This is a genomic window from Chryseobacterium cucumeris, from assembly GCF_016775705.1.
Lineage (GTDB): Bacteria > Bacteroidota > Bacteroidia > Flavobacteriales > Weeksellaceae > Chryseobacterium > Chryseobacterium cupriresistens.
The window spans coordinates 4,440,704-4,498,374 of sequence record NZ_CP068760.1; the positions used below are offsets into that span (position 1 = coordinate 4,440,704).

A 57,671-nucleotide genomic window follows, 5' to 3' on the forward strand; every position below is an offset into this window, starting at 1 on the left:
TTATGATGGCCGTCAATGCAATGCAGATATTCGATAAATTAGGTTTAAAGGAAAAAATTAAAAAATCATCAACAATTTATTAATAACAACTAAAAATTAACAACATGAAAAAAATTTTTTATGTATTGCTCCTGCTCATAGGAGTTCATACGGCACAAGCTCAGGAAGTCCCGGTACTGGACAGAGCTTTATTCTTTGGTAACCCGGAAATTTCCGGAGGACAACTGAGTCCCGATGGGAAATGGATTTCCTTTACAAAAGAATATGAAGGGATTATGAATATCTGGGTAAAAAAAATTGATGAGCCTTTTGAAAAAGCACGTCCTTTAACAAACAGCAAACGCCCGTTGAATGGATATTTCTGGACAGAAGACGGAAAATATATTCTGTATGTAAAAGATAATAACGGGGATGAAAACATGAATATTTTTGCAGTAGATCCTATGGCAAAAGTAACAAAAGGAGTTCCGGAATCAAGAAATATTACACCGCTTAAAGACGTTACTGCAAGTATCTACATGGCAAGCAGAAAAGATCCCGATTTGCTGATGATTGGATTGAATAACCGCGATAAAGCATGGCATGATCTGTATTCGGTGAAAATTTCTACAGGAGAACTGAAAAAGATTTACGAAAATAGAGACCGTATCACCAGCTATGAATTTGACTGGGATGAAAAATTAAGGGTTCTTTCCAAAACGGATGATAAAGGAACGACACAGTTTTTTTATAAAGAAGGTGATAAACTGACTCCTATTTATGAAACACTGGTTACAGAAAGTGCTTATATCTCCAACTGGAACGAAGACAATTCTAAGTTTTATTTGGTAACCAATAAAGGAGATCTTGATAAATCTACACTATTCCTGATGGATCCGAAAACAAAACAGATTACAAAAATAGAAAGTGATCCTAAAGATAAGGTGGACTTCGGAGGACTGTTTTTAGACAGAAATACAAGAAAAATGATCTACACTTCTTATACCGGAGATAAAACAGAATATTACTGGAAAGATAAAGCCTGGGAAGCTAACTACAAATTCCTGCAAAGTAAATTCCCTGGAAGAGAGGTTGGTTTTGCAAGTTCTACCAATGATTATTCTAAGTTCCTTGTTTCCGTAGGAGGAGATAAATATGCTTCAGAAGCCTATTTCTTCGATGCCAAGACAAAACAGCTGATATTCCAGTATACGCCAAGAACAGAACTGAAAAAAGTTGAAAAATACCTGGCTGCCATGACTCCTATCAGCTATAAAAGCAGTGACGGACTTGAAATTCCGGCTTACCTGACTTTACCTGTAGGTTCTTCTGGAAAGAATGTTCCTGTTGTGGTTTTAGTACACGGAGGCCCGAAAGGTCCAAGAGATTATTGGGGATATAACTCAACCGTACAGTTTTTAGCCAACAGAGGATATGCTGTGCTTCAGCCTAACTTCAGAGCAAGTGGCGGATATGGTAAAAAGTTCCAGAATGGCGGAGATCTTCAGTGGGGAAAGCTGATGCAGGATGACATTACCTGGGGCGTAAAATATCTGATCGATCAGGGAATTGCAGATAAAAACAAAGTGGTGATCATGGGAGGAAGCTACGGTGGCTATGCAACGCTGGCCGGGCTGGCTTTCACTCCGGATGTATATGCTGCGGGAGTAGATATCGTAGGACCAAGTAACTTATTTACATTACTGGATTCTGTTCCTGCTTATTGGGAATCTGCCCGTGCATTCCTTTATGGGATGGTAGGTGATCCAAAAACAGAGGAAGGTAAAAAACGTATGCATGATGCAAGCCCACTATTCAGTGTAGATAAAATCAATAAACCATTATTGATTGTTCAGGGAGCTAATGATCCAAGAGTAAAGCAGGCTGAAGCAGATCAGATTGTCATTGCTCTTCGTGATAAAGGTAAAAAGGTAAACTACATTCTTGCTGATGATGAAGGTCATGGATTCCGTAAACCTGTAAACAGCATGGCGATGTATGCTGAAACCGAAAAATTCCTTGCTGAAGTTATCGGAGGAAGATATCAGAAAGAAATGCCTGAAAATGTAGCAAAACGTCTGAAGGAAATGACGGTTGATATTTCAAAAGTTACTTATACACCAGCAAAGACTGAAAAAGCCGTGGGAGCTTCTAAATAAAAGCATCTTATATATTACATAAAGCCATCTCGTGAAAATGAGGTGGCTTTTGCTTTTAGCTAAATTATTAACATTTTTCTTATAAAAATTATACCCATCAATTCCATAAAACCAACACATTACATTTGAGTAATTAATAATAAAAAATACTATTATGAATGTAAAAGAAAAAGAAAAAATTGAAAAGCTAGTTAAAAACCAATTAGCTCAATTTATTACTCTTAAAAGACTTACTATTCTTAAAATTAAATCTTTCTGATTTATTACAAACTTACCACGCAAAGGCTTCACTTTTGAATAGTAAAATTTTAAGGGAGCAAAGCCGGAATCAATTTCATTGATTCTTTTTAAGCGAATGTATTATTTAAAGCTTCATCAACGACAAAGTCGCAACTCTTTGCCCTCTAAAATTAAGCATTGCAATTATCTATTCTGAATAAAGTTTTTGTATCCACAAACAAAGCCATTCGTTTCAGAATGGCTTTTATCTTTTTAATTCTTATTGGCTTTATTATTTTCAGTCTGCACCAACTCTATCCAGCGGACCATTTCTTTTACCTGACTTTCAGAAAGCACAGCTTTCGGATGTAGATAAGTATAAGACGTAAGCGGCATTTTTTTCTGTTGGATCTGATTAGCAACAGATTCTAATTTATTGGCCTGCTTACGTTGACTGTAGCTACCCCATTCATTAAAATTCAATTCCTCTTTTCCTTTTTTAATATGCTTTTCAAGATAATAACTTAAAGGCTGTATATAGGAATAGAACGGATAATGCGTAGAATTGCTGTGACAGTCATAACAAGATTGCCTTAAAACAGATTGTACATTCTCGGGAACTTTATAAACCTTTGAAATATCTGTTGAAGGAACCTGCCCGTAATCAATATTACGGGCAGGCTGAATAATCTGAATAAGTAAAAAAATGAGAACAAACCCTAAAAATATGCTTTTAATGTGCCGGTTCATTTCTTTTTACATTTTAAAATACTTTTTTTACAGAGCCACAGTTAATCATTTTCTGTCCCTCATATGGATTGACAATCTCCTCCGACTCGCTGATCCAGGTTCCACCTTTTCCATTATTGTACATAGGACAGAAATCCTGGTATAATTTTAAACCGCCGGTTCCCTGTTCTTTTATTAAATCGGTGATATCATTACTCAGGGAAAGCAGATGTTCTCTCTGATGAGCTATATCATAAGATTTTTTACCTATATGTTCTGCGTTCTCTGCTGAACTTTCTATAATATCACGCAACTCAGAATTGTTTTTTGCATCAGTTGTACTGATGTCTATTTTCTTTAAGATGGAAAACAGGTTTTTAGCCGCATCGGAAGCTTTTTTAGAATCATCCTGAGCCAGGGCATTTTTTAGAGGAAGGTAACCTTTGATAACTTGCTGAATCGGAAAAGGTGAAAGCTCCTCTGCTTCTTTTTTATTTTCCGGATTTTCTTTTAGCTCCTGACTTGAAGTTTCGCCAGCCTCAGTTGTTTCTATTGTTTTGATTTCCGGTTCTGCGGCCTTGTTTTCAGCTATTTTATGATCGGGTTTATTACAAGAATATAATGTAGCTCCCACAAACAATACGGTTATTATATTTTTCATTGTTTCTTAAATAATAGGGTTAAAAAATTAATATGTTAAAGTGACACCTGCGCCCCAGCCCAGTTCGTTATCATAATTTCCCGAAAGAGACAGCCATTTTTGAACGATATATCTAACTCCGGTTGAAAACTCGCCGTCTGAATTGACAGAGAAATTTCCTCTCAGTCTTCTGGAAAGTGGTATATCTTCTCGGCTAAGTTCCAATAACACTTTTCCGTTTTGATCAACACTTGCGTCAGCAGTGATGAGCATTGGCAGCACATACTGCATACCCACCATGAATGTAAACTTATTCTTGGAGGCTTTCTGCTGCCCGAACCAGGTCTTTTTACCGTGAAAATCCGTTCCCATATCTTCTGCCATCTGTCTTTCCATGATCTCATGATTCTTTTGAACTCTGATTCCGGCATAAGGAAGCGCCCACTGGAATTTACCTAAAAAACGTCCCACTTTCGCACTTCCTTCGAAATGATCAAAGTTCCAGTTGGAATGAAACTCATTCAGGTTAGCCCATCTAGGCCCGAACATCGTCATCGTTTCTGCATGGATTCTATTGCTAGCTACATCCAGCATCGCCATAGAGCTTGTCATTTTATTATCCTGTATAAAATTTTTCCAGGCTAATTTTCTGTTGGGAAGCTGCGGATTCGGCTTTGAGTTTTCATAACTGAAGATTCTTCCCATTCCTGCCATCATATGGTATAAAATGTGACAGTGGAAAAACCAGTCTCCATCCTGATTCGCAGCAAATTCTATCGTTACGGTTTCCATTGGCATGATATCCACAACATTTTTCAGTGGAGAATATTCTCCTTTTGAATTGATCAATCTGAAATCATGACCGTGAAGGTGCATCGGGTGACGCATCATAGAATTATTATACATCTTGATTCTAAGAACCTCTCCTTTTTTGATCAGAATTTTATCTGTCTCTGTTACGGTTTTATTATCCAGTGTCCACAGATAATGATTCATATTCCCTTCCAGCGTAAATTTCATTTCACGAATGCTGTCTGAGGGAAGAATGGTTTTCTCAGGAGATTTCAAAATATTGTAAGACAGTCTTTTGATTGTTTTCTCTTCCTTCATATCCATTCCGGCATGTTGAGAATGATCCTCTTTCTGATCTTCCTTCGTCTTCACACCCATCATTTCATTGATGTGCTTCGCTGTAGTCTTTCTCTGGCTTTCGGATAATTCAGGGTACATCACTTCGTTCATATCCATCATCTGATTTCCCATCGTCATATTCATCGGTTTCATATTTCCGCTCATCTCCATCATGCCGTTCATCATTTTCATCCCTTCAAAAAGCATCAGCCTTGGAAGGTTGGGAGCTTCAACCTTTTCTCCTGAACCCAGCCAGAGAGAAGCGTGTCCTATTCTGTCTTCAGAAGTCGCTCTGAATTCAAAGCTTTTGTTTTCAGGAATGGTCACTTCAATATCATAGGTTTCCGACACTCCTACAATCAGACGGTCAACTTCTATCGGTACCACGTCATTCCCGTCATTTCCCACTACTTTTATCTTTCCTCCGCCATAATTTAACCAGAAATAGGTAGAGGAACCTCCATTGGCAACTCTCAGTCTTACTTTATCACCCGCTTTTACATTAGAATAATCTGAACTTGGTGCGCCATTGATTAAGAATTTATCGTAATAAACATCACTTACATCCATGGCTTCCATTCTTTTCCATTCATTCAGTACTTTTGTCCCAAAATTTCCGGATTTGATGGCTTCCCAGTAACTCTGTACGGCATTTTTCTTTACCGCATACCAGTCTGTATTGGCCATATGAAGCCTTCTTGCAATCTGCATCGGATCATCATCACTCCAATCTCCAAGTAATACCGGAATTTCAGCATTGTATGTTGTTTTTGGCTCACCTTCTCTTTTTTTAAATACCAGAATACCGTTCATCCCAATCTGTTCCTGAAGGGCTTCATGCGAATGATACCAGTACGTTCCGTTCTGAGAAATTCTGAATTTGTATAAATGAGTTTCCCCAGGTTTTACAGGTTTTGTGGTAAGGTATGGAACACCATCATGTTCATTGGGAAGAATCACGCCGTGCCAATGCAGCCCTGTATTTTCCTTAAGCATATTGTGCAGGTAGATCTCTGCAGTATCTCCTTCTGTAAAATATAAAGTCGGAGCCTGAAGTTTACCATTGATTGCAATTGCTCTTCTGTTTTTTCCTGTAAAATTGACAATCGTATCTTTTACATAGAGATCGTAACGAACTGTTTTTCCTCCAAAAGTAATCTTTCCATTTTCTGAATTACGTTTTAAAACAGTTTTTTCTTCTTTAGGATTTTCAGTCTGTGTATGGGAATGAGCTTCTTTTTCTACCAGTTCCATCCCGCATTTCGGACATTTTCCCGGTTTGTCTGAAACTATTTCAGGATGCATCGGGCAGGTATACGTAGTTTGAGCCTGTTTCTGAGCTTTAGATTCCGATTGATTTAAATCCTGAGTTTTAGCCGGCAATACAATCTTTGTCTGAGATTTAGCATCATTAACCTTTTTAGCTTCTGCTTTTTTCTCAACCTTTCTCTTATTTATTTTTGTTTCTGCAGGTTTTGCTTTAGCCTCTGTTTTAGGGGTAGGCTTTACTTCCGGTTTTGCTGCTACTTTGGGTTTTATAACCACTGTTTTTTTCACGAGAGTCATTCCGCATTTCGGGCAGTCTCCGGGTTTTGATGACACCACTTCCGGGTGCATGGGACAGGTATAATACGTTTTTGTAGTTTGTGCGAAAGTAAACACAGAGAATAAAAGCATCAGAAACATTATCAGTTTTTTCATAATATTTCGAACTTTTTAGAAGCTGCATGGATTAAAGTTAATTCTAATTTAAGCCATGCAACTTATTGTTTTTAACAATAATACAACAATTAGTTAATTTCTGACTTTACGCTACCACAAGAAAGCATAGATTTCCCATAGTATGGGTTAACGATCTGTTTTTCATCGCTTAGCCAGCTTCCGTCTGCCATTGGGCAATATTGAACGTAGACTGGTTTTTCAGAAAGTTTGAACTCTTTGGTCAAAGCAATCATATTGTCGGAAAGATTGAAAAAAGTTTCTCTTTGTGCGGCAACTGTTCTTGCTTCAGAAATGGCAGAGGCATCTTTTCTGAGAATATTAAGGTTTCCTTCAGAAACAACTTTATAGTCGATGGCTGAAGCTGTTTTAATGAATTCTGTTGCTGCTTTTGAAGTTGTATCAGCATCATCTGAAGCTAAAGCTGATTTAATGGCGATATAGTTCTGATACAGCTTAGTAACCTGAGCATCCTTTTTAGATTGTGCTGATAATGAAATGATTGAAAATAAAGATAAGGCTGCTGTGATGATATATTTTTTCATTGTTTTAAATTTTAGAATTAATTTTTTAATAAAGAATAAAGGGTAACGCATCAGTACTGCGTCAGAACATGTCGTCTGTAACGGTATATAACTCATTATACCGGAGACGACTGACGGATTCTAAATTCTAAAATTACAATGATTGATGTAGATAGGGACCGGCCGGAATTCAGGCGGCGCATTAATCTGGATCTGGGTAAATTTCGTAGCTGAAAAAGACTTGTCAACAACTGGAAACTGATGTTTCACCGGAATTTCTGAAACTGCACTTAAGAAATCCACATTCAGATAATCTGATTTCTGTGAATCGTCTACTTTTACGATTTTAATCTCTGTTTTGCAGCATCCCTTTTTATCTTTAACGCCGCATTTTCCACAGATGTCATCTACTTTCTGGCTTACGGAAACAAATTCTTTCATGCAATAATGAATGCTAAATGCCGCTCCGGAAGAAAAGCCGAAGTAGAAAATAGAAAACAATATGGCAAGAATCTTTTTCATTGGTAAGACAAAGTTAAAAATATCTGTGATACCGTTGTTATAAAATTTGGTAATGTTGTTATAAAATTCGGGTAAATAAAAAAGCTTCCAAAAAAATTTGAAAGCTTTTATTTTACATATTTTCTGACAGATTAAGATAAAATCAACCTCAACCTTTTTGTTTTTACAGTTTAAATTCCAGTTTTACATTAAAGAAACGCCCTGTAAGACGTACCGGAACAGGATACATATAATTGCTGTTATAATCTGTGATCCATTGGTTCGCAACCGTATTGTTAATGTTAAATGCGTTGAAAACCTGAACGCCTAATGTCAGCTCTTCAAAATTACCCCAGAAACCAGATCTCTTATTTTTTTCTTTTGGATCAATAAATACCTTTGTCAATCCTAAGTCTACCCTTTTATAGGAAGGAAGGGTCTGCTGATAATTATAAGCTGAGCCAAAATCCGGCTGTCCGTTACTGTTGAATAGTACAGGAGCTCCTGTAGGTAATCCCATAGCGTACACGAGGGTAAGGTTCACACGCATAGACGGAAAACTTGGCATATAATCCTGATAGAACATAGCAAATCTCAACCTTTGATCTGTAGGTCTTGGAATATCTCCTCTTCCATCAATATTTTCATACACTCTGGCATAACTTGCAGACAACCATGAATCCACACCCGGAACAAATTCTCCGAATAGTCTGGTATCGATACCATACGCATATCCTTTTGAATTATTTTGCCCGGAATAACGAATCCTTACATTATCCATATAATAAGGAATCAGGTTATCCATTTTCTTATAATAAAGTTCCGTTGTCAGTTTGAATGGTCTGTCATACATCTGGAACTCATAATCATTGGCAAGAATGACCTGGATAGAACGCTGCGATTTTATATTAGAGTTAAAATTACCATCTAAATCTTTAATTTCTTTATAGAAAGGAGCCTGATAGTAGATTCCCCCTGAAATTTTGAACAACATATCGCTGTCCCAATCCGGTTTGATCGCAAACTGGGCTCTTGGTGAAAATATGGTTTCTTTATTGAAACTCCAGTTGGCAACACGTACTCCGGCATTCACAAACACTTTACTGGCACCCCAGTAGAACTTCTGTGAATACTGTGCATATGCTGAAAGTCTTGTAGGCTCAATATTATTTTGCCCGGCAATATAATAAGCAAGCTTAAGATCTCCTGTGGTTCCGGTTCTCGGATCAATAATTTCAGGTCTTGGCAGGCTGTATCCGGCAGAATCTACCAACTTCCATTCATTGGTAAGATCTTTCAGGTTTTCTTTTTCATATTTGAAACCTACTTCAAAATCTGTATTGACATTGGGTGAAAATTTAGCTCTGAATTGTGTTCCGTAGGTTCTTACAAACAAGTCGTTTCTTGCATGTTCTATCTGCCCTCCAACATCAAAAGACGTTACAGGCTGCTGTGTCACAGGATCAAAAGTTTGCAGCTCGTATGCTGACTGTATCGTGTAATATTCTCTTTCTCTGTTCTGATAAGCAAAGGCATCCAGGGTAAGCTTCCACTTATCTGCCGGCTTATAGTTCATAGAGAATGTTCCCATCATATTTTTATACTGGTCATTTTCCTGGCCTCCATAGCCGATATTTACGGTAATAGGCTGCTGAAGACTTCCGAAAGTAACACTTTTTGCCCTTGGGATCATCTCATAATCATTCTTGGAATAATATCCGATGAATGACATGGAGAATTTGTCACTGACATGATAATTGAGATAAGACTGGAAATCCCAATATGTTGGATTAAAATCGGTATCTTCTTTTAAGGTATTAAGAACAAGATTAGTATTTCTGTATCTTCCGGAAAATAAGGCGGTAAATTTTTTATTTTTGGAAGCCAAACCAGTTGTCAGCCTTCCTCCAATTAAACTGGCCTCACCTGAAACTTCAAATTTTTCAGGCTCTCGGTAATAGATATTTAAAGCGGAAGACATTTTATCACCATATTTGGCTTCAAATCCTCCTGCAGAGAAATTCACTGCGGAAACCATATCCGGGTTAATGATACTCATCCCTTCCTGCTGAGAATTTCTGATCAGGAAAGGTCTGTAGATTTCAATATCATTAATGTAGATAAGGTTTTCATCATAGTTTCCACCACGAACCATATATTGTGAGGACAGCTCTGTGTTGGAGTTTACGGAAGGTAATGTTTTAAGCAATCCTTCAATTCCTCCATTAATCGAAGCTACTGATTTCGCTTCTTTCGCTGAAATTCTTACATTGGTAAGGTCATTGGTTCTTCCTGTTGCTTTTTTCTGGAAGACAACTTCCTCTATATCGGTTACTTTAGTAGTCGCTGTATCTTTTTTCCTTTGTTGGGAGAAAAACAATACAGGGACCATAAGGCTTAGCGGTAAAACTAGTTTTTTCAAAAGAAATGTTTTAGAATTTCTAAAATTAATGTTTTTTTAACAATTACAAAATCGATTCTCTAATTCTTGTCAATTTTTGTAACAAATCTTCTAATAAATCTAATCTTAACATGTTGGCACCGTCAGATAATGCGGTTTCCGGTGTAGGATGTGTTTCGATGAAAATTCCGTCTGCTCCCACTGCAATTCCTGCTTTGGCAACCGTTTCAATAAGATCCGGTCTTCCGCCTGTAACGCCTGAACTTTGGTTAGGCTGTTGCAGAGAGTGTGTAACGTCCAGAATCACAGGGGCGTATTCTCTCATGGTAGGAATGCCTCTGTAATCCACGATAAGATCCGTATATCCGAAAGAATTTCCTCTTTCAATAATCGCTACTTTCTGGTTATCGGAATCTGTAATTTTCTGAACGGCAAACTTCATCGCCTCCGGAGAAAGGAACTGACCTTTCTTAAGGGTAACACATTTTCCTGTTTTAGCTGCAGCCACCAATAAATCAGTCTGGCGCACCAGGAATGCAGGAATCTGTAAAACATCCACATACTGTGCTGCTAATACTGCATGTTCATTCTCATGAATATCTGTTGTGGTAGGAATATTGAATGTCTCTCCCACTTTTTTAAGAATTTCCAGAGATTTCTCTTCACCAATCGTCGTGAAAGAATCTACACGGCTTCTGTTTGCTTTTTTGAAACTTCCTTTGAAAATATAGGGAATATTGTATTTGTCTGTAATACTGATTACTTTTTCAGCAATTCTTAATGCCATATCTTCCCCTTCAATAATACAAGGTCCGGCAATAAGGAAAAAGTTTTTTGAATCTTTGTGCGAAATATTATCTAAATACTGAATCATTTTGTTGTAATTAAAAAGTTCAGTAAAAATACTGAGAAAGTTTCACAAATGGAAATTATTTGATTGCTTTAACAGGCTGTGGTTGCAATCGTTTTTGGCTTTTGGATTTCTGATTATTTATTGATCGATGCTTCGACAGGCTCAGCATGACAGCTCTCATACTAACTGTTAATCGGCACTGGATAATTGATAAGTGATAGATGCTTCGACAAGCTCAGCATGACAACCCTAATACTTACTGTTAATTGGCACCGGATAAGTGATAGATGCTTCGACAGGCTCAGCATGACAGCTCTGATACTAGCTGTTTTATTACTGTGAAGAATTATAATACAAAGTATAAACCATCAATGTACAAGCACCTACGTCGAAGCCATATTATTTTAACGTTATTTTTTAGCGGTGTCATGCTGAGCCTGTCGAAGCATTGCGATAATTATTTAGAATTTTTTAAAATTTTCTCATGCCTGTTCACCTTCCTGCTGGTAAACTAATCTTTAAGACTTTTTTTGCCCAGTACTTTTCCAAAGGTAGAATCTATGTAGATCAGCAAAATCTGTGGGAAACTCTACTATAACTTATAAGACAGGTTTTGGCTGAAGCCCGTTCCTATTGAATTTCCAATAAATGTTATAATATAACTGGATAAGCTATATCCGAAGGGTAATTCGTGTATTTTAATTCATCTTTTTCAAAATCTTTTCAAATGTATTCACATTCCTGCTGGTAAACTGATCTTTAAGGCTCTTTTTACCTAATACTTTCCCGAAGGTAGAATCTAAGGTATTTCCTTTCGGAACCTGCCAGTAAAATATATCATTAACGATTGCAGCCTTTTCATTTTCTACCTGAGTGGCTTTCTGAAACTCCTCCATCAAAACCTTTTCCACTCCGGGAATTCCGACAAACCCATAAATATGAAGCTCGTCTTTTTTTCCAAAAGGAATACTGTTCCAGAAAACCTCAGTTTCTTTCTGAGATTTCACAAACAAAAAAGCTTCATAAGAAAAATGTTGCGACATCGCTTTTTCCAGAATAGTTTTTAATTCTGTCGTATTTTTATCTGACGAAAAAACAATATTTCCGGAAGCCAGTATGGAACTTACCTCCTTCATTCCTGCATCTTTAAAAACCTGGCAGACTTCCGCCATTTTCATATTGGTTCCTTTTACGTTGACGCCACGGAGAAAAGCACAGTATTTCATTTTTTCAGGTATTAGGTTTGTTTTGAGTTTGAGGGTTTGAGAGTATTAGAGTGAAAGAGTTATTTTAAACTGTTTCACTAAAATATTTCAATCTTTTAATCAACTCTAATGTACAAATTATAGTCTGTTCCGGAAGGTTTCAGATGGTAAATTTTTTCCAGAATCTTATTATCACTATTCAGATGATCTTTCACACGGAATTCCTTCAGAAGCTTATAATGAGTTTTATAGTATTCTGAATTGGCATTATTCCCTTCATAAAGGTTTTTATAGGAAAGAAGATATTTCGGTTTTCTTGTTTTTACAGTATTAATCCAGTAATTTGTTTTATCTTTTTTAATTTCCTCCTGAATCTGTTTATCAACCAATCCAACCTCATCAATCGTTTTTAATCCTGAGAAATAAGGAACATAACCTGCCGGCTCCAATAAAATCCATTGGTTTTTATCTTTTTCATATTGATTTAAAAAGGTACCAATCGTTCTGCGGTAGTTCCACTCTCCGTTTCCTGTTGCAATACAGTGAACAGTCTGGAAAACAAACATCGGAAAAATGTAGAATACAATTAATAATGAAAGCCATAGGTTTTTCTTCTCTTTCTGTTCCAGTACGAAAATAAGAACAGGAACAAAAAGTAAAAGCTGCGGCACCCAGTAATACCAGTCGAATAAACTTTTTTGAGAAATGAAAATGATTTGTTTTGCCCAGCCGAAAAGAAAAATCATCCACAAAAAATAGTTTCTTTTTTCTCTTTGTCTGATCAGATAAATAAAACAAAGCAATTCAAAAATCAAAATTACGATAGTCAGCGGATTGAAATCTCCCGGAACTTTCAGCATTCCCCAGAAATTCCCAAAGCTTTTAAAGAAATATCCGATATGCTGCTGGATCGTAAAATTTTCACTGTAAAGCAATTTTTTTGCGGTAATGGTATTGTTCACCAGTTCTCCAAAGTAAAACCAGTTGAAAGCAACGGTTGATAAGACTCCAAAAGCTCCTCCAAAAATATAATTCCATCTTATTTTTCTGTTCCAGAACAGATCCACAAGAAATACAATTCCAAGGAATATGACGGTATCAATTCTGGTAAACATGATTAAAACGGGAAAGAGTGTCACAACCCATTTTTTCCCTTTGTTAAATCCGTAGTACAACAATGCCATCTCCAGAAAAAACAGAATTCCATATTCCATACCAAGGATTGAAATTTTAATGGCTGGCGGTAAAATACCGATCAGAAATATAAAGATTGCCTTATGCCATGGATTTTTTAAAACCAGATTAGACAGCCATAAAGTTCCTATGGTAAACAGTATGGAATTAAAAATCAAAAGAGGCTCAATAAAATTTTCTTTTCCAAAAACAAGATTGAAAATATAGGATACAAAAACATACAGATGTGTTGTAGATGCAGAAATTTTAGTATCTCCATTGAAGCCGATTACTCCATAATCCAATAGATTCTGGGCAACTCTCCAGGTGATAAACGCATCTTCCTGGATATAGTGCGTTAATAAAAAAAGAAGTTTAAAAAGAACCGTAGCAATGACGGCATACATTGGGAATTTGTTATTTTGTGTTTCGGACATTATGTATTTTTACTTTCACAAATATAATCTTAAAATTCAGGATTCCCAATAATAAAAAAACGGAACCGAAGTTCCGTTTTAAAGTATTTTATTTTGTTGCTTTGATAATCGCAGTCGTAATCTGATTTTCCTTTTCTTTGGAATAGGTAGAATCATAAGGCTCCATCACATCAAATAAGTACTGATAGAATGGCGTAATTTCCTGTACATTTTCAGACTCTTTCATCGCCTTATCTCTGCCCATTTCCTGAAGATCTTTGATAAATACATTGAACTTCTTGTCAATCGGTTCTATGGATTTTACCAGATAAGCATATGCTTTTTCTTTCTGTCCGATCTTTGTATAAGCATCTGTTACTGCAGAAACCACAAGAGAATATTCCATTGGTTTTGTTCTCATCTGTCTTCTCAGATAGCTTTGATCTGCTTTGGAAAGACTTAAATAATAATCATACTCTTCAAAGATTCCTTTTTTAAGCACTTCAGCAATCTGAAGACCTTTCTGTTCCTGTCCTGCAATGATGTATCCTGAAACAATTGAACTTAATGAACGGGGATCATTATATTTCTCTGCCGGAATTTCTTTGGCTGCAAGATCCAGAATTTCCAATGCTTTAGCTTTCTGTCCGCTTAATGCAAGGGCTGCTGCCGCTCTGCTCGCTGACATTCTATAGCTGATGATATTGGAAGTAGCCGTTTCATCAAAGTGAGCATTTAAGTTTTTGAAGTTCCCCCATCTGAAGTTTTTCACTACATTATAAAGAGAATTGGCATCTACTCGTCCCATATCTCCATCAGCGCTCGGAGGCGTCTGGATAGGAATTAATCGGTAACTGAATCCATCAAACTGAAGATAATCGTTCAGATAGAAAATATTCTCACTGTCATAAATACCTCCTGATGAGAAGTTGATCGGACGCTTCCAGTCGAAGTTCGCTAAAAGATCCATCAAAATCAGGTTATTCTTATAAAGCGTATTTCCTTTGTAAGTAATCATGATCTGATTGGCAACATTCGGAAGATCTTCTTTGTTGATAATTCCTGCTTTTAAAGCATTTTCTTTGTTAACAGGAAGGATGAATTTGTTTACCGGAAGGATATTGTATTTTTCAAATTTCTCTTCTCCGAAGTACATTTTCAACAATTCGTCTTTTTCAGGAGATTTGAACTTAATGAATTCAATTGCTTGTTTCAACGTTAACGAATCCTGAGTAAGATATTTTCTGAACGACTGGAATTCTGTTTCCGGCGCTCCCTGTTCTTTCAACATAGAGAAAACACCTTCCCAATCTTCCTTCTTCATCATGTAGATCTGGTCGTTTACACCATCTCTATAGTCGTCATGCGTCAGCTGACTAGGGATTCCCATCGCATTGTACGTTCTTCTTTTGATTTGATCCAGATTCCATGGAGTTGAAGCAAGAGTAAAGTTAACCACCTTCACATCATCCCTGAACTGTTCTGTCTCCTGAATAGCCCAAACCGGGTAAGTATCGTTATCTCCGTAAACGAAAAGGATATCGTTTTTCGGCAATGATTTTAACACTGAATACGCATAGTCGTATGCAGTATATCTGTTGCTTCTGTCATGAACATTATAGTTCTGGAAGCCCATCATGAATGGTACTCCTAATAAAACCACTCCCAGAGCAATATTAGCCCCGTTTGATTTTATTTTAGATTGTAAGAACCAAAGAATAGCTCCGGCACCCAAACCGATCCAGATCGCAAATGCATAGAAAGAACCTACCATTGCATAATCTCTTTCTCTCGGTTCAAAAGGTTTTACCCCAGTATAGAAAACAATCCCTACACTTGTTAAAATAAATAAAGATAACAATGCATAGAATCTTCCGAAATCTCTGTTCAACTGGAAGAAGAACCCAATCAATCCTAAAATTAACGGAAGGAAGAAGAATTTAACTGTACTTTCATTCTTAAATTTAGCAGGCATTTTATCCTGATTTCCTACCACAGCATTATCAACGAAAGGAATTCCGGAAATCCAGTTTCCTTTTGTGCTTTCCATGTTTCCTTCAAGATCATTTTGTCTTCCTACGAAGTTCCACATCAGATATCTTACAAAGTAATATCCGTTCTGGAAAGTAATAAAATAATCCATATTCTGAAGAAATGAAGGCTTCTGAACATTGATCAGATTATAAGGTTTTACTTTCAGATAATCTGAAGCGGTAATTGATTTATCTTCATATTTTGCTCTCAGTTCGTCAAAGATCTGCTTTGCCTGCGGATTGTCTGCCACATCTTCATTAGAATAATTGAATGTAAAATCAGGAGCGCCATACATAGAAATATAGTTGGCCATTACATCCTTATCTTCATTAAACATTCTCGGCATTAAGCTTACCTGAGACTTGTTGAATACATAATTGAAACGGTCTCCCGTTTTTCTGTAGGTTCCGGTTTTTTCATCTTTTTCATAGATTTCCCCGGTTTTCTTTGTTTTGAAACTTCCGTCTTCGTTTTTCTCAATTCCGTTAGCATCAAGGAATGCCGTGTAGTTTTGTCCGTAAATAGTAGGCCAGTCACCATACTGCTCTCTGTTATAATAATCGAGCATACCGATTGCCGTATCCGGATCATTAAGGTTCATTGGCGGGTTGGCATTCGCTCTGATAGGAATAACCATCCAGCAGGAGAACCCTATCATCATGAAAACTACAGATAATGCAGCCGTCTGATAAATGTTTCTTTTTGCCTTTCTTGCATATTTAATTAAGAAGTAGCAGATCGCTACCATTAAAATAAACGCTGCAATGGTTCCGGAGTGGAAAGGAAGTCCAAGACCATTCACAAAGAAAATCTCAAGTCTTCCGAACATTGTCATAATTAAAGGGAAGATAATTTTGAAAACAATAATCAAAATCCCTAATGTAATAAGGTTTGCCCAGATAAAGTTTTTCCAGGTAAACTTGTAATTTCTTGCATAGTATACCAGACATACTGCAGGAATTGCCAGCATACACATCATATGTACTCCTACAGAAAGTCCTAAAACGAAGAAAATAAGAATAATCCATCTTTCACTGTCTCCCGCCTGATACTCATTCTCCCATTTGGTGATTAACCAGACCAAAAGCGCAATGAACATAGAAGCCATAGAGTAAACCTCTCCCTCTACCGCAGAGAACCAGAACGTATCTGAGAATGTAAAGCAAAGTGCTCCCACTGCTCCCGCAAATAAAATAGAGATTTCCTGATGTTTTGTAATTTCTTCAAAATCTTTGTTTAAAAGTCTTCTCACAAAATGAGTGATCGTCCAAAACAAAAATAAAATAGTCAGCGCACTGAACAATGCAGACATCGCGTTGATCACGATAGAATAGTTTTCGCCTTTCCCTAATGCAAAAATGGCTGCCACGGCACCCACTATCTGGAATAAAGCAGCTCCGGGAGCGTGCGTTACTTCAAGTTTTACTGCAGAAGAAATGTACTCGCCACAATCCCAGAAACTGAAATTGGGTTCTATGGTGGACAAGTACGTAAAGAAAGCAATAACGAAAATCACCCATCCTGAAACGGTGTTCCATTGCCTAAAAGTCCAATTTTTCATAGTATTAAATCAATTATGCGAAAATAAGGCTTTTATCTTATTTTATGCGGGTTTTAACAAAATTTAAAAATTTTGGCGCAGTATTTGCGATTATACTCGTGTCAAAACTGAAAATACTAAAATATTTTTTTACAAACTATGCCCTAGAAATCAAACAAAAGTTTAGTAATTATTTATTTTTTTGTATTTTTGCAGTCAGATTTTTATTGAAAATAACAAATAATGAGTAATGTTTACGATAATATTCTTGGCCTGATAGGACACACTCCGATGGTGAAGCTAAATACTGTGACAAAAGATATTCCAGCAACCATTTATGCCAAGTTAGAATCATATAATCCTGGACATTCCACTAAAGACCGAATCGCACTTCATATTATAGAAAACGCAGAGAAAAAAGGCCTTTTAAAAGAAGATTCTGTAGTTGTAGAAACTACTTCCGGTAATACCGGGTTTTCTATTGCGATGGTATGTATCATTAAGGGATATAAATGTATTCTTGCAGTAAGTGATAAAACAAAACCTGAAAAAATTGCTTATCTGAAAGCATTGGGAGCTACGGTATATATATGCCCGGCCAATGTACCGGCAGATGATCCAAGGTCATATTATGAAGTAGCTAAAAGAATCGCTCAGGAAACTCCTAATTCTATTTACATCAATCAATATTTTAACGAATTGAATATTGATGCACACTATCAGACAACAGGTCCCGAGATCTGGGAACAGACACAAGGTAAGATCACTCACCTTTTTGCCTGCACCGGAACGGGGGGTACGCTGTCTGGTTCTGCCAAATTTTTGAAGGAAAAAAATCCTGATATCAAGATTATTGGTGTAGATGCAGACGGTTCGATCCTTAAAAGCTATCACGAAACAGGAGAAATACATAAAGAAGATGTACATCCTTATCAGATTGAAGGAATGGGTAAAAACCTGATCCCTTCTGCCCTGCTTTTTGACAAGGTAGATGAGTTTGTAAGGGTAAATGATGAAATGTCCGCGTACAGAACCCGCGAAATTGCTTTGAAAGAAGCCATCATGGGAGGTTATACTACCGGAGCTGTAACCCAGGGATTGATGCAGTATGCCCAGTCTCATGAACTTACAGAAAATGACGTAGTTGTTTTGATTTATCCTGACCACGGTTCCAGATACATCACTAAAGTATACAGTGACAAATGGATGGCAGAACAAGGATTTGTTAACAACTGTGTTCACAACTATGACGAAGTTTTCAAAACCGAGTTTATCAAATAAGAACGAATAAAATCACGATACAAATAAATAAAGCCTTTTGCGTATTCAGACAAAAAAGGCTTTATTACTTAAAAATTACGATACAATGTTGGATATTTTTGAAAGAATAAAAGAAAATCCAGGACCACTTGGACAATTTGCAGATTATGGTGAAGGCTATTTTATTTTCCCAAGATTAGAGGGACCTATTGGCCCGAGAATGCAGTTTCAGGGGAGAGAAGTAATTTTCTGGAGTGCCAATGACTATTTAGGGCTGTGTAATCACCCTGAAGTAATAGAAGCGGATGCGAAAGCGGCTGCAGAATATGGAATGTTCTATCCAATGGGAGCAAGAGCAATGTCCGGAGAAACAGACCAGCACCTTCAGCTGGAAAGAGAACTGGCAGACTTCGTAAAAAAAGAATCAGCATACTTATTGAATTTCGGTTACCAGGGAATGGTTTCTACCATTGATGCTTTGGTAAGCAGAAATGATGTGATTGTTTATGATATGGATTCTCATGCCTGCATTGTGGATGGAGTAAGACTTCATTCCGGTAAAAGATTTACCTACAAGCATAATGATATGGCAAGTCTTGAGAAAAACCTTCAGAGAGCCACTAAGGTAGCTGAAGAAACAGGTGGAGGTATCCTTGTGATCACAGAAGGAGTTTTCGGGATGAGAGGACAACAGGGAAAAATCAAAGAGATCTGCGATCTTAAATCCAAATACCAGTTCAGACTTTTAGTAGATGATGCCCACGGTTTCGGAACTCTTGGTAAAACAGGAGCCGGTGTAGGTGAAGAGCAGGACTGTAACGATCAGATCGATGTCTATTTCTCTACATTTGCAAAATCAATGGCTGGTTTCGGAGCATTCCTTGCGGGTGACAAAGAAATCATCAGATATCTGAAATTCAACTTAAGATCACAAATCTTTGCAAAATCTCTTACGATGCCAATGGTAATCGGAGGATTAAAAAGACTGGAGCTATTGAGATCAAGACCTGAAATCAAAGCTAAACTTTGGGAGAATGTTTACAAATTACAAAACGGACTTACAGAAAGAGGATTCAATATTGGAGACACTAATACTTGTGTAACTCCGGTAATGATGCAGGGAACTCCTGTAGAGGCTACTCTATTGGTAAAAGATTTAAGAGAGAATTACGGTATTTTCACCTCTGTGGTGGTATATCCGGTCATTCCGAAGGGAATGATTCTTTTAAGACTGATTCCTACCGCTTCTCATACAGATGCAGAGATTAATGAAACTCTGGCAGCGTTTGAAGCAATTCATGATAAGTTAGTAGGTGGCTACTACAAAGATCAGGAACAAAAATTACTGCAGGAACAAGGATTAAGTTTTAAACCGATTTAATCTTAAAAAAATAAAAAAAGCCACTGATTGATTCAGTGGCTTTTTTGTTTAATAACTATAAAGCACATGAAACTTAGAGGTTACACACTGGGAATTTTGTCGGCCGTTTCCTATGGTCTGATTCCGATTTTTATTCTGCCCGTAAAGCAGGCGCATTTTTCAATGGATATTACGCTGTTTTACAGATTTTTCTTTTCAGCATTAATGGTGGGAGGATATCTGCTGTATTCAGGGGAGAGTTTTAGAATCAATAAAAAAGAGGTCTTAATCCTGGCCATCCTTGGTATCTGTTATGCCCTTTCTTCAGAGTTTCTCTTTTTGGGGTATGATTTCCTGACACCGGGGATTGCCTCTACCGTTTTATTTATTTATCCTATTATTGTCGCATTGATCATGCTTTTCTTTTATAAGGAGAGGCTTACCAGATTATCCGGAGCTTCTTTACTTCTTGCTTTCGCGGGAGTTATTGTTTTATGTTTAAAAGGAAAAGGACTGGAAATCAACTTTGCAGGGTTGGGAATTGTCATGCTCAGTTCACTGTTCTATGCTTTATATATGGTTATCGTCAACAAGTCGAATATCAAGGTTTCCGGATTCAAGCTTACATTTTATTCAATGCTTTTCACCTCACTGTTCTTTATGTCCAAAGCGGTCACAGCACATGCATCGTTTGCTATTCCTTCAACAGAGATCTTCATTAACTTCCTTATTTTTGCCTTTCTGACTACAGTGATCTCCAGTCTTTGTCTGGTATATGCTATTAAATATATCGGATCTACTCCTGTGGCTATTTTAGGAGCTTTGGAACCTGTTGTTGCTGTATTGATCAGTGTCCTGATGTTTCATGAAAAATTCACTCTGAATTTACTCATCGGGATTACTTTAATTCTTTTGGGAGTTACCCTGAATGTGATTGGAGACCAAAAGAAAATAAACCATATCTAAAATTTTTATTGACTGATATACAAAACAATACAAATACCGGACCTCTTTATGAGTCCGGTTTTTGTATGAAATGATCTAATTTTTCAGCTCAGGAAATCATCAAAAAGAAAAATATGTGAAAAAAAACATCTCTTTCTGGCGTAACACAATTTATCTGACTATATTGCATCAGTCTATTAACAGGTGTTTCCCCCACCGAATAGATAATGTATATACTTTTAAAAACCGATGAAAGAATTGCAAAAACTAACCAAAGACCAATTATACAAACAACTCAAAGAAAAATCAGAAAATCTATACAGCATTGCTCACGAAGCCCTGGAAAACAATTTTTTCAATGAAAGTGGCATCGATGAAGAAAGTCTTACTGAATTTCTCGAAATGCTGGACGATGAAACAGCAGAAAAGTTAAAGGACGCTTCCCTGTACATCAATAATGAAAATGATGCCCCTGAAATTGTTCTTATACAAAATGACAGCAATACTTCTCTGGAACTGATTACTTCCGAAGATGAAGGGTATAAAATCATTCTTATCGATGGTGATCTTCACTTATCGGAGAAACTTTTTGTGGAAGATTTTATTGTCCTTATAGTTACCGGTAATATACAGGCAGAAAATATCATCATCAACGGTTCGCTGTATTGCGCTGGAAATGTTACCTCAAAAGTATTGTTTGGTGCTTCGGGGAATGATAATGAAACCTACATAGGAGGAAGCATTATGACTTCACTTATTGCAGAAAACGGACATTACACTGTTGCTGAGAGTAATATTTATTCCAGATACTTAATCAGTTTTCACAATGAGATCACAGGCAAAACCGGAAAGTTTATTGAAAATATCAGCCTGGAAAAACCTAGTGAAATCGAATTATTAAATCCGGCAATTCTTGATGAGGACGGATATTTTGATGAAGATGCTTTTCTAAACTTTATCGATAACAATGCTACTGATGCTTTGTTTAACAAACCCGCTGATTTATTCTAAGATACCATTTTCAAGATTGGAAATAAAACAATTGTGATAAAAAGGATGTAATAAAGCAAACTATTTCTGAAGACTTTTTCGGACTGTTTATAATCAGGAGAAAAAATTTTTTTCTAAAAAAACTTTAGAATAACTTTGCAAAAAATTTCTGTTGAAAGACCTGCTTCTTATTACTCCGCCTTTTACCCAACTTAATACTCCTTATCCTGCAACGGCTTATATTAAAGGATTTTTAAATACCAAAAATATTTCCAGCTACCAGGTAGATTTGGGGATCGATGTTATTTTGGAATTATTTTCAAAGGACGGAATACTCAAGGTTTTCAATAAAGAAATTGATCTTCAGAACACCTCTGAAAATTCCCGGAGAATTTATGCCTTAAGAGAAGAGTATTTAAAAACGATAGATCAGGTGATTCCTTTTCTACAGGGAAAAACACCTACACTGGCAAGACAGATCTGCAGCATGAACTTTCTTCCCGAAGCTTCCCGTTTCAACCAGCTGGATGATATGGAATTTGCTTTTGGAAATATGGGTCTTCAGGATAAGGCCAAACATCTGGCAACACTTTATTTAGAAGATATTTCCGATTATATTGTAGAAAATATTGATGCTGATTTTGGTTTCAGCAGATATGCGGAACGCCTTGGGAAAAGTGCCAATTCTTTTGATGAATTATATTCAAAACTGTGTGGTGAGCCTACCTTTATTGATGAGTTTACTTTAAAAATTCTTCAGGAAAAAATAGAAACTGTACAGCCAAAACTGGTTTGCTTTTCAATACCGTTTCCCGGTAATCTGTATTCCGGTTTCAAATGTGCTCAATGGATCAAAAAGCATTATCCTCACATTAAAATTGCGATGGGAGGAGGATTTCCCAATACAGAATTAAGAGAAGTTAAAGACCAGAGAGTATTTGAATTTTTTGATTTTATTACTTTAGATGACGGTGAGCTTCCATTGGAACTTCTTCACCAAAATTTAGAAATTACCGCCGGAGAAGGTGAATTTAAAAGAACTTTTCTTCTAGAAAATAATGAAGTTGTTTACAAGAATAATTCTAGAAGACACGACTTCAAACAGTCTGAAATAGGTACTCCTGATTATACAGATTTAAAACTGGATCAATATATTTCCGTTATCGAAATCGCCAATCCGATGCACAGTTTATGGAGCGACGGACGATGGAACAAACTGACGATGGCACACGGATGCTACTGGGGAAAATGTACATTCTGTGATATTTCTTTAGACTATATTAAAATCTACGAACCTATTTCTGCGAAAATTCTGGTAGACCGGATTGAAGAACTGATCCGTACAACCGGTGAGACAGGATTCCATTTTGTAGATGAAGCTGCTCCACCTGCCCTTATGAGAGAGGTTGCTCTGGAAATTCTCCGAAGAAATCTGGTGGTTACCTGGTGGACCAATATCCGTTTTGAAAAAAGCTTTACCCGTGATCTCTGTTATCTTCTGAAGCTTTCAGGATGCGTGGCTGTTTCCGGTGGACTTGAAGTAGCAAGTGACAGACTGCTGAAATTAATTGATAAAGGAGTTTCTGTGGAACAGGTTGCCAATGTAACAAGAAATTTTACAGAAGCAGGAATTATGGTTCATGCGTATCTGATGTATGGCTATCCTACCCAAACCATTCAGGAAACTGTAGACTCCCTTGAAATGGTAAGACAAATGTTTGAAATGGGAATCCTTCAGAGTGGTTTCTGGCATCAGTTTGCGATGACAGCTCATTCACCAGTGGGAATAAGCCCGGAAGATTTTGGAGTCATTCCGGTAAAGCAGGAAATTTTGTTTGCCAATAACGATGTAGATTTTAAAGATAAAACCGGAATCGATCATAACAGGTTCAGCTTCGGATTAAAGAAATCTTTATTCAATTATATGCATGGAGTCAATTTCGAACTGCCGCTTCAGGAATGGTTTGATTTTAAAATTCCAAGAACAACCATTCATCCGGATTATATTCACGACTGTCTTTTGGAAGATGGGCAGTTTCAGTTGAAGACCAATTCCAAAGTTGTCTTTTTAACCAAAAATGTAATCGCTGAGAATCGCGTAAAAAATAAAAAGAAATATTCTGGTACGTATACGCTTCTTACATTCCACTTAAAAACCAATATTGTGAAGGTTGAGCTGGAACAGGAAAAAGCAGAATGGCTGATGAATGTACTGGAAGAAAATGCTGTTGAAAATTCTAAAAAACCTACTATTCAACAACTTAAGAATCATTTTGAAGAAAATTTCGATGATTTTGAGCTGTTCTGGTTCTCAAAACCAATGCAGCAATTGAAGGAAAACGGCGTAATTTTAAGTTTATAAAAAATTCCGTTTTTTTCTCAGGGATTTTTAAAAATGGTTAATTTTCCGTGAATTCTTATTTTTCTGAATGAATAAGACTTGTTTTGATTAAAATATAATCTCTCACAGATTTCACGGATGACACAGATCTAAATTTTTATTTAAGAGAATAAAATTTTTCATAAAGAAGGATCATCAAGTCCAAATTTTTAACTACCATATATAAACCGGCAAAATATTCCCCTCCTCCGGAGGGGTGGCAAAAATTCAAAGAATTTTTGACGGGTGGTTTTAAAGTTTTGGTTAAAGCCGGATGAATTTGATACATAATAAAAAAACGGGTTAAAGCCCGTTCCTATTGATAAAATCTGTATTACATTAATTAGGGGTCTCTTTTGAAACAGTACCTACGTTTACTTTTTCCTGTATTTTGATAAAATTAGGATCCATAATCGCCATGCGCTCAGCCAATGCTTTGTAGGTCGGGAATTTCAGGATTGAAGCTCTTCCGGACATTTCTCTATAGATGGTAAAAGACTTTCCTCCCGCTGTTTTCAGCTGTTTTGTTGTGGTAATATACCTTCCGATAAGTTTACTTTTAGCATCATAAATTTCAATATCAATAGGTGTTTTGTCCATAATGGTATCTTCCGAACCAAAACTTACCGGCAGATTGGTAAAATATCCCACCGGAACGCCATTACTAAGGATCTCTCCCACTTTATTGACCTCAATATTCATCTTGTCTATTTTCTTTCTGATCGCATAAGCATCTTTTGTTTTAGCGTCCAGCTTCCTTTTCGGAACATTTGAAAAAAGCTCATCCAGATTTTTAACATTGATCCCTTTGTTATCAATAATTTTAAGATCTTTAACTGAAGTAAAGACTGCAGATTTTTCTTCTCCGGAAAATGCAGAAGGTGACGAGTAATCAATTTCGATGGTCTTGTCCCTGTTATATACTCTGTTGACAATGATATAACTGTCGCGAACAGAATCCACGATGCTTTTATCAATGAATTTAATCGTATACATCGGGGTCTCTTTAAGATCCATAAACGTATATTCGCTGGATTTGTTGGAGAGCTTAGCTACCGGAATACCGTCAAGATTAATAATTCCTCTTTTGGTTTTGATATCCTGGGCATGGAGGAAAACACCCAGAACTGTAAATAATATGATTATGCCTCTCTTCATACAATCAGACTTTTACAAATAAAAAAAGTGTAACGCAAAGTTACACTTTCTTGAAAATATATTTAGCTTTTCATTTAATTATTCACAAAGGATAATTCCTTTATTATGATTAAATTCTACAACACCGCTTTTGATAGCATAAGCAAAAACAGAGTCTTTTCCGGCTTCTTTAGTGAAATTTTTAGCATAAGCCTCATCAATAGAGTTAGCAAAAAGCTTTACATCACCTCCGATTAAAGAAGAAACAATTCCTGCGTGGTTTTTCATGATGTGAAATTCACCATTTTTTCCAGGCAATAATACTGAGTCTACTTCTCCTTCAAAAACTACGTATTCTGGTGTTAAAATTTTTATATTCATTTTAATTTAGATTTGAAGATTTCAGATTTCAGATTTCAGACAACCTTAAAGTCTCATGTCTGGTATCTGTAATCTTTATGTCTAATTATTAAGCGTTTTCAGCTAACATTTTTTGTCCTGCTTCGATAGCTTCTTCGATAGTTCCTTTCAGGTTGAAAGCTGCTTCTGGTAAGTGATCTAATTCACCATCCATAATCATGTTGAATCCTTTGATTGTATCTTTGATGTCTACCAATGATCCTGGGATACCTGTAAACTGCTCTGCTACGTGGAAAGGCTGAGATAAGAATCTCTGAACTTTTCTTGCACGGTATACAACAGCTTTATCTTCTTCAGAAAGTTCTTCCATACCAAGGATTGCGATGATATCCTGAAGTGCTTTATATCTTTGAAGGATTTCTTTTACTCTTTGAGCACAGTTGTAGTGATCGTGACCGATAACTTCAGGAGCAAGGATTCTAGAAGTAGAAGCTAGTGGATCTACCGCTGGATAGATACCTAATGAAGCAATCTTTCTGTCAAGTACCGTAGTTGCATCCAAGTGAGCAAACGTAGTTGCAGGAGCCGGGTCAGTTAAGTCATCCGCAGGTACGTATACCGCCTGTACTGAAGTAATTGAACCATTTTTAGTTGAAGTAATTCTTTCCTGCATCGCACCCATTTCAGAAGCTAGCGTTGGTTGGTAACCTACCGCTGATGGCATACGACCAAGAAGTGCAGATACCTCAGAACCAGCCTGTGTAAAACGGAAGATGTTGTCTACGAAGAAAAGTACGTCTCTACCTTGTCCGCTTTCTCCACCGTCTCTGTAGTACTCAGCCAATGTAAGACCAGAAAGTGCTACTCTCGCTCTTGCACCTGGCGGCTCGTTCATCTGTCCGAAAACGAACGCAGCTTTTGAATCTTTCATAGCTTCTAAGTCTACTTTAGAAAGATCCCAGCCTCCGTTTTCCATAGAGTGCATGAAATCATCACCATACTTGATAATACCTGATTCCAACATCTCTCTCAAAAGGTCATTTCCTTCTCTCGTTCTTTCACCTACTCCGGCGAATACAGAAAGACCTCCGTGTCCTTTTGCAATATTGTTAATCAACTCCTGGATCAATACTGTTTTACCTACACCGGCACCACCGAACAATCCAATTTTACCTCCTTTTGCATAAGGCTCAACTAGGTCGATTACTTTAATACCTGTAAATAAAACTTCTGCTGAAGTTGATAATTGATCAAATTTTGGAGCTGGTCTGTGAATTGGAAGACCACCATCCTTAGAAATATCTTGAAGTCCGTCGATAGCATCACCAACAACGTTGAATAGTCTTCCGTTTACAGCCTCTCCGATAGGCATCATAATAGGATTTCCGTATCCAATTACGTCCTGCCCTCTTTTAAGACCGTCAGTAGCGTCCATTGCGATACATCTTACTGTATCTTCGCCAATATGTTGTTCTACCTCTAAAACTACTTTTTCACCGTTTTCTTTTGTAATTTCTAACGCGTCATAGATTGCTGGAACAGCTTCCACATCTGTGAAGACAACGTCGATTACCGGACCAATAATTTGAGAAATTTTACCTTTAATTTGGTTTGCCATTGCTAAATTTTTTCTTGGTGCAAATATAGTGATTCTTCATAAACCCGCAATTGGTAAAAAAAAGATTTTTATCATGCTTTTGAAGAGAGGAAGGAGTTTGCCATTTACTATGTGAAATTCATTATTTATCATTATATTTAACAGCAAATACACAATTCATTAATTTGTCATTATGTTCGTATAATATAATACAGGATATTTTCAGAATTTTTCATTTTTAAATTTTCAGGTTCTCTCCGTTACATTAAAAATAAAGGTTTTATATTTGCAATCAAAATTTTTCCGTTTTGAAAGTTTTCAAGAATTTTACAGATTACTCCTCACAGAAGCCTCTAGCGTTGTCTTTAGGAATGTTTGACGGGGTACATCTCGGGCACAAGAGTATTATCGATGAGCTGACTAAAATAGGTATAGAAAATAACCTGGAAACTGCAATCCTTACCTTCTGGCCGCATCCAAGATTTGTTTTTAATCCGAATGAAGATTTAAAGCTTCTGAATACACTGGAGGAAAAGAAACAACTTGTAGAGAAATACGGCATTGATAATTTGTTCCTGAAAGAATTTGATGAAGAATTCAGAAATTTAACCGGAGAAGAATTTGTACGTCAGATTTTAGTTGATAAACTTAATGTAAAGTACCTTATTATAGGCTACGATCATTCTTTTGGAAAAAACAAAAGCGGAAATTTTGAGCTTCTTCAGAAATTATCAAAAGAACTTGATTTTGAAGTAGAACAGATGGAAGCGATTAATATTCATGAAAACAATATCAGCTCCACAAAAGTGCGTAATGCGCTTTTAGCAGGAAACGTTAAAGAAGCAAATGAAATGTTGGGCTACTCCTACTCTGTTTCCGGAACTGTAGTTCATGGGAAAAAGATCGGAAGAACTATCGGATATCCAACAGCTAATATTGATACCGAATCGATCAAGCTATTACCTAAAAAAGGAGCTTATATTGTAGAAGTATTTGTAAAAGGCAACCAATATAAGGGAATGCTGAGCATCGGAACCAATCCGACGGTAAACGGAGAAAAACTAACTGTGGAAGTTTATATCCTTGATTTTGATGATGATATTTATGAAGAAAAGATTACGGTAAGTTTCAGGGATTTTCTTCATGATGAGATCAAATTTGAAGGTCTGGACAAATTGATTGAAAGACTGGATGAGGATAAAAGAATAACAGAAAAATTTGATTTTTAAATATAGAGAAAGGCTATTCAGTGAGAATAGCCTTTTGGTTTATTTTAGTACTTTTAAGTAGATTTTCTGGGTTTCATTATTCAGTTTCACATTCGGGAACTTCTTGTCATAATCAATAAAGATATCTCCTTTTTGATCTGCTTTTCCGTTTCCATCAGAGTCCCAGCTTATGGTTACATAATATTTTGCAGGACCGGCAGGTTTTGGATTGATCTTGCTTTCGGCATTTTCAGGTATTGGCAGATTGATGGTGAAAGGTATTGATTTCTGTTCATATTCCTGTTCTGTAATTAAAGTAGCAGGAGCATCAGCCAGTTTTTCGTCCATTCCATATAAGCTCACTTTCAGCCGGGCATTTTTAATGGTAAATGCGTCTGTTCCTGAAAATTCTAATTTAAGAGTTTCGGGAGATTTTTCAGAGGCTGATACAGCAGAAGTATTTTTTTCGGTAGTGTTCTTATTTACCGGCTTGGTGCAGCCTGACAGCATCAATGTTCCGGCTGCTGCGAATAATAAAAGGTGATTTCTCATTTGTTATTTATTTTATTAATGTCAAATATATTATTTCACCAGTAATAGATAACAAATCCCGTACCTCAATTTATTTTATTTACTATAATGAATTGACTTCATTCTGCGCTTTTTTAGTCAGGGATTTGAAAACCAGCTCGTAGGATTGATCAATGAGTTTAAAGATCAGATCTCTTTTCAATCCATCTACCGTTACAGAATTCCAGTGGGTTTTGTTCATATGATAAGCACCTGTGATCTGAGGATATTGTTCACGAAGCTCTGCACTCCATTCAGGATCTGTTTTTACATTAATGGCCAACGGCTGTCTCTCAAGTCCCATCAGTAAAAACATTTTGGTGTCTACTTTCATCACGAGAGTTTCGTTATCAAACGGAAAACTTTCTGTAACTCCTTTTTTGGCAAGACAATAATCTAAAATTTCGTTGGCATCCATGTTCAATTTAAGTGATAATTAATGATCAAATTAATTCTTTAATCTTTGATTCAAATTTAGTAAATTTAAGAAAGAAATAATCTCACAAAAACGCAATTATTATGAAAGCTCTGGTAATAGGTGCTACAGGTGCCACAGGAAAAGATCTTGTCAATCAGTTACTGAATGACAAAGAGTTTGATGAAGTGGATATCTTTGTCAGAAAGCCTGTTGATATTCAAAATGACAAGCTTAAAGTTCATGTGGTGAATTTTGAGAAGCCAGAGGAATGGAAAAATATGGTAAAAGGAGATGTTGCCTTTTCCTGTCTTGGAACAACTTTAAAAGATGCCGGAAGCAAAGAAGCCCAAAAGAAAGTAGACTTTGATTATCAGTATGAATTTGCAAAAGCAGCGAAAGAGAATGAAGTGGAAGATTATATTCTGGTATCAGCTTACGGAGCGAATCCACAGTCTAAAATTTTCTATTCCAAAATGAAAGGCGAACTGGAAGAAGCTGTAAAACAGCTGCATTTCAACAAGATCACTATTTTTAAGCCGGGAATGCTGGAACGAAAAGATTCTGAAAGAACCGGAGAAGTATTGGGAAGCCGCATCATCAAATTTGCTAATAAATTAGGGCTATTAGAAAGTCAGAAGCCCCTGCCAACCGATATTCTGGCAAAAGCTATGATTAATTCTTCGAAAATAAAAAGTAACGGCTACTCCAGTATCAAGCTGGGAAATATTTTCTGTTTTGCGGAAAAGAGCAATGAATAGTTAAAAGATTCGGGATGCGTGATTCGCGGTTTGGGATGCAAGTAATATGTTTCGTGTTAAAGGGGAAAAACTCCTTATTGATTCCCCTTAAGTTTAAGCACCAAATACTGCTACCTGTAATGTATTACCTATTTTGTAGTCTTGCTGCCCATTTTCTGTCCTAATTTTTCATATTCAATATCATTAGGCTCCCATAGCTCTATTTTATTGCCTTCAATGTCCATAATGTGGACAAATTTTCCATATTCATAAGTCTCAATCTTATCTACAACGGTTACATTTTCTTTCTTCAACTGTTCAACAAGTTTTTCAAGATTATACACCCTGTAATTGATCATAAAATCTTTCTCCGAAGGCTGAAAATATTTGGTCTTTTCACTGAAAGGGCTCCACTGGCTGAATCCTTTTTTAGAGTTATCACTACCCTGAAACCATTCAAATACAGCTCCATACTGATTGGTACTGAGTCCCAGATGATTTTCATACCACTCTCTCATTTTCTCAGGATTTTTACATTTAAAAAAGATACCGCCAATGCCGGTAACTCTTTTCATATCGTCAGACTTGTTTTCTGTAACGGCCTTAAAAGCAAATCCTAACATAAATGAAGCCAGGATACAAAGGGTAAAAATTATTTTCTTCATAAAATATATTACGATTTAAAAGGACTATATGCAATTTGATGCCATTGCCATTCTGACGAAGGAAGAATCTTATGGAAAGTCCGGATTCTTCATTTCACTGCGTTACATTCAGAATGACAGAGTCATAATAAATAAGAAAGCAGGATTAATGTAAAATTGTATATAATTACCAATTTTAAAATAAAAAAGTGGATGTTAACACCCACTTATAAAAAATATTTCTTATTTCAGATACTTTGTAATAGCCTCATCAGTAGGCTTTGTAGTACTTACAAAAGAATCGATCAGTTTTCCGTTTTCATCTACCAGGAATTTGGTGAAGTTCCAAAGGATGGTTGTGTTCTTTACTCCGTTCAATTCCTTTTCCGTTAAGTACTTGAAGATAGGAGCGGTATCATCTCCTTTCACGGAAACTTTGGCTGCCAAAGGGAACGTTACTCCGTAGTTTTTCTGGCAGAAAGCACCGATTTCCGTGTTGGTCCCAGGCTCCTGGCCTCCGAAATTGTTTGCAGGGAAACCTACTACAACCAGTTTATCTTTATATTGTTCGTACACCTTTTCAAGATCTGCGTATTGGGGTGTAAACCCACATTCTGAAGCGGTATTGACAATGAGAATTTTTTTCCCTTTGAAGTCTGCAAAATTGATTTCTTTGCCATCAAGACTTTCTACTTTAAAGTCATATATTGTTTTTCCCATAAGTTCTGTGGTTTTAGCTTTAGAAATTTCACTTTTCTGGTTGGTGCAGCTTTGCAGGAATGCCATGAAAGAAAGCAGCAGTAAAAAAATCTTTTTCATTTCTTATAATTTTATGCAGCAGGCTGCAGTTGATTTAAAACTTAAAAATATTAGCCGGAAAAACTTTATTGATATCGATTCTGTTTAATAACATCACATAATCTCCGTCTTTTTTGGGACTTGAAGATTCGATTCTGAAGGGCATGATAATGTTCCCAACTTTTTTGAAATCAGAATAGATCAGTGTCTCATCTTTTTTCACTTCTTTAATCAGCATATACGTTTTTGTATCAAAATAGTACATGTTCTTATTTACATTCTTGGTAAGCTGTACCTTATGGCAGTAGATCTCTCCTACTTTTTCTTTTCCAAGATATTTGGCGTCAAATCCTTTATTTTCCCAATCAATGAAATCATTATCAAAACTTTCCGGCACATATTCAGGATATTCCTGAAGTTTGTTGGCCGCATAGTTCATTGCATATCCTTTGGTACCATCAAAACCTTCAATTGCCGTTTCTTTCCCTCCGGTGGTAATCAATGTTTTAGTAAGATTCGGACGCTGCTGAAAAATTCTTATCGGATATTCATCTTTGACACCCAGGATTACTTTTCCCTGAAGCAATACTGAGTTTAACAGTTTCCAATTGGTTAACCCTCCGGATAATTCAATGTTTTTGTCAATAATTTCCTTTGCGGTCTGTCCGAATATCACGTGCGAAAATATCAGTCCAAATACTAATAATAACTTCTTCATTAATTTTATTTATAAATTCAAATATAGGGGGATTTATGGAAAATTGCAAAAAAGGCAAAAGCTCAGGAAGACCAATTTGTTAATTTCAGATAAGTTTTCGGGCTTTTTCCAGATCTTCCGGAGTATCAATGCCTACTCCTACGAAATTGGTTTCTATCATTTTGATTTTCATTCCATATTCAAGATAGCGGATGCATTCAATCTTTTCGGATATTTCCAATGGCTTCATAGCCAGCTTTGAAAACTGCAGCAGGGCATCTTTTCTGAAAGCATATACTCCAATATGTTTAAAATAACTTACATCATAAGAAACCTCCCTGTGAAAAGGAATGACGGAACGGCTAAAATACAGGGCAAACCCATTATTATCGGTAATCACTTTTACATTATTCGGGTTTTCAATTTCTTCTTTTTCATGCAGCTGTATTTTCAAAGAAGCTAAAGATATTTCCTGTTGCTGGTCATGTTTAAAAACTTCTATCAGTTGACGTAAAGGTTCTAACTTAAGGAAAGGCTCATCTCCCTGGACGTTGATCACAATGTCGCAGTCAATATTCTGTACAGCTTCCGCAATACGGTCACTTCCGGTCTCATGCTGTCCTGTCATGACGGCTTTTCCTCCGTTTTTTACGATTTCATCAAGAATAATTTCAGAGTCGGTGGCGACAAATACTTCATCAAACAGCCCCGTTTCCACTACATTCTGATAGGTTGTGGTAATAACGGTTTTTTCTCCTAAAATCTGCATTAATTTCCCCGGAAAACGGCTTGCTTCATAACGTGCAGGGATGACAGCGATTATTTTCATTCAATACAATATTAAGTAATTCTTTTTAAATCAGGAGGTTTCATTCCGGTATTTATAAAAGTCCGGATACACCTTTTATCCTGAGACCAAATGTAGTGAAAAGTATCTTATTTCCTAAACAAAACAGAGATTTCAGAGTTTAAAAAGAGAGTTTTACGCCTACCATATTGTATTCCCATTGGCGGGATGCAGTGAAGTTGAGATTATATTTTGTCTTTCCGATTGTTCCTTCTGAAGAAGTGTATCTGCTTTTTGATATGGTTTTTCCTATAAAATATCCCATGAATAAAGCCAGAGGATAGTCTGACGCCCAGTGAACTTTACTCTGCATCATCTGAAAGCACAATGCTCCGGCTAATGTATATCCTACAGGTTTGATCCATTTCGCATCCGGATAATTATCTGCAATTACAGTAATCCCAGCCATAAATGTCGTTAAATGTCCTGATGGCATTGCGTCATAATTCGAGGTGTTTTTGCTGAATGCTGAAAAGCTTGGAAAAGGGTTCCATGCGCCTCCTTTATGTCCGTATTCTTCGGCAATAAAAGGGCTTTCTCTTCCGGTAATTCTTTTAAGGGTCTGCGTAAAAACTCCTGAAAGAATTAAACTTTCCATTAAACCACTGGCCGTAGCCTGGGCTCTGTAGTCATTTTTTATCAATCCATAGGTTCCGAAGCCTATTCCTAATAAGACTAATGTAGACCCGTTTCCGATCAGGTACAGCGCAGATCCGACATCTTTAGGAATTTTAAAAACACCTCCCACTTTGTGATAATTGTTATCCTTATCCATTCCCCATCTTTCGGCCAGCTCTCTTGAATTATCAATGAGTTTCTGATCAAACGGCAGGAGTATTAACGTAGCACCAACAGCCCCCCCCAGATAATAAGCATGATCTTTAGCTACGAAATCTTTATTGGTATTGATGAAGTTTCTTGGTAATTTGGTGACAAAGTCAAGGAGTTTAGGTTTCGGATATGTCCGGACGGAACCGTCTTTTAAGGTGTAGGTTTGTACTTTTGGCAGTTCAACTTCTTTTGGTAACTCACTTACCTTCAGACTGTCAACCTCCTGTGAGTATACCAGTATTGAAACCGGTAAAAGTAGAAATCTCAGTTTTTTCATCGTGTAATTTTCGATTTATATATTCAGGTGTGTAAAGCCACAAATATAATTCCTTGTTGAATGTAGTGCAAAGCGGTTATCTAACTTTTAATATTTATTTAATTTTTTGAGAAATAAACGCAACTTCAATTCAAATATTGGATCAGAAAAATAATTCCATATATCCATGAAATATAGATAAAAGAATAGAAAAGTCCGAGTCCAAGGCTTTTTACTATTTTTCCTTTACATTTTCCTGAATTTTTAAAAACCAATCTGAGTGCTCTGAAAAATATCCAGTACAAAATGGCACCCAACAAGAATACGGCCGACCAAAAGAAAAGTCCGAAAAAATAAGAAAGAAAAACAAGTAGAATGGAAATTACAATCCAGGCAAGAAAGGAAAGAATAGCGCCTCCTATTCCATCTCCGGCATCAGGAATGTCTACCTCAAAACCATCAAACTTCGGTGTTTTATCAGCATACCTTTGTATTCTTTCTTTGTTTAAAATATTTCCGATATTATCTTTTAATTTTAACCCAGAATACAGTCCTCCAGTGATAAAGAGGAAAAATACTCCCGCCAGAACAGAAGTTGATAATATTGAATTCAAAAACAGTGAACGATGATCAGCTTTCCCTGAAAGCCACACGCTTAAAATCACTATTATGATAATTGACAATGTTGAAAAAAACAAATATTTTGTCTCAAGTAAGGATTTCTGTGGAAGGCTCATGGTTTAAAAGACGTGTAAAAACGCTTCGACTCCGCTCAGCGTGACACAATTACTATTTTTTAAATTTAATGATGTCATGCCGGACAGAGTCGAAGCCTATATTTTATGTAAAGATTATTTTAAATTGTTCAAAGCACTTTCCAGTTTTGGAAGCATTACCTTGATCTCATCTACAGCCAATCCTCCTACAGAAGCACGGAACCAAGGTTCTGATTTTTCTTCTCCGAAAGCTGAGAACGGTACCAAAGCCACTCCTGCTTCATTGATTAAGTAGAAAACAAGATCTGAAGAGTTTTCAATGACAGCTCCGTCAGGTTTTGTTTTTCCGATATAATCAAGTTTGATGGTAAGGTAAAGAGCACCCATTGGTTCGATGCTGTCAACAGCAAGTCCTTTTGCCTTTAAATCCTGAACTCCGTTGTGAAGTACTTTTAAGCTGTTTTCAAGTTTAGCTTTAAAGTCGTTAACAAAAACATCAACGTTCTCTGAGTTTTCATAGAATTTAGCCGTTGCTTCCTGCTCTGGTTTTGGAGCCCATGCTCCAACGTGAGTAAGAAGTGCCTTCATTTTATCAAGAATATGAGCAGGTCCGAATCCCCATCCTACACGTACTCCGGTTGCAGCAAGGCATTTTGAAATACCGTCAATATAGATGGTGTAGTCTTTCATTTCAGGGAAAAGAGAAACCGGATCTACGTGCTCAGCACCGAATGTAAGGCAAGAGTAGATCTGGTCATACATTAAGTATAACGGTTTCTGATCTTCACCTCTTTTTTTGTTTTCAGCAATAACCAGTTCACAGATTTCTGAAAGCTGTTCTTTTGTAAACATGGTTCCTGTAGGGTTCAATGGAGAACACAAAGCTAATAAAACGGCTCCATCTAAGTGAGGTCTTAAATCATCAGCAGTCGGAAGGAAATTGGTTTCAGGTTTTGTTTTCACTTCTACAGCATTGGCAGAAGTAAGATAAGCATAGTGATTGTTGTTCCATGATGGTGTAGGATACACTACTTTATCTCCTTCGTCTACAATGGTTTTGTACACCGCATAGATCAAAGGTCTTGATCCTGCCGTAATCAGAATATCGTTAGGAGAATAATCCAGGTTCCATCTTTTTTTAAGGTCTTTGGAAACTTCTTTTCTTAAAGATAAAAGTCCGTTGGCAGGCGGATAGTTCGTCAAATTATTCTGATATGCTTTCTGAATCTCTTCCTTCAGCAATGCCGGAATAGGATAAATGTTAGAATTCAGATCACCAATAGTAAGATTGGCAATTTCCGCTCCTTTTGCTTTTAGATCATTTACTTCGTTACCAATTTTTACAATTTCAGAACCGATCAGGTTCGCTGCTAATTTTGAAACTTTCACTTTTTCTTATTTTAAATTTATATTATCGTTCTCCATGAATCTTCTCATATTTTTGATTGATGGTATTTTTAAGAGTATTAATCCAGTTTCAAATCTGTTTTAACGGCTCCTATTTTGGCTTCCAATGATTTTAATTTGTCTCTGAAATCTGCTTCTGAAGTAATGGAATCCTTTACAGAAACATAAAATTTGATTTTTGGTTCTGTTCCTGAAGGTCTTACGCATACTTTTGTTCCATCCTGTGTATAATAGATCAAAACGTTAGACTTTGGAATATCATTCATTACTTTTTTCACGTTGGTAGAAACGGTAAGGCTGGTTTGTTCTTTGAAATCCTTTACTTCTTCTACCGGTGATCCTGCCAGTTCCTTCGGAGGATTTTCACGGAAGTTTTTCATCATATTCTGAATTTCTTCAGCTCCTTCTTTTCCTTTTCTAACGATATTGATTAATCCTTCATAATACATTCCAAGATCCTCATAGATCTCAATCATGTACTGATACATTGTTTTTCCGTTGGCTTTGCACCAAGCTGCAATTTCGCAGGCTAAAAGAATACTTCCGCAAGAGTCTTTATCACGAACGAAGTCACCGGTCATAAATCCGAAACTTTCCTCACCACCACATACAAATTTCTGAGTTCCTTCTGCTTCACGGATCATTTTTCCAATCCATTTGAATCCAGTAAGACCTACTTTGCATTCTACACCGAATTTCTGTGCAATATCAAAGAAGATATCGGAAGTTACGATGGTAGAACCAATGAACTCTTTTCCGGTAATTTTCCCTTGTTTTCTCCACTCATTCAGAATGTAATACGTAAGGATGGTATTGGTTTGGTTTCCGTTCAATAATTGCATTTCACTATCAAGATTTCTTACGGCGATTCCTAATCTGTCCCCATCCGGGTCTGTTCCGATCACGATATCTGCATTGGTAATTCTTGCCAGATCCATTGCCATTTCCAATGCTGCAGGCTCTTCCGGGTTTGGAGACTCTACTGTTGGGAAATTTCCGCTTGGGATCATCTGTTCTCTTACAAGATCTACTTTTTTGAAGCCTGCTTTTTCAAGGGCTTTGGGAACAGTTGTATAGGTTGTTCCATGGATAGAGGTGAAAACAATATTTAAATTTTCTTTTCCAACGTTCTGATACGTAGAGTTTTCAATACATGCATCGATATACACATCGTCCTGCTCCTCTCCGATCCATTCGATCAGATCATCATTTCCGTTGAATTTAATTTCTTCAAATTTCACAGAATACACTTCATTGATAATGGCTTCATCATTAGGCGGAACAATCTGTGCGCCGTCATTCCAGTATACTTTGTAACCGTTGTATTCTGGTGGGTTGTGAGAAGCCGTTAATACGATTCCTCCGTTACATTTTTTATCACGTACCGTGAAAGACAATTCAGGAGTCGGTCTGTGATCTTTGAAAAGTAAAACTTTAATTCCGTTGGCTGTTAAAACATCTGCTACCAGTTTTCCAAATTCTTTTGAGTTATTACGAACATCATAAGCGATAGCCACTTTAATCTCTTCTCCTTTGAACTGCTGAAGCATATAATTAGCCAATCCCTGAGTCGCTTGTCCTAATGTATATTTATTCAAGCGATTGGTTCCTACTCCCATTATCCCACGCATACCTCCTGTTCCGAATTCCAGTTCTCTGTAGAAAGAATCTTCCAGATCAGGGGAATTGCTGTCGATCAACGTCTGTACAGCATCTCTTGTTTCTTTATCGAAGGTATCACTTAACCAAAGTTTCGCTTTTTCTAGTGTATTCATATTTGTAATGTTGTTCTTTTATAATTTGTAAAGTTCCTAGTTTCTAGTTTAAATAATGCTGTTTTTTAATCCAGCTTTTTGTTTTCGACTTTCGTTGTTTTATCAATTTTAAACGCTCTGATGGGATCGTTATAATAGACAAATTTTGCTGTGTTCTGAATATGTCCTTTTAAAGAATCTTTTACATTTACTTCTGCATAATTACCGTTTTTAGAATCAATATTCAGATTGGTGATTTTCCAGTAAGGTGCAATTAAACTTGCTGTATCTGAAATCTTTATCACTGCATCTTTAGATAATCCCAAAAAGTTGGCGCGGCTTCTGTTATGCATTTCCACTTCTGCTCTTCTTGTGTTTACAGATCCCATGAAGCTTGCGTTATTTTTCATGTTAAGTCTGAAATTATCTGTTTTGATTTCGCTTGAAATATTCACTTCCACAGAATCTGAAACAGCTACTTTTTCAAGATTATATTTGGAATAAATCGTTACATTATAAAAATCGACTCCTTTTGTTCCTCTTTTTTCTTTAATGAAAAGGGTTTTATCTTTTACATCCACATCCAGATTGCTTGCTACATTAGGATAAGTTTCTATTTCTACAAAATTTTTCGGACCTCTGGCATAAAATACACGGAATTTACCTGCCAGATCAAGGTTAACGAATTCCGAAACATCCACATCTTTCTTTTCAATATTCCCTTTTGGAGAAACTTTTCCGCAGGAAACTACTGCCATCAGCATCAATGTGTATACAACTTTTTTCATATTTAATTTTAAATATTCTATATTATAATCGCAACGATCTTTACTGAAAATCTCTGAAAGCTTTTCTCAGGCCTCACGGGACTTTCAATATTATTTTGAACAAAAATAGGATTAAAATTTCTAAAAAACTTTGTCTTTTGACAATAAAATACCTGATAGTTTTCAATTTTTTGCTTTTCAGAAGAGCCTATTTCTTATTCTCAATTCTTTTTACTTTTTTATAAAACCATGTTTTAGGACTGCCAGCCATTGAAAATAAAAGAAGATAATTTTTACTTACACTGGAGATTTTCATTGTGGTTATATTTTCATCGTCATTATACTTCATTTTCAATAGATTATTTTCTATCTGATAAATTCCATTGTTTCCCATTGAACTGAAAGTTTTATCCTGATAAAAGGTCAGAACTCCTGTTCCATATCTGGAATTGTTTGTTTTATTTTTCAACGTATCCGTATTAGAAATTTCTCCATCATAAATATCAATAAACTCCCATGAACCGTAAAGTTTATTTGATGAACATGAGACTGCAAAAAGTAACAGAAAGTAAAAAAGAATAGATTTGAGTTTAAACATCCGGATTTAAAGTTTTTATAAAAATACAAAAAGCACTCTGGAATAGAGTGCTTTGTATGTATTGAAATTGGAATGATTATTTTTTGCGTAACCACCCCGTCAAAAATTCTTTGAATTTTCACCACCCCTCCAAAGGATGGGAATGGCCATACATCAACTAAAGGTTTACATTAACAGATTAGTTTTCAGTATATTTAATTGAACAATCACCTGAATTTATATCACTTCATCAATATTATAGTTCTTATGCTCACGGTTGGTTCTTATGATCATTTCTCCCAAGAATCCTGCAATAAAGAGAAGGGTTCCCATAATCATCATGGTTAATGCAATAAAGAACCAAGGGTTATTGGTAATCAAATGTCCGTAGATTCCTCTTGCCACATCAATCAGTTTAGAAATTCCTAGCCAAAGTGCTGAAAGAAAACCAACAATAAACATTAAAGTTCCCACTGCTCCGAAGAAATGCATTGGTCTTCCTCCGAAACGGCTTACAAACCAAAGGGTTATCAGATCCAGAAATCCTCTGATAAATCTTTCCGTTCCGAATTTTGAAGTTCCATAAGGTCTTGCCTGGTGCTGTACTTCTTTCTCGGTAATTCTTCTGAAACCTGCATTGGCAGCCAATACCGGAATATAACGGTGCATATCTCCGTACACATCAACCGATTTTACCACCTGTCTTTTATAAGCTTTCAAACCACAGTTGAAGTCATGAAGGTAAACTCCTGAAACTTTTCTCGCTGCCGCATTGAATAGTTTTGACGGAATATTTTTCGTCATTACATTATCAAAACGCTTCTTTTTCCAACCGGAAACAATATCATAATTATCATGAATCACCATATTGTACAGTTCCGGAATTTCTTCTGGGAAATCCTGTAAATCGGCATCCATTGTAATTACTACATCACCGTTTGTTCTTTCAAAAGCGGCATGAAGCGCCTGTGATTTTCCATAATTTCTGGAAAATTTAATAGCGTGGATCTGAGGATACTGAACTTTCATATTCTCAATAATACTCCACGACAAATCCGTACTTCCGTCGTCTACAAACCAGATTTCATAAGATAAATTACTGGTTGTACACACTTTATCAATTCTTGAAAAAAGTTCTTCCAGAGAGTCTTCTTCGTTCAGTAACGGAATAACTATAGATAAATTCATTTAATTTTAATAAAAATTAGGCTTGATTGGTTTCTTCGGGCTGATGTATTGTTCTTGTTCTGAAAAATGCTCCGAAAAACACCGACAAAACTACGTAAAATATAAGAATTGCTGCAAAATATCCTGAAAAATGACTTGCGGTAAGCATATCTTTTCCTTTAACTGCCTCAGGAGTGAAGCTTTGCAGTCTTTCCTTGTATTTCTGATCCAGTTCATCAATATCCTTCTGATGCTTCAGAATTTTTCTTGCTGAAGTATATTCTGTATCCAGTTCTGATTTTTGTCTTTGAACATATTGATAGTTCAAAAGGCTTTTAGCTGCAGGATCTACAAAAGTTAAAAAAGCATAAATACTAAAAATAGAAAGAATTCCTCCGATGAACATCGGAACGAATGCTCTTTTGAAAGCATCTTTAAATTTCACCACTCTATGGTTGTTCCAGTAAGATTTTACAGACCAGAAAGCAGCTCCGGCATATAAAAGAGGCAAAACAAAAGCATTGGCTTTCAAAGAGATATCAAAATAATTGATTCCTGAGAAAAAAGTATATACTACAAAAAAAACGATCATTGTAGCGATAAAAAGTATAATTCCTAGTGTTGATGGACTTTTTGTCATATTTAAATTTTTAAAAAAAGTTGAAAATTTTTCCCTCTAAATGTCAGGCGTTTAGCTTTACCACTGCATTTTTTCAACTAATTTTCTTTGATAAAGTTTTGAAGTTTATAAAATATTCCTACCTTTGCAACGGCAAGTCCTAAACAACCAGCTCCTGAGAATCCTCCAGGGTGGGAACGCAGCAAAGGTAATCGGTCGTAGCGGTGTGATTTAGGTAGCTTGCCATTTTTTTTTGATTTAAAGTAAGAAGAGAGGTAATTTGATAATTATCTTTTTTTGTTTTTAATACCTTACGCATCATTTTCATTTTTCTAATTTTCAGATTACCTCCGGTTTTGTTATCAATTAAAATTCGAACGTCTCTCCCAATTTTGGTAAAACAAGTTCTACATTTTTATCGGCGAAATGCTTTAGTGCACTTTCATGGTTGATTTCAATGGCAGGAAAAGTATCAAAGTGACATCCGATTACTTTCGGTGTTTTTAATAGCTCTGCTGCTGCAAAAGAAGCTTTTCTGGGGCACATCGTGTAGTGGCTTCCGATCGGAAGGATAGAAAGGTCGATGTTTCCGTATAATCTCGGGAACAGCTCCATATCAGCCATTACTCCTGTATCACCAGCCAGATAGATGTTCTTACCTTCAGGAAGTCTGAAGATATACCCTACAGGAACACCTCCATAGCTTCCATCCGGGAAAGAACTTGTATGGTGAGCCGGAACCATGGAAATTTTAAGATCGTCGATTTTTGCCGATCCTCCTAAGTTCACATCATCTTTATTTTTTGCCTGTTGAAAATAACCGCATACTTCAGGAACTCCAATGATGGTAGCTTCCGGATAGTGCTTCAATACTTCTGCTACATCAGCAATATGATCACCGTGCGCATGAGTTAATAGGATGTAGTCGATTTTTTGGGCAGCAATATCAAAACCTGACTCTGCTTTTTTGTAATTGTAAAAAGGGTCACTCAGAATTGTTTTATCCTTGTAGGTAAACAGGAAACAATTTTGCCCTAAGAATTGTATTTTCATTTTAAATTTAATTTCAATTATTATTAAATATTAAACACAAATGACTCAAATAATTTCACAAACAGCACAATGAGATTAGTGGCGATTGTGAAAGCATTCGTGCCATCCGTGTTTTCTTTAATCTATTATTTCGATGGAAACTTATCCTCAATAAGGTTAAGCTTAATCCTGTGTTCGAGATAAGCCTTACATCCGTCTAAAACTGTTGTAAAACCTCCTGTATTGTCATTAATTACTTTCATCAGATCTTCGCCTGTCTGGCTGAATCCATAGCTTTTAATGACCACGAGTGTTCCTTTTTCCATCGTTTTGAATTCATAGTCTACGTTTACTGCAGGCTCTCCCCATTCTGTTCTGATCAGTTGGTTCGGAATAATCTGGTGAACTTTCACTACGTTTTTTACTCCGTACATTTCCCATTCCCAGGTAACAGTCTTCCCTTCTTCCAGCTTTCCGGTAGATTTGGTAAACCAGAAATTGGTAGTTACTTCCGGATTGATGAATGCTTCGAAAACATCTTCAACCGGCTTCCTGATAAGCATTTGAGCTTCAACGTATGCATTAGAACTCATGGTATAATATTTTAGATTAGTGAAATAAGTTAAGTCCGGCTGCTGTAAGAATTGCCATTACAAAAGTCATGATTCCTACCTGTTTTAAGTACTGGTCTAATTCTTTTGGTTCTTTCACCGACATAATGCTTCTTCTCAGCTTGGCTAATGGGAATAAAAGGATCATTACAATAAACACATAGTAGTTTTGCTGCTGTATAAACCCGTTTACTCCTAAAAAGATAAGGATAAGCACCAATGGTAACTGTAACAGGACCATTTCATAGATCATTGCATTTTTGAATCCGATTCTCAATGCAAAGCTATTTTTCCCTGATAATCTGTCGCTTTCAATATCTCTCATATTGTTCAGGTTAAGAACCGCCATACTCATCATTCCAACCGCTGTTCCGGGTAATAATATATCCCAGCTGAAAGTTTTTGTAAACAGGAAATAGCTTCCGCACACAGAAACCAGTCCAAAGAAGATAAACACGAAAATATCTCCCAATCCCATGTATCCGTAAGGTTTTTTACCTACCGTATATCCAATTGCGGCAAGAATGCATGCTACTCCCAATCCTATGAAGATATAGAATTCATTCATATAGTTTGGAATAAAAGCTACGTACAACAAAGCAATGGTAGCAATGAAAGATAATACTGCGAAAAGAATCACAGCATTTTTCATCTGTTTTGCGGTAATTTTCCCTGATGCTACCGCTCTTGCTTCAGCTTCATTGATTCTTTTGGCGTCTGTACCTTTTACTCCGTCACCATAATCATTGGCATAATTTGATAAAATCTGGTATAAAAGCGTAACCAACAGAGCGAGTGCAAGGATTTTCCAGTCCCAGGTACCGCCTTCTCCGTAAAGTCTCCATTTTGCAATGAAAGCTCCCATAATAATTCCGCTTAAGGAAAGCGGTAAAGTTCTTAGCCTTGCGGCTTTTATCCAATCCGTCATATTTTTATCATTGATAAGCGATAATTGATAAATGATAATATCAATCATCATTCATCAATTATCAATTATATTTTTAGGATATCCATTGATCTTCTCCGAAGTTAGGTTTTCTTTTTTCAAGAAAGGCATTTCTTCCTTCCTGAGCTTCTTCTGTCATATACGCAAGACGGGTAGCTTCTCCTGCGAAAACCTGCTGCCCTACCATACCATCATCTGTAAGGTTCATGGCAAATTTCAGCATTCTGATAGAAGTTGGCGATTTAGCTAATATTTCCTGTGCCCATTCGTAAGCTGTATCCTCTAGTTCTGCGTGAGGAACCACTTTATTCACCATTCCCATTTCGAAAGCTTCCTGTGCAGAATAGTTTCTTCCTAAAAAGAAAATCTCACGTGCTTTTTTCTGTCCTACCATTTTAGCAAGATAAGCAGAACCATAACCACCATCGAAACTGGTAACATCTGCATCGGTCTGTTTGAAAATAGCATGTTCTTCGCTCGCTAAAGTAAGGTCACATACTACGTGAAGTGAGTGTCCACCACCAACTGCCCATCCGGGAACAACAGCGATCACCACTTTCGGCATAAAACGGATCAGACGCTGAACTTCAAGAATGTTCAGACGGTGTCTTCCGTCTTCTCCTACATACCCCTGGTGTCCTCTGGCTTTCTGATCTCCTCCACTGCAAAATGCCCATCCTCCGTCTTTTGGACTTGGTCCTTCTCCTGACAGCAATACAACCCCTATTGAAGAATCTTCATAGGCATCATAAAAAGCATCATATAATTCTGAAGTTGTTTTAGGTCTGAAAGCATTACGTACTTCAGGTCTGTTGAAAGCAATTCTTGCTACTCCGTTAGATTTTTTATAGGTAATATCTTCGTATTCCTTGGCGGTTTTCCACTCGATCATCTTATAAAAATTTTTCTCAAAGATACGGAATTACAGAGAAATTTTCAGGTTGAAATTGAAGGTTCATCTCTATAAAAAAAGAAATTTTGAATGCATGAATCCGGCATGAAGAGAAACTGCATAACAGGGCCGGTAATAAATCAAACCTAACAGGTTTTTAAAACCTGTTAGGTTTATAAATTTAATTCAAAATCATAAAAGGCCTGCAAACTTCTATATGAAACATAAAATCCTGATATGAACTTCATTACTTTGTGTTTACAATAAAAAAAACCGGAACATTTCTATTCCGGCTTTATCTGTTGTGTCAAAAAATGATTATTTTGCACCAGCAGCTGTAAGTTCAGCTTCTTTAGCTTTCATTTCTTTAACTTTATCCATGTTTTTAGTTACAATGTAAATTTCTTTTAACGCAGTAACCGCATCAAGACTCTTTGGGTTGGCTTTATACCATCCTTCAGCATATGGTAGTGCTTTTCCAAATCTTTCTCTTCTTGCATCAATCAGCTTAGAAGCTTCATCCGGCTTGTCTTTTCTTAAGGCATTGATCTCTCCTACTACTTTAGCATCATCACCAATAGTCGTATATACTAAATTCTGATATGCATCAGAGAAATCAGGCTTCAGCTCAACAGCTTTTTTGAACGCTTCCAAAGCATCGTTAACAGTAGCCGGGTTTTTAGCCTGCATTACCCCAAGGTTATACCAGTTTGTAGCATCGTTAGGGTTTTTAGCCAATTGTTCTTTCAATCCTGAAACAAATTTGTCTGTATTTCCAGACTGAAGGTATGCTGTAGTCTGAGCTTCTTTAAGCTTAGCATTGTTTGGGAATTTAACCAAACCTTTTTCGATAATCGTAAGAGCCTCAGTTGGTTTTTTAGCATTCAAAAGCAATGAAGACAAAGTTTCATACAAATCAGACTCTATACTTTTAGTCTGTTCTGTCTTGAAATCACTGTAATCAGGGTTCTTTTTCATTAGTTCCCAGGTAGCTTTATCAAGATTTACAACCTGACCTGTCTTCTTCTCTTTTGCAGTGTATGTAGTTTCTACTCCTGTAAATCCGGAATTGATAAGGTCTGTATATATTTTGATAGACTGATCAGTGTTATTAGCTAACGCGTGGCTCAATCCGGCATAATACATATATATTTTATTATCCTGCCCGTTAGCCTTTAACAAGTCGTAGACTTCTATAAACTTAGGCGCTGCAGCAGCATAGTTTTTTGCATTATATGCATCCATAGCCACTTTATTAGCTTCCTGAAGCTGAGCATTTAAAGCTGCCGCATCTTTTTTCTGCCCAAAAGCAAAAGCAGATGCTACGATAGCCATTCCTAAAATTAGTTTCTTCATAATAACTATTTTATATTTATATTGTACAATTTATTCGGAATCAGAATTCTCATTTTCCTCTGCAGAATTTTCATTTTCAGCCTGAGGAGCCTCTTCGTTTTCCTGGTTATCAAATAGCGATCCTACAACACCTTCTTCTGTTTCTTCAAGTTCTTCAGAATCTTCCTCTACATCTTTATCCATTTCTACTTTTGCAATGGCTGCAATTTCGTCATTTTTCTTAAGGTTTATCAGTTTTACACCCTGAGTATTTCTACCCATTACTCTCATTTCATCCATTCCCATTCTGATGGCAACACCGGATTTGTTGATAATCATCAATCCGTCTTCGTCTGTTACGTTCTGAATAGCAATAAGATTTCCTGTTTTTTCAGTAATATTAAGCGTAATAACTCCTTTTCCTCCTCTGTTGGTAATTCTGTAGTCTTCTACCGCAGTTCTCTTACCATATCCTTTTTCAGATACTACAAGTACTGTTTCGTTCTCTACATCGTTCACAACAATCATACCAATAGCTTCGTCACCATCTTCAAGCAGGATTCCTCTTACCCCGATAGATCCTCTACCTACTTCTCTTACTTTCTCCTCAGGGAAACGGATACACTTACCATTTTTAGTGGCAATCATGATCTGAGAAGTTCCATTGGTAAGGTAAGCTCCTAATAGCTGGTCATTATCTCTGATTTCGATAGCATTCACCCCGTTTACTCTTGGTCTTGAATAGGCTTCCAACGATGTTTTCTTGATGGTTCCGTTTTTAGTTACCATCACGACGCTCATCTGATTTACATATTCGGAATCCTTAAGGTTGTTGGTTCTGATATATGCTTTGATCTTATCATCCGGTTCAATGTTGATAAGGTTTTGTACTGCTCTTCCTTTTGCCGTTTTGGAGCCTTCAGGAATTTCAAATACTCTTAACCAGTAACATCTTCCTTTTTCAGTGAAGAACAGCATATACTGGTGGTTGGTTGCAGAAACAATATATTCAAGGAAATCGGAATCCCTTGTCGTTGCCGCTTTATTACCTACACCACCTCTACTTTGGATTTTATATTCTGAAAGAGAAGTTCTCTTGATGTATCCTGCATGAGAAATAGTAAGAACGACAGATTCATTAGGAATGATATCTTCGATAGACATTTCTCCTCCTGAGTAATCTATTTCAGTTCTTCTTTCGTCTCCGTATTTTTCTTTGATTTCAAGCAATTCTTCTTTAATGATCTGGAATCTTCTCGGCTCGTTCGCTAAGATGTCTTCCAAATTCGCAATTTCTTTCATGATCGCATCATACTCATCACGGATCTTATCAAGCTCCATTCCTGTAAGACGGGCTAATCTAAGATCAAGAATTGCCTGAGCCTGAATATCAGAAAGTTCAAAAGCTTCGATCAAGCCTTCTTTTGCAGCCTGAGGGTTGGCACTGTGACGGATAATAGAGATTGCTCTGTCTAAAGCATCCTGAGTTCCGATCACCTTCATAAATCCTTCAAGGATATGTGCTCTCTCTTTTGCTTTCTTAAGCTCATACTGAGTTCTTCTTACGATAACCTCGTGTCTGTGCTCTACAAAGTGATGAATGATATCTTTAAGGTTCAGCTGCTCCGGTCTTCCGTGTACCAATGCAATATTGTTTACACTGAAAGAAGTCTGAAGTGCCGTATATTTATATAATAGGTTAAGAACGACATTCGGGATTGCATCGTTTTTCAGTTCGTATACAACGCGAAGTCCTTTTCTATCCGATTCGTCTCTGATCTCGTGGATTCCAGGGATTTTTTCGTCTTTAACAAGTTCTGCTGTTCTGGCGATCATTTCAGCTTTGTTCACCTGATAAGGGATTTCAGTAACGATAATAGCGTTTCTGTTTCCGATTTCATCAAAGTTAACTTTAGCTCTTAAAACGACTCTACCTCTTCCTGTATGGAAAGCATCTCTTACTCCGTCATATCCGTAGATGATACCACCTGTAGGGAAATCCGGTGCAATGATGTGCTGCATCAGTTCGTCAATCGTAATTTCTTTATTATCGATATACGCACAGATTGCATCTACAGATTCTGAAAGGTTATGAGGCGCCATATTCGTTGCCATACCTACGGCGATACCTGAAGTACCATTTACCAAAAGATTCGGAATTTTAGTAGGCATTACGGTCGGTTCCTGTAAACTGTCGTCGAAGTTATTCTGGAAATCAACTGTTTCTTTGTCCAGGTCTGAAAGAACCTCATCAGAGATTTTTTTCAATCTTGCCTCGGTGTAACGCATTGCTGCAGGCGGGTCACCATCCATGGAACCAAAGTTACCCTGTCCGTCTACCTGAGGATAACGCAAGCTCCAGTCCTGAGCCATTCTTACCATAGCATCGTATACAGAGGAATCTCCGTGCGGGTGGTATTTACCCAAAACGTCCCCAACAATTCTCGCAGATTTTAAATATTTTCTATTAGAAAACACCCCTAGTCCATACATACCATAAAGTACTCTTCTATGAACGGGTTTCAAGCCGTCTCTTACATCCGGTAACGCTCTTGAAACGATAACCGACATCGAATAATCGATATAAGACGACTTCATTTCATCAACAATGTTGATAGGAATCAGTCTTTCTCCTTCTTTTTGCATAAACAAATTTTATTGTAATGATATTCAAACTCTTAGCTGTCAGTTTGAAAATTATTTATTTCCAATTTTTATTAACGGGCTAATTTACGAAAAAAAAGCCGATTTTTGTGGTAGAATTTATCCAAAAAATCTTAAAAATTCATAAAAATATGAGCGTATTAAGTATAACTTTCCACTGCACAAAAGATAACCTGGAAGAATGGGAAGATTATATTGATGAAACACTGGTTTTAATGACTGAAAACCTTATGGATGTCAACAAATATATTCTTTCTGAAGTGCACAGTGACTTTATTGAGGAAGGTAAAAATTATAATCTCCTGCTAATTTTTGATAATAATGAACTGAGGGAAGATTTTATTAAAAGTGAACTTTTAAATATTTCCGAAAGAATTGAGAAAAAGTTCGGACAGGAAGTAATGGTTTTCAATACTTTCCTTAATCCAAAGAAATCAAGATTATAATAGATCATAAAAAAAGCACTGAAAAAAATTCAGTGCTTTTCTTTTTATCTGTGATGTCCATGACCGCGGCCTTTGTGATGATGCCCTCGATCGTCATAAATATACACTTTCTTTACCTGTCCTGGCGCGTAGTACCTCGCGCTTCCGCCATAATACCTTTTTGCATGGCCCGGAGGCATTCTCCTTCCATGGTGCTCATGTACCACACATGAAGACAGCAATAATACTACCACAGCTACTCCAGCCACTTTAAACATACTTTTCATTATTTTCACTTTTTCAATTTCGATAGCGAAATATATCAATGTTAATGCCAAAAGAAATTGAAATTAAGCTAATGTATGTTAAAACTAACTGTTAATTTTTTATTTTTTATACCTGTTAGTAGCCGCTTCTTTTTTTCACCTGCCCAGGAGCATAGTCTTTTGCGCTTCCTCCAAAGACTTTTTTAGCCTGTCCTGGCGGAACTGTTTTCACCCGGCGTCCATTGTCATGCACCACACAAGATGATAACATGAATGCTACGATAAGGACTCCTGTAATTTTAATCAAATTTTTCATTATTTCTATTTTTCAACTTTATTTAATATAACAATGGTAGTGCCAAAGGTTAAAAAAATTAAAGTTCAAAGCTCAAAGTTTAAGGTTGGAATAGATGGCCTTTTATTGTCAATAGTCAATTTTGCTTCACAAGTCAATAGTGAATTTTGTTATGGAGAATTATATTACCAAACAAAATCATCTATCATCTATTATCTATTATAGTTCTCTAGACGATTTCACTTCTTTTTTCCATCAGGATAATGTCTTTCCACTCTCCATTGAGTTTTCCGATTTTTTTACGGACGCCTACGATTCTGAAACCATTTTTCTGATGAAATTTGATAGAAGTTTCATTTTCGGAGAAGATATTGGTCTGTAATGTCCAGAATCCGTGATCCTCGCTATCCAAAATCAATTTTTTAAGCAATACGGACCCCAATCCCTTTCCCTGATATTCGTTATCAAAATAAATGCTTACCTCTGCAACTCCTTTATAGCATTCTCTTTTGCTGACCGGCTTTAAGGCACACCATCCCACAACTTCATTTTTTTCATTTTCCAGTACCCAGCGGCAGTCGTTAAAATAGCCCATGCTCCAGGCTTCAGCAGTTGGAACTTCTGTTTCAAAAGTGGAAATCCCACCGTCTATTCCCTGACGGAAAATTTCAAGGACCCTGGCTTCATCAGTAGGAAGCATTTCTCTTAATTCGTAATTCATCGTATTTAATGGTATTTTCTTTTGATTTTTCTTTTAATTCTTGAGTAGTGTGTCTGCTTGCTTTTTTCGTCCTGAGAAACCACACTGATATTTCCATCCACTTCCAGAACGGAAAGCTTTACATTGTTAATGTTTTCAATTCCGTGTTCTCTTATCGCTTCTTCCAATTCGCTTTCTGTAATCTTTACCCGATTCAGGGCTGCCTGATCGGCAATTCCATCCTTGATCAGAATAACCGGCTCATCTTCCATAAAAGTCTGAAAGGAGCGGCTGGAAAACATGAATCTCTTCACAATGAAATTAGCAACAAACAAAACCAATGCCGCCACGATTCCTCCCTGAAGAGAGGTATCAGGACCTACCATTGCATTCTGAACAGCATTTGAAATTAACAACAGCAATACAACATCCCCTGCATTCAGCTGAGAAAGCTGGTTTTTACCAAATAACCGGATGGCAATTACCATGAAAAGGTAAACGCAGAGGGAACGGACAGCAACGTTAAGAATAGGATCCACAATTTTTTTTATCTACTCAAATGTATTGATTTTTGTGATTCGTGGGAAATATTTTACGGACAGATTTTGGTATACATTTTGAGCCTGAAATTCAAATAATACCACAAAATAACACCAATGAAAATTTTTTTTCTCTGTTTAGGAATATTTCTGTTTTTTATATCCTGCAAAAAGAATGAACCTCAACCTACCCGGTTTTCAGAAACTGCCATTATTGAAAAAGTAAATGAACTGTATACTCAATATGGAAAATCCAACGAAGCTGTTTATAACCAGCCGATTCCCGATACTTTATTTTCTATGGAGCTAAAAAAAGTTTTAGACGAGGCTATCAATGCATCAAAAGCAGATATTGAAAAGGTAAAGAATAGTGATCATCCTGATGAGAAACCTTTAATATTCGAAGGGGCTATTTTTTCCAGCCTGTATGAAGGATTTACAGATTATAAAATCAAGTCTGTTAAGATACAGGATAAGACTGCTGAAGCATTGTTAGCCTTTGAATATAATGCAGTTTCCCCCAAAGAAACCTGGATGGACACCGTGCATCTTATCAATACAGAGAAAGGATGGAGAATAGATAATGTTACTTTTGATACAATAGGAAATTCTAAAGATCTTAAAGCAAGATTAACAGAGTTTGTTCAGAGTACACAACAATAGAAAAGCCGCTTTTTGTAAGCGGCTTTATTTTTTACGGACATTGAACGATTGGAATATCGCTGCAGATTACTTTATTTGCCCACTCGCAAAACGTACAGTATTTTACAGGTTCTCCTCCGTTCACTGACTTCAACTCTGACTTTGTCAGCTTCTTTAAATTTTTCATATCGTTTTAATTTTATGGTAGCCCAAAACTAAAACATATCTGTTTATTCTTTATTACAATTTAATCTGATAAGGTTTCATTATTCACACATTAATGAATAATATGCAATAAATATTATCTACTGTGGATCTCTACTGTCACAGGCATTACATAGGTGTAAGCAACCATGTTATCAGTTAGTTTTTTGCGGTCTACTCTATAGTCAAGATCGCTTAACACTGTTTCAATTTCCTTACTTACGGTTTTACAGTCTCCACTGGAATGAACATTAACGATTTTTCCGTTTTTGGCAATATCAAATTTCACCACAGAGTTTACGGTTCCCTGTTTGTAATCAGGATTCGTAAGGTCAAAATTAGCTTCTAGTTTATTTCTGATATCATTAAATGTTTCACTCCTGTTCAACTGAATTTCCTGAATGGTATTATGATCTGTAGTCTGAGCTTTAGCAGTGTTCAAAACAGCAGCAAATCCGCAAACGAAAAGTGAAGCCATCAATATTTGAATTCTATTTTTCATAACTAACTGGTTTTAAATGTTATACTAACCTATTTTTGTATCTCTTAACCAAAGTTATTAAAAATAATTCATATTAATTTTACATTCAGTTAACATTGAGTTAACATTGAAGTTTAATTGTTTGATTATCAGTGTAATAAATTTTTAAAATAATTGAAAATTTAATATTGGAGGGTTATTTTAGGCATAAAAAAGGCTAAACCTGATGAGTTTAGCCAATTATTATCTCGATTTCTATTTTAAATGTTGATCAATATTCTGAAGTAAATTATTTAGATTCTTTGGAATGACAAAAAAGCTGCATAATTTTTATGAATACTTACTCCAGTTCTCTTTTCAGGAACTTCCCTGTCAAGCTCTTCTTGGACTTCACAATTTCCTCAGGAGTTCCCTGTGCTACAATCTGTCCGCCATGTTTTCCTCCTTCTGGTCCTACGTCAATAATATGGTCTGCTAATTTAATGACATCCATATTATGTTCGATGATGATGAATGAGTTTCCGAGTTCTACCAGCTGATTGATGGCATCCATCAGGATTTTCACATCTTCAAAATGCAGTCCTGTAGTGGGTTCATCAAGGATATAAAGGGTATTTCCGGTTTGTCTTTTTGCTAATTCAGTTGCTAACTTAATACGTTGTGCTTCGCCTCCGGAAAGAGTCGTAGATTGCTGTCCAAGCGTAATATATCCCAAACCTACATCCTGTAGTGTTTTCACTTTTGCAAAAATCTTAGGAATCGGCTGGAAGAAATCTACGGCTTCATCAATCGTCATATCCAATACGTCAGAAATTGATTTTCCTTTGTAACGGACTTCCAGGGTTTCTCTGTTGAAACGTTTTCCGTTGCAGGTTTCACAGTGCACGTATACATCCGGAAGGAAGTTCATTTCAATCACTTTCAATCCTCCACCCTGACAGGTTTCGCATCTTCCGCCTTTCACGTTGAAAGAGAATCTTCCCGGTTTATATCCACGGATTTTACTTTCCGGCAGCTCTGCAAAAAGGTTTCTGATATCGGTAAACATTCCGGTATAAGTAGCAGGATTTGAACGTGGCGTTCTTCCGATTGGTGTCTGGTCTACGTCTACAATTTTATCAATATTCTCTAACCCTTCAATTTTCTTGTAAGGTAACGGTTCCTGAACCGCTCTGTAGAAATGTTTGTTAAGGATCGGATATAATGTTCCGTTAATCAGAGAAGATTTTCCGCTACCTGAAATTCCGGTTACTACAACCAGTTTTCCAAGAGGAATATCCAGGGTTACGTTTTTAAGATTGTTCCCTGTAGCGCCTTTTAAAACAATATTTTTACCGCTTCCTGCTCTTCTTTCTGTCGGAATTTCTATTTTTCTTTTTCCATTAATATACTGAGCCGTGATGGTATCAGCTTTCAAAAGATCTTTTGGTTTTCCCTGCCAAAGAATCTCTCCTCCGAATTTTCCTGCTCTCGGACCAATATCCAGCACCTCATCGGCTTCCAGGATCATGTCTTTATCATGTTCTACCACCAATACAGAATTTCCAATGTCTCTCAGGTTTTTCAGAGAATGGATCAGTCTTTCATTATCTCTCTGGTGAAGCCCGATACTTGGTTCATCAAGAATATACAATACATTCACCAACTGAGATCCGATCTGCGTTGCCAGACGGATTCTCTGTGATTCTCCTCCGGAAAGTGTTTTTGAACTTCTGCTCAAACTTAAATAATCCAATCCTACATCCAGCAAAAACTGAAGTCTGGTTTCAATTTCTTTTAAGATCTCGTGAGCAATGATTTTATTTTTTTCGGAGAATTTATCTTTAACATCAGCCAGCCAGTCTTTTAAATCCGCTAAGCTTAAAGCATTGACCTCTGCAATGTTCTTTCCATCAATTTTAAAACTTAAGCTTGAAGGCTGAAGGCGGGTACCATGACATTCAGGGCATATTTCTTCTGTAGTAAAATGTCTTTCCAATAAAACAGCTTCATATGAGTCTCTATCATCAATAATCTCCTCCATGAAAGCAATCAGACCATCGAAACCAATTTTTATTTTTTTGGTAATTCCGGCGTATTTCAGGTCTTTATTAAACTCTTTATGACATCCGTTATAGATATAATCCAGTGCTTCTTCAGGAATATCCTGCAATGGCGTTGTTAATCCTAATCCAAAGATCTCAAGAATGTTTTTGATCTGTGACAGGATCCATTTGTTGGACTTGATATCTTCCAACGGCAATAATCCTCCCTGATTGATGGATAGTTTCGGATTGTCTATAAAGTAATCGGTATTGATTTTTTTAATGGTTCCCAGACCTTTACAATTCGGGCAGCTTCCTTTTGGAGAGTTGAATGAGAATGTATTGGGTTCAGGCAGCGCCAGAGAGTGTCCTGTTTCCGCATCCATCAGATTTTTGGAAAAGTATTCAATATCTGTACTTCCCAGTTTCTGAATTCCTATGATTCCTTCTCCCATTTCCATTGCTGTACGCAATGATTTTTCCATTCTGCTTTCCGAAGCATTCTCCCCGATAATCCAACGGTCGATCACAATGTCGATGTCGTGGGTTTTATAACGATCAAGTTTTAAATCATATTCAATATCCTGCAGCTCACCATCAATTCTTGCCTGCCCGTAACCTTTTTTGGCCATCTGAACAAAGAGTTCATGATAATGTCCTTTTCTGGAACGCACCACTGGCGCCAAAAGCATGATTTTCTCTTTTTTATAATTTTCTTTGATGGTTTCAAGGATCTGATCTTCAGTATAGCTTACCAACTTCTGTCCTGTAGATAAAGAGTACGCATCCGAAACTCTGGCATACAATAGACGAAGAAAATCGTACAGTTCGGTAACCGTTCCTACGGTAGAACGCGGGTTTTTATTGGTGGTTTTCTGCTCAATGGCAATAACCGGAGAAAGTCCTTCGATTTTATCTACATCAGGACGCTCCAGTCCGCCCAGAAACTGGCGTGCATAAGCAGAAAAAGTTTCAATATAACGACGCTGGCCTTCTGCAAAAATAGTATCAAAAGCCAACGACGATTTTCCACTTCCGGAAAGGCCGGTAATCACCACCAATTCGTTGCGCGGAATTTTTACGTTAATATTTTTAAGATTGTGTTCACGGGCTCCGTAAACTTCTATATATTCTGTTGATTTACTCATAATTTGGGGTGATTTGCCTGAAAATCACAACGTGCAAAAATACGAAATTTTATAGACTTTTTTTGAATATAAAAGGGATAAAAGTTTCATAAAAAATTCTTAGGTTTTGTTAATGCATTGAACCCAATGTTATTGAATTTTCTGAAATAGTTTCTTATTTTCGAGCCATTATGTTTTGGCTGAAGCCAATGGAAAGCTCATTGATAAAAAAACGGGCTAAAGCCCGTTCCTATTGATATGATAAAATATATTGATATTTAGAAAAAGAATAATTCATAATTCATTTACAAATTTTTATTTATGCGTATAGTATTCCCAGACCGCACGAGTGATATCTGAGATAATTTTTTCCGTATCTGCCATTTCTTCTTTAATATTTTTAAGATAAATGGATAAAATCACATGATTTCCATTGGGGAGTTTTATAATTCCTACATCATTCATTGCAGCGCGTAGATTATTTTCATTTCTTCCGGAAATTCCTGTTCGGTGGGCCAATTCTGTACCTACAGGCAATCCCGCTTTCATCCAGGTAAGCCCTCTTGAAGTTTCTACCATTACCTGATACAGGTATTTTGTAGTTTCTTTTTTCAACACTTTTCCTTTATAGAATTTTTCTAAAAGTTCTGTGGTTGCCAAAGGCGTTGTTGTATTCACATAACATTTTTCAAACGAGGACATTTCCTTCTCATTTACTTTTATGGTAAAATCTTTAATCCCCTGCTGATTAATAAATTTCTGTACTGTCTCTGTTCCGCCAATGATGTTCAATAAAATGTCACAACCATTGTTATCACTGTGGGAAACGGTATATCTTAATAACTGATCTAAGGTAAGATACATATTCCCCTGAGGATATTCTTCCCGGATCGGACTCCAGGTTTCGGGTAACAGATCTTCTTTTTTGATGAAAAACTTTTGATCCAGTTTTAATCTACCTTTATCAACCTGGTTTAAAACAGTTAAGGCAATGTGAAATTTGAAAACGCTCAACATTGGAGTTTCTTTATTTCCGTTGATACTCAGTGTATCTTTATCTTCTATTCCTTTTAAAGATATTCCAACAGTTGCATTTTTTGTAGAGATTATCTGATTAATTTTGTTTCTCAGATCTTTAATAGTCTGGCTCTTTAAATGAGCACCAAAGAGGAGGAGAAGTATTAAAAGTGATATTTTTTTCATTGAATTCTGATCTTATTCTGAACATTACATTAAAAATGCCGTAGCGGGTACGGCATTTATTTTTTTAACTTATTTTTACAGGAATTACATATCCTGGAAATCAACATCTTCATTGGTAATCCTTACGATATATTCGATCCCATCAATGGCTTTGGCAATAATCTGATTCCTGATAATATTGGCCATATTTTCCCAATAGGCTCTTCCGTAGAAAGAATAGTTCTGCGGAATGATTTCTACCTCAACCGTTCTTACAAATCCTTCTTTTGGCTTGTTGCTGATCATCGTTCCTCTTCTTACCCTTACTTCTCTTACTTCATCTTTCAGAATCATGCGGCAATAGTTTTTAACGTCTTCCAAAGAAATAATTTTATCTCTGGTTGTTAATGCATATTTATACGCCTGAATACTATCCGTTCCTTTTTGTTCTTCGGCTCCTCCCAATGTTTCGGTAAGCAGTACCACAGTCTGAGATTTCAGCTGGTTGGAAAGTTCAGTTCCCGGACGCATATGATTGGCCAGCGTACAGTGTGTAATCCAAAAAGAAGCGTAGGTATGATCGGTTTTTTCTACCGGTTCCATGATCACGTAATTCAGCTCCTGTCTGATATTCCTTTTGGCATTGTTTACTTTCTGCACCATGGATTTCATTTTGTCAGACATTTCACTTAAGACTCCTTTTACATTATCTCTGTTCAAAAGGGAAAATGCAGCAATTTCATCTCTTGTCAGTTCCAGAACATTGGCAATCATATCTACTGCATTTCGACTGGTAAAACGTTCCATTCCTCCCTTTCTTACAGTATATAATCCTTTTTTAAGATCATCGGCCGGAGTAAAAGGAATTTCAGTATATCTTCTGCCGTCACCATCCTGTACCTCATCCACATAAAGGAAATGCTCGCCTTCGTCTGTCACCAAAGGGATATTATTTCCCATGATATCAAGGCTGTATTCTGTTTTTTTCCAGCCTCTGTTATAGATTGGAAAAGCATTCAGCACAAATGAGAAATTATCCAG

Annotated in this window: 54 protein-coding genes and 1 other RNA gene (2 of these 55 running past the window's edge); 13 read left to right on the forward strand and 42 right to left on the reverse strand. The window is 36.6% G+C overall.

The genetic code is table 11. From position 1 onward, the window contains the following. Both JNG87_RS19830 and JNG87_RS19835 read left to right on the forward strand, forming a co-directional pair. Positions 1–83, forward strand: partial view of an FAD-dependent monooxygenase gene (locus JNG87_RS19830; protein WP_228436669.1) — the final stretch only. The gene continues 127 nt to the left of window position 1, outside the view; 83 of the gene's 210 nt are visible here — the last part of the coding sequence; its start codon lies off the left edge, out of view; its stop codon occupies positions 81–83. Positions 84–104: 21 nt separating this feature from the next. Beyond that, entirely contained in the window at positions 105–2,138 is a 2,034-nt protein-coding gene (locus JNG87_RS19835) for a S9 family peptidase (protein ID WP_202840603.1), read from the forward strand. Positions 2,139–2,630: 492 nt separating this feature from the next. Here JNG87_RS19835 and JNG87_RS19840 read toward each other — a convergent pair whose 3' ends face one another. From JNG87_RS19840 to JNG87_RS19885, 10 genes are all read right to left on the reverse strand, one after another. Next, entirely contained in the window at positions 2,631–3,107 is a 477-nt protein-coding gene (locus JNG87_RS19840) for a heme-binding domain-containing protein (protein WP_202840605.1), read from the reverse strand. A 13-nt stretch (positions 3,108–3,120) separates the two neighbouring features. Then, positions 3,121–3,747 carry a DUF3347 domain-containing protein gene (locus JNG87_RS19845; protein WP_202840607.1) on the reverse strand — a complete coding sequence of 209 codons (627 nt, stop codon included), beginning with the start codon at positions 3,745–3,747 and terminating at the stop codon, positions 3,121–3,123. Between the two features lie 27 nt (positions 3,748–3,774). Continuing rightward, complete coding sequence (locus tag JNG87_RS19850) at positions 3,775–6,543, reverse strand: multicopper oxidase domain-containing protein (protein ID WP_202844379.1); 2,769 nt, start codon at positions 6,541–6,543, stop codon at positions 3,775–3,777. A gap of 104 nt (positions 6,544–6,647) precedes the next feature. Further along, the gene (locus JNG87_RS19855) at positions 6,648–7,121 is read right to left on the reverse strand and encodes a DUF3347 domain-containing protein (protein ID WP_202840609.1); all 474 of its coding nucleotides are present in this window, start codon (positions 7,119–7,121) and stop codon (positions 6,648–6,650) included. A gap of 120 nt (positions 7,122–7,241) precedes the next feature. Beyond that, positions 7,242–7,622 (reverse strand): HYC_CC_PP family protein, encoded by a 381-nt coding sequence (locus tag JNG87_RS19860; protein WP_238349628.1) that lies wholly within the window; start codon positions 7,620–7,622, stop codon positions 7,242–7,244. Positions 7,623–7,785: 163 nt separating this feature from the next. Beyond that, a complete protein-coding gene (locus JNG87_RS19865; protein ID WP_202840611.1) occupies positions 7,786–10,023 on the reverse strand; it encodes a TonB-dependent receptor plug domain-containing protein in 2,238 nt (745 codons plus the stop codon). A 43-nt stretch (positions 10,024–10,066) separates the two neighbouring features. Continuing rightward, positions 10,067–10,876, reverse strand: coding sequence for a 3-deoxy-8-phosphooctulonate synthase (kdsA, locus tag JNG87_RS19870; protein WP_202840612.1), 810 nt, complete (start codon positions 10,874–10,876; stop codon positions 10,067–10,069). Between the two features lie 677 nt (positions 10,877–11,553). Then, positions 11,554–12,081 carry a DUF1697 domain-containing protein gene (locus JNG87_RS19875; RefSeq protein ID WP_202840613.1) on the reverse strand — a complete coding sequence of 176 codons (528 nt, stop codon included), beginning with the start codon at positions 12,079–12,081 and terminating at the stop codon, positions 11,554–11,556. 95 nt (positions 12,082–12,176) lie between these two features. Continuing rightward, positions 12,177–13,670, reverse strand: a complete 1,494-nt coding sequence (locus JNG87_RS19880) for a hypothetical protein (protein WP_202840614.1) — start codon at positions 13,668–13,670, stop codon at positions 12,177–12,179. Between the two features lie 88 nt (positions 13,671–13,758). Next, positions 13,759–17,244, reverse strand: a complete 3,486-nt coding sequence (locus tag JNG87_RS19885) for a DUF2723 domain-containing protein (RefSeq protein ID WP_202840615.1) — start codon at positions 17,242–17,244, stop codon at positions 13,759–13,761. Positions 17,245–17,466: 222 nt separating this feature from the next. Here JNG87_RS19885 and JNG87_RS19890 point away from each other — a divergent pair, with 222 nt between their 5' ends. The 5 genes from JNG87_RS19890 (at position 17,467) to JNG87_RS19910 (ending at position 24,140) form a co-directional block, all read left to right on the forward strand. Further along, positions 17,467–18,504 carry a PLP-dependent cysteine synthase family protein gene (locus JNG87_RS19890; protein ID WP_110010212.1) on the forward strand — a complete coding sequence of 346 codons (1,038 nt, stop codon included), beginning with the start codon at positions 17,467–17,469 and terminating at the stop codon, positions 18,502–18,504. A gap of 88 nt (positions 18,505–18,592) precedes the next feature. Continuing rightward, on the forward strand, positions 18,593–19,864 hold the full coding sequence (locus JNG87_RS19895) for an aminotransferase class I/II-fold pyridoxal phosphate-dependent enzyme (RefSeq protein WP_202844383.1): 1,272 nt from the start codon (positions 18,593–18,595) through the stop codon (positions 19,862–19,864). Positions 19,865–19,930: 66 nt separating this feature from the next. Continuing rightward, on the forward strand, positions 19,931–20,809 hold the full coding sequence (locus JNG87_RS19900; RefSeq protein WP_202840616.1) for a DMT family transporter: 879 nt from the start codon (positions 19,931–19,933) through the stop codon (positions 20,807–20,809). A gap of 228 nt (positions 20,810–21,037) precedes the next feature. Further along, positions 21,038–21,799: a hypothetical protein gene (locus JNG87_RS19905; RefSeq protein ID WP_202840617.1), complete on the forward strand. Its 762-nt coding sequence runs from the start codon at positions 21,038–21,040 to the stop codon at positions 21,797–21,799. 151 nt (positions 21,800–21,950) lie between these two features. Further along, on the forward strand, positions 21,951–24,140 hold the full coding sequence (locus tag JNG87_RS19910; RefSeq protein WP_202840619.1) for a B12-binding domain-containing radical SAM protein: 2,190 nt from the start codon (positions 21,951–21,953) through the stop codon (positions 24,138–24,140). A 357-nt stretch (positions 24,141–24,497) separates the two neighbouring features. On the opposite strand, the gene JNG87_RS19915 is transcribed toward JNG87_RS19910, so the two are convergent. The 3 genes from JNG87_RS19915 to atpD form a co-directional block, all read right to left on the reverse strand. Next, positions 24,498–25,316, reverse strand: a complete 819-nt coding sequence (locus tag JNG87_RS19915) for a hypothetical protein (RefSeq protein ID WP_202840621.1) — start codon at positions 25,314–25,316, stop codon at positions 24,498–24,500. A 78-nt stretch (positions 25,317–25,394) separates the two neighbouring features. Beyond that, on the reverse strand, positions 25,395–25,676 hold the full coding sequence (locus JNG87_RS19920; protein ID WP_062674884.1) for a FoF1 ATP synthase subunit delta/epsilon: 282 nt from the start codon (positions 25,674–25,676) through the stop codon (positions 25,395–25,397). Between the two features lie 88 nt (positions 25,677–25,764). Continuing rightward, positions 25,765–27,273, reverse strand: coding sequence for a F0F1 ATP synthase subunit beta (gene atpD / locus JNG87_RS19925; protein WP_062674887.1), 1,509 nt, complete (start codon positions 27,271–27,273; stop codon positions 25,765–25,767). 287 nt (positions 27,274–27,560) lie between these two features. On the opposite strand from atpD, the gene JNG87_RS19930 reads away from it, so the two are divergent. After that, entirely contained in the window at positions 27,561–28,481 is a 921-nt protein-coding gene (locus tag JNG87_RS19930) for a bifunctional riboflavin kinase/FAD synthetase (protein WP_202840623.1), read from the forward strand. A 39-nt stretch (positions 28,482–28,520) separates the two neighbouring features. Here the strand turns inward: JNG87_RS19930 and JNG87_RS19935 are convergent, their stop codons facing one another. Together JNG87_RS19935 and JNG87_RS19940 are read right to left on the reverse strand one after the other, a co-directional pair. Then, the gene (locus JNG87_RS19935) at positions 28,521–29,012 is read right to left on the reverse strand and encodes a hypothetical protein (RefSeq protein WP_238349629.1); all 492 of its coding nucleotides are present in this window, start codon (positions 29,010–29,012) and stop codon (positions 28,521–28,523) included. An 82-nt stretch (positions 29,013–29,094) separates the two neighbouring features. After that, positions 29,095–29,448 (reverse strand): MmcQ/YjbR family DNA-binding protein, encoded by a 354-nt coding sequence (locus JNG87_RS19940; RefSeq protein WP_202840625.1) that lies wholly within the window; start codon positions 29,446–29,448, stop codon positions 29,095–29,097. A 101-nt stretch (positions 29,449–29,549) separates the two neighbouring features. Here JNG87_RS19940 and JNG87_RS19945 point away from each other — a divergent pair, with 101 nt between their 5' ends. After that, positions 29,550–30,206, forward strand: coding sequence for an NAD(P)H-binding protein (locus JNG87_RS19945; protein ID WP_202840627.1), 657 nt, complete (start codon positions 29,550–29,552; stop codon positions 30,204–30,206). Positions 30,207–30,334: 128 nt separating this feature from the next. On the opposite strand, the gene JNG87_RS19950 is transcribed toward JNG87_RS19945, so the two are convergent. Then, complete coding sequence (locus tag JNG87_RS19950; RefSeq protein WP_317193485.1) at positions 30,335–30,850, reverse strand: VOC family protein; 516 nt, start codon at positions 30,848–30,850, stop codon at positions 30,335–30,337. A 28-nt stretch (positions 30,851–30,878) separates the two neighbouring features. On the opposite strand from JNG87_RS19950, the gene JNG87_RS21750 reads away from it, so the two are divergent. After that, a complete protein-coding gene (locus tag JNG87_RS21750) occupies positions 30,879–31,004 on the forward strand; it encodes a hypothetical protein (RefSeq protein ID WP_262896822.1) in 126 nt (41 codons plus the stop codon). A gap of 68 nt (positions 31,005–31,072) precedes the next feature. Here the strand turns inward: JNG87_RS21750 and JNG87_RS19955 are convergent, their stop codons facing one another. From JNG87_RS19955 to JNG87_RS20005, 11 genes are all read right to left on the reverse strand, one after another. Beyond that, positions 31,073–31,648, reverse strand: coding sequence for a glutathione peroxidase (locus tag JNG87_RS19955; RefSeq protein WP_110010221.1), 576 nt, complete (start codon positions 31,646–31,648; stop codon positions 31,073–31,075). Positions 31,649–31,682: 34 nt separating this feature from the next. Continuing rightward, positions 31,683–32,345, reverse strand: a complete 663-nt coding sequence (locus JNG87_RS19960) for a histidine kinase (RefSeq protein WP_202840629.1) — start codon at positions 32,343–32,345, stop codon at positions 31,683–31,685. An 85-nt stretch (positions 32,346–32,430) separates the two neighbouring features. Continuing rightward, positions 32,431–33,153 carry a 3-deoxy-manno-octulosonate cytidylyltransferase gene (gene kdsB, locus JNG87_RS19965; protein WP_202840631.1) on the reverse strand — a complete coding sequence of 241 codons (723 nt, stop codon included), beginning with the start codon at positions 33,151–33,153 and terminating at the stop codon, positions 32,431–32,433. Positions 33,154–33,292: 139 nt separating this feature from the next. After that, complete coding sequence (locus tag JNG87_RS19970) at positions 33,293–34,279, reverse strand: phosphatase PAP2 family protein (RefSeq protein WP_202840633.1); 987 nt, start codon at positions 34,277–34,279, stop codon at positions 33,293–33,295. Positions 34,280–34,404: 125 nt separating this feature from the next. Next, complete coding sequence (locus tag JNG87_RS19975) at positions 34,405–34,872, reverse strand: hypothetical protein (protein ID WP_202840635.1); 468 nt, start codon at positions 34,870–34,872, stop codon at positions 34,405–34,407. 237 nt (positions 34,873–35,109) lie between these two features. Further along, positions 35,110–36,363, reverse strand: coding sequence for a pyridoxal phosphate-dependent aminotransferase (locus JNG87_RS19980; protein ID WP_202840637.1), 1,254 nt, complete (start codon positions 36,361–36,363; stop codon positions 35,110–35,112). A gap of 77 nt (positions 36,364–36,440) precedes the next feature. Then, positions 36,441–38,156 carry a phospho-sugar mutase gene (locus JNG87_RS19985; protein WP_202840639.1) on the reverse strand — a complete coding sequence of 572 codons (1,716 nt, stop codon included), beginning with the start codon at positions 38,154–38,156 and terminating at the stop codon, positions 36,441–36,443. 65 nt (positions 38,157–38,221) lie between these two features. Then, positions 38,222–38,923 carry a GIN domain-containing protein gene (locus tag JNG87_RS19990; RefSeq protein WP_202840641.1) on the reverse strand — a complete coding sequence of 234 codons (702 nt, stop codon included), beginning with the start codon at positions 38,921–38,923 and terminating at the stop codon, positions 38,222–38,224. A gap of 187 nt (positions 38,924–39,110) precedes the next feature. Continuing rightward, the gene (locus tag JNG87_RS19995; protein WP_202840643.1) at positions 39,111–39,500 is read right to left on the reverse strand and encodes a hypothetical protein; all 390 of its coding nucleotides are present in this window, start codon (positions 39,498–39,500) and stop codon (positions 39,111–39,113) included. Between the two features lie 216 nt (positions 39,501–39,716). Next, complete coding sequence (locus JNG87_RS20000; RefSeq protein WP_110010230.1) at positions 39,717–40,667, reverse strand: glycosyltransferase family 2 protein; 951 nt, start codon at positions 40,665–40,667, stop codon at positions 39,717–39,719. A gap of 16 nt (positions 40,668–40,683) precedes the next feature. Further along, the gene (locus JNG87_RS20005; RefSeq protein ID WP_062674918.1) at positions 40,684–41,286 is read right to left on the reverse strand and encodes a DUF4199 domain-containing protein; all 603 of its coding nucleotides are present in this window, start codon (positions 41,284–41,286) and stop codon (positions 40,684–40,686) included. A gap of 130 nt (positions 41,287–41,416) precedes the next feature. On the opposite strand from JNG87_RS20005, the gene ffs reads away from it, so the two are divergent. After that, positions 41,417–41,514, forward strand: an RNA gene (gene ffs, locus JNG87_RS20010) — signal recognition particle sRNA small type. Positions 41,515–41,631: 117 nt separating this feature from the next. Here ffs and JNG87_RS20015 read toward each other — a convergent pair. From JNG87_RS20015 to gyrA, 6 genes are all read right to left on the reverse strand, one after another. Then, positions 41,632–42,318, reverse strand: a complete 687-nt coding sequence (locus tag JNG87_RS20015; RefSeq protein WP_202840645.1) for a metal-dependent hydrolase — start codon at positions 42,316–42,318, stop codon at positions 41,632–41,634. 125 nt (positions 42,319–42,443) lie between these two features. Next, complete coding sequence (locus tag JNG87_RS20020; protein WP_202840647.1) at positions 42,444–42,890, reverse strand: SRPBCC family protein; 447 nt, start codon at positions 42,888–42,890, stop codon at positions 42,444–42,446. Between the two features lie 16 nt (positions 42,891–42,906). Continuing rightward, entirely contained in the window at positions 42,907–43,836 is a 930-nt protein-coding gene (gene menA, locus JNG87_RS20025; RefSeq protein WP_202844387.1) for a 1,4-dihydroxy-2-naphthoate octaprenyltransferase, read from the reverse strand. Between the two features lie 73 nt (positions 43,837–43,909). After that, positions 43,910–44,746, reverse strand: a complete 837-nt coding sequence (locus tag JNG87_RS20030) for a 1,4-dihydroxy-2-naphthoyl-CoA synthase (RefSeq protein WP_202840649.1) — start codon at positions 44,744–44,746, stop codon at positions 43,910–43,912. 318 nt (positions 44,747–45,064) lie between these two features. Then, on the reverse strand, positions 45,065–46,102 hold the full coding sequence (locus JNG87_RS20035; protein ID WP_110010234.1) for a tetratricopeptide repeat protein: 1,038 nt from the start codon (positions 46,100–46,102) through the stop codon (positions 45,065–45,067). Positions 46,103–46,132: 30 nt separating this feature from the next. Continuing rightward, positions 46,133–48,727, reverse strand: a complete 2,595-nt coding sequence (gene gyrA, locus JNG87_RS20040; protein ID WP_202840651.1) for a DNA gyrase subunit A — start codon at positions 48,725–48,727, stop codon at positions 46,133–46,135. Between the two features lie 149 nt (positions 48,728–48,876). Between gyrA and JNG87_RS20045 the strand changes: the two genes are divergently transcribed. After that, positions 48,877–49,191, forward strand: a complete 315-nt coding sequence (locus tag JNG87_RS20045; RefSeq protein WP_202840653.1) for a DUF4286 family protein — start codon at positions 48,877–48,879, stop codon at positions 49,189–49,191. Between the two features lie 44 nt (positions 49,192–49,235). Here JNG87_RS20045 and JNG87_RS21720 read toward each other — a convergent pair whose 3' ends face one another. The 4 genes from JNG87_RS21720 to JNG87_RS20065 all read right to left on the reverse strand — a co-directional run bounded on the left by JNG87_RS21720 (position 49,236) and on the right by JNG87_RS20065 (position 50,970). Beyond that, positions 49,236–49,457, reverse strand: coding sequence for a hypothetical protein (locus JNG87_RS21720; protein WP_238349630.1), 222 nt, complete (start codon positions 49,455–49,457; stop codon positions 49,236–49,238). Positions 49,458–49,572: 115 nt separating this feature from the next. Further along, positions 49,573–49,752 (reverse strand): quinol oxidase subunit 4, encoded by a 180-nt coding sequence (locus tag JNG87_RS20055; RefSeq protein WP_110010236.1) that lies wholly within the window; start codon positions 49,750–49,752, stop codon positions 49,573–49,575. Positions 49,753–49,960: 208 nt separating this feature from the next. Further along, positions 49,961–50,452, reverse strand: coding sequence for a GNAT family N-acetyltransferase (locus JNG87_RS20060; protein WP_202840655.1), 492 nt, complete (start codon positions 50,450–50,452; stop codon positions 49,961–49,963). Positions 50,453–50,457: 5 nt separating this feature from the next. Next, positions 50,458–50,970, reverse strand: coding sequence for a DUF421 domain-containing protein (locus tag JNG87_RS20065; protein WP_202840657.1), 513 nt, complete (start codon positions 50,968–50,970; stop codon positions 50,458–50,460). A gap of 117 nt (positions 50,971–51,087) precedes the next feature. Here JNG87_RS20065 and JNG87_RS20070 point away from each other — a divergent pair, with 117 nt between their 5' ends. Then, positions 51,088–51,633: a DUF3828 domain-containing protein gene (locus tag JNG87_RS20070; protein WP_202840659.1), complete on the forward strand. Its 546-nt coding sequence runs from the start codon at positions 51,088–51,090 to the stop codon at positions 51,631–51,633. A gap of 31 nt (positions 51,634–51,664) precedes the next feature. On the opposite strand, the gene JNG87_RS20075 is transcribed toward JNG87_RS20070, so the two are convergent. The 5 genes from JNG87_RS20075 to JNG87_RS20095 all read right to left on the reverse strand — a co-directional run. Beyond that, positions 51,665–51,799 (reverse strand): bacteriocin-like protein, encoded by a 135-nt coding sequence (locus JNG87_RS20075; protein WP_082798797.1) that lies wholly within the window; start codon positions 51,797–51,799, stop codon positions 51,665–51,667. A gap of 114 nt (positions 51,800–51,913) precedes the next feature. After that, the gene (locus JNG87_RS20080; RefSeq protein ID WP_062674942.1) at positions 51,914–52,318 is read right to left on the reverse strand and encodes a hypothetical protein; all 405 of its coding nucleotides are present in this window, start codon (positions 52,316–52,318) and stop codon (positions 51,914–51,916) included. A 319-nt stretch (positions 52,319–52,637) separates the two neighbouring features. Next, positions 52,638–55,469 carry an excinuclease ABC subunit UvrA gene (gene uvrA / locus JNG87_RS20085; RefSeq protein ID WP_202840661.1) on the reverse strand — a complete coding sequence of 944 codons (2,832 nt, stop codon included), beginning with the start codon at positions 55,467–55,469 and terminating at the stop codon, positions 52,638–52,640. 294 nt (positions 55,470–55,763) lie between these two features. Next, a complete protein-coding gene (gene bla / locus JNG87_RS20090; RefSeq protein WP_202840663.1) occupies positions 55,764–56,651 on the reverse strand; it encodes a class A beta-lactamase, subclass A2 in 888 nt (295 codons plus the stop codon). Positions 56,652–56,735: 84 nt separating this feature from the next. Next, positions 56,736–57,671 carry the 3' end of a type VI secretion system baseplate subunit TssF gene (locus JNG87_RS20095; RefSeq protein WP_202840665.1) on the reverse strand. It continues 948 nt past the right edge of the window, so only the last 936 of its 1,884 coding nucleotides appear in the window; its start codon lies beyond the right edge, outside the window — the gene reads right to left on this strand; its stop codon occupies positions 56,736–56,738.

Coding starts and splice junctions, on each gene's coding strand:
- JNG87_RS19855 (WP_202840609.1), bottom strand. CDS start 7,121: ATGAAAAAATATATCATCACAGCAGCCTTATCTTTATTTTCAATCATT.
- JNG87_RS20005 (WP_062674918.1), bottom strand. CDS start 41,286: ATGACAAAAAGTCCATCAACACTAGGAATTATACTTTTTATCGCTACA.
- JNG87_RS19950 (WP_317193485.1), bottom strand. CDS start 30,850: ATGAAGAAAATAATTTTTACCCTTTGTATCCTGGCTTCATTTATGTTA.
- JNG87_RS19920 (WP_062674884.1), bottom strand. CDS start 25,676: ATGAATATAAAAATTTTAACACCAGAATACGTAGTTTTTGAAGGAGAA.
- JNG87_RS19970 (WP_202840633.1), bottom strand. CDS start 34,279: ATGAAAAAACTGAGATTTCTACTTTTACCGGTTTCAATACTGGTATAC.
- JNG87_RS19935 (WP_238349629.1), bottom strand. CDS start 29,012: ATGAGAAATCACCTTTTATTATTCGCAGCAGCCGGAACATTGATGCTG.
- JNG87_RS19915 (WP_202840621.1), bottom strand. CDS start 25,316: ATGAAGAGAGGCATAATCATATTATTTACAGTTCTGGGTGTTTTCCTC.
- JNG87_RS20000 (WP_110010230.1), bottom strand. CDS start 40,667: ATGAATTTATCTATAGTTATTCCGTTACTGAACGAAGAAGACTCTCTG.
- JNG87_RS19940 (WP_202840625.1), bottom strand. CDS start 29,448: ATGGATGCCAACGAAATTTTAGATTATTGTCTTGCCAAAAAAGGAGTT.
- JNG87_RS20070 (WP_202840659.1), top strand. CDS start 51,088: ATGAAAATTTTTTTTCTCTGTTTAGGAATATTTCTGTTTTTTATATCC.
- JNG87_RS19995 (WP_202840643.1), bottom strand. CDS start 39,500: ATGTTTAAACTCAAATCTATTCTTTTTTACTTTCTGTTACTTTTTGCA.
- JNG87_RS19900 (WP_202840616.1), top strand. CDS start 19,931: ATGAAACTTAGAGGTTACACACTGGGAATTTTGTCGGCCGTTTCCTAT.
- uvrA (WP_202840661.1), bottom strand. CDS start 55,469: ATGAGTAAATCAACAGAATATATAGAAGTTTACGGAGCCCGTGAACAC.
- atpD (WP_062674887.1), bottom strand. CDS start 27,273: ATGGCAAACCAAATTAAAGGTAAAATTTCTCAAATTATTGGTCCGGTA.
- JNG87_RS19845 (WP_202840607.1), bottom strand. CDS start 3,747: ATGAAAAATATAATAACCGTATTGTTTGTGGGAGCTACATTATATTCT.
- JNG87_RS19985 (WP_202840639.1), bottom strand. CDS start 38,156: ATGAATACACTAGAAAAAGCGAAACTTTGGTTAAGTGATACCTTCGAT.
- JNG87_RS19890 (WP_110010212.1), top strand. CDS start 17,467: ATGAGTAATGTTTACGATAATATTCTTGGCCTGATAGGACACACTCCG.
- JNG87_RS19885 (WP_202840615.1), bottom strand. CDS start 17,244: ATGAAAAATTGGACTTTTAGGCAATGGAACACCGTTTCAGGATGGGTG.
- JNG87_RS20030 (WP_202840649.1), bottom strand. CDS start 44,746: ATGATCGAGTGGAAAACCGCCAAGGAATACGAAGATATTACCTATAAA.
- JNG87_RS19840 (WP_202840605.1), bottom strand. CDS start 3,107: ATGAACCGGCACATTAAAAGCATATTTTTAGGGTTTGTTCTCATTTTT.
- JNG87_RS20080 (WP_062674942.1), bottom strand. CDS start 52,318: ATGAAAAATAGAATTCAAATATTGATGGCTTCACTTTTCGTTTGCGGA.
- JNG87_RS20035 (WP_110010234.1), bottom strand. CDS start 46,102: ATGAAGAAACTAATTTTAGGAATGGCTATCGTAGCATCTGCTTTTGCT.
- bla (WP_202840663.1), bottom strand. CDS start 56,651: ATGAAAAAAATATCACTTTTAATACTTCTCCTCCTCTTTGGTGCTCAT.
- JNG87_RS20055 (WP_110010236.1), bottom strand. CDS start 49,752: ATGAAAAATTTGATTAAAATTACAGGAGTCCTTATCGTAGCATTCATG.
- JNG87_RS19955 (WP_110010221.1), bottom strand. CDS start 31,648: ATGAAAAAGATTTTTTTACTGCTGCTTTCTTTCATGGCATTCCTGCAA.
- gyrA (WP_202840651.1), bottom strand. CDS start 48,727: ATGCAAAAAGAAGGAGAAAGACTGATTCCTATCAACATTGTTGATGAA.
- JNG87_RS19960 (WP_202840629.1), bottom strand. CDS start 32,345: ATGAAGAAGTTATTATTAGTATTTGGACTGATATTTTCGCACGTGATA.
- JNG87_RS20075 (WP_082798797.1), bottom strand. CDS start 51,799: ATGAAAAATTTAAAGAAGCTGACAAAGTCAGAGTTGAAGTCAGTGAAC.
- JNG87_RS19835 (WP_202840603.1), top strand. CDS start 105: ATGAAAAAAATTTTTTATGTATTGCTCCTGCTCATAGGAGTTCATACG.
- kdsB (WP_202840631.1), bottom strand. CDS start 33,153: ATGAAAATAATCGCTGTCATCCCTGCACGTTATGAAGCAAGCCGTTTT.
- JNG87_RS20045 (WP_202840653.1), top strand. CDS start 48,877: ATGAGCGTATTAAGTATAACTTTCCACTGCACAAAAGATAACCTGGAA.
- menA (WP_202844387.1), bottom strand. CDS start 43,836: ATGACGGATTGGATAAAAGCCGCAAGGCTAAGAACTTTACCGCTTTCC.
- JNG87_RS19875 (WP_202840613.1), bottom strand. CDS start 12,081: ATGAAATACTGTGCTTTTCTCCGTGGCGTCAACGTAAAAGGAACCAAT.
- JNG87_RS21720 (WP_238349630.1), bottom strand. CDS start 49,457: ATGAAAAGTATGTTTAAAGTGGCTGGAGTAGCTGTGGTAGTATTATTG.
- JNG87_RS19990 (WP_202840641.1), bottom strand. CDS start 38,923: ATGAAAAAAGTTGTATACACATTGATGCTGATGGCAGTAGTTTCCTGC.
- JNG87_RS19905 (WP_202840617.1), top strand. CDS start 21,038: ATGAAAGAATTGCAAAAACTAACCAAAGACCAATTATACAAACAACTC.
- JNG87_RS19880 (WP_202840614.1), bottom strand. CDS start 13,670: ATGTCCGAAACACAAAATAACAAATTCCCAATGTATGCCGTCATTGCT.
- JNG87_RS21750 (WP_262896822.1), top strand. CDS start 30,879: ATGCAATTTGATGCCATTGCCATTCTGACGAAGGAAGAATCTTATGGA.
- JNG87_RS20060 (WP_202840655.1), bottom strand. CDS start 50,452: ATGAATTACGAATTAAGAGAAATGCTTCCTACTGATGAAGCCAGGGTC.
- JNG87_RS20015 (WP_202840645.1), bottom strand. CDS start 42,318: ATGAAAATACAATTCTTAGGGCAAAATTGTTTCCTGTTTACCTACAAG.
- JNG87_RS19850 (WP_202844379.1), bottom strand. CDS start 6,543: ATGTTTCTGATGCTTTTATTCTCTGTGTTTACTTTCGCACAAACTACA.
- kdsA (WP_202840612.1), bottom strand. CDS start 10,876: ATGATTCAGTATTTAGATAATATTTCGCACAAAGATTCAAAAAACTTT.
- JNG87_RS20020 (WP_202840647.1), bottom strand. CDS start 42,890: ATGAGTTCTAATGCATACGTTGAAGCTCAAATGCTTATCAGGAAGCCG.
- JNG87_RS19945 (WP_202840627.1), top strand. CDS start 29,550: ATGAAAGCTCTGGTAATAGGTGCTACAGGTGCCACAGGAAAAGATCTT.
- JNG87_RS19860 (WP_238349628.1), bottom strand. CDS start 7,622: ATGAAAAAGATTCTTGCCATATTGTTTTCTATTTTCTACTTCGGCTTT.